The 46,802-nt window shown below is 31.0% G+C and carries 39 protein-coding genes and 1 other RNA gene; 2 read left to right on the top strand and 38 right to left on the bottom strand.

Annotated features, from left to right (window positions below):
* Window positions 1–285: 285 nt before the first annotated feature.
* The 8 genes from EI71_RS06500 to EI71_RS06465 all read right to left on the bottom strand — a co-directional run bounded on the left by EI71_RS06500 (window position 286) and on the right by EI71_RS06465 (window position 8,387).
* The gene (locus EI71_RS06500; RefSeq protein ID WP_119016445.1) at window positions 286–450 is read right to left on the bottom strand and encodes a DUF951 domain-containing protein; all 165 of its coding nucleotides are present in this window, start codon (window positions 448–450) and stop codon (window positions 286–288) included.
* Entirely contained in the window at window positions 450–1,148 is a 699-nt protein-coding gene (gene rsmG / locus EI71_RS06495; RefSeq protein WP_119016444.1) for a 16S rRNA (guanine(527)-N(7))-methyltransferase RsmG, read from the bottom strand. Before rsmG ends, EI71_RS06500 begins: the two co-directional genes overlap by 1 nt.
* Entirely contained in the window at window positions 1,149–3,029 is a 1,881-nt protein-coding gene (gene mnmG, locus EI71_RS06490; RefSeq protein ID WP_119016443.1) for a tRNA uridine-5-carboxymethylaminomethyl(34) synthesis enzyme MnmG, read from the bottom strand.
* Between the two features lie 70 nt (window positions 3,030–3,099).
* Window positions 3,100–3,429, bottom strand: a complete 330-nt coding sequence (locus EI71_RS06485) for a hypothetical protein (protein ID WP_119016442.1) — start codon at window positions 3,427–3,429, stop codon at window positions 3,100–3,102.
* Window positions 3,419–4,654, bottom strand: a complete 1,236-nt coding sequence (locus EI71_RS06480; protein ID WP_119016441.1) for a Y-family DNA polymerase — start codon at window positions 4,652–4,654, stop codon at window positions 3,419–3,421. The genes EI71_RS06485 and EI71_RS06480 overlap by 11 nt, the downstream gene beginning before the upstream one ends.
* A gap of 96 nt (window positions 4,655–4,750) precedes the next feature.
* The gene (tkt, locus tag EI71_RS06475) at window positions 4,751–6,727 is read right to left on the bottom strand and encodes a transketolase (RefSeq protein ID WP_119016440.1); all 1,977 of its coding nucleotides are present in this window, start codon (window positions 6,725–6,727) and stop codon (window positions 4,751–4,753) included.
* A gap of 26 nt (window positions 6,728–6,753) precedes the next feature.
* Window positions 6,754–7,542, bottom strand: coding sequence for a hypothetical protein (locus tag EI71_RS06470; RefSeq protein ID WP_119016439.1), 789 nt, complete (start codon window positions 7,540–7,542; stop codon window positions 6,754–6,756).
* 119 nt (window positions 7,543–7,661) lie between these two features.
* On the bottom strand, window positions 7,662–8,387 hold the full coding sequence (locus EI71_RS06465) for a CvpA family protein (protein ID WP_119016438.1): 726 nt from the start codon (window positions 8,385–8,387) through the stop codon (window positions 7,662–7,664).
* A 117-nt stretch (window positions 8,388–8,504) separates the two neighbouring features.
* Here EI71_RS06465 and EI71_RS06460 point away from each other — a divergent pair, with 117 nt between their 5' ends.
* Window positions 8,505–10,277: an aminopeptidase P family protein gene (locus EI71_RS06460; protein ID WP_211321064.1), complete on the top strand. Its 1,773-nt coding sequence runs from the start codon at window positions 8,505–8,507 to the stop codon at window positions 10,275–10,277.
* Window positions 10,278–10,330: 53 nt separating this feature from the next.
* On the opposite strand, the gene EI71_RS06455 is transcribed toward EI71_RS06460, so the two are convergent.
* The 29 genes from EI71_RS06455 to EI71_RS06325 form a co-directional block, all read right to left on the bottom strand.
* Complete coding sequence (locus EI71_RS06455) at window positions 10,331–10,771, bottom strand: hypothetical protein (RefSeq protein ID WP_119016437.1); 441 nt, start codon at window positions 10,769–10,771, stop codon at window positions 10,331–10,333.
* A gap of 17 nt (window positions 10,772–10,788) precedes the next feature.
* Window positions 10,789–10,881, bottom strand: an RNA gene (gene ffs, locus EI71_RS06450) — signal recognition particle sRNA small type.
* A gap of 18 nt (window positions 10,882–10,899) precedes the next feature.
* Window positions 10,900–11,409, bottom strand: a complete 510-nt coding sequence (locus EI71_RS06445) for a nucleoside deaminase (RefSeq protein ID WP_211321063.1) — start codon at window positions 11,407–11,409, stop codon at window positions 10,900–10,902.
* A complete protein-coding gene (locus EI71_RS06440) occupies window positions 11,357–11,947 on the bottom strand; it encodes a thymidine kinase (RefSeq protein ID WP_162849840.1) in 591 nt (196 codons plus the stop codon). Before EI71_RS06440 ends, EI71_RS06445 begins: the two co-directional genes overlap by 53 nt.
* 106 nt (window positions 11,948–12,053) lie before the next feature.
* Complete coding sequence (gene rpmE / locus EI71_RS06435; RefSeq protein ID WP_119016435.1) at window positions 12,054–12,263, bottom strand: 50S ribosomal protein L31; 210 nt, start codon at window positions 12,261–12,263, stop codon at window positions 12,054–12,056.
* Window positions 12,264–12,357: 94 nt separating this feature from the next.
* Complete coding sequence (locus tag EI71_RS06430) at window positions 12,358–12,822, bottom strand: hypothetical protein (protein WP_119016434.1); 465 nt, start codon at window positions 12,820–12,822, stop codon at window positions 12,358–12,360.
* A 97-nt stretch (window positions 12,823–12,919) separates the two neighbouring features.
* Complete coding sequence (locus EI71_RS06425; protein ID WP_119016433.1) at window positions 12,920–13,279, bottom strand: hypothetical protein; 360 nt, start codon at window positions 13,277–13,279, stop codon at window positions 12,920–12,922.
* A gap of 182 nt (window positions 13,280–13,461) precedes the next feature.
* Window positions 13,462–15,012, bottom strand: coding sequence for an extracellular solute-binding protein (locus EI71_RS06420; RefSeq protein ID WP_119016432.1), 1,551 nt, complete (start codon window positions 15,010–15,012; stop codon window positions 13,462–13,464).
* Between the two features lie 16 nt (window positions 15,013–15,028).
* Window positions 15,029–16,225: an L-serine ammonia-lyase, iron-sulfur-dependent, subunit alpha gene (locus EI71_RS06415; protein WP_211321062.1), complete on the bottom strand. Its 1,197-nt coding sequence runs from the start codon at window positions 16,223–16,225 to the stop codon at window positions 15,029–15,031.
* A 97-nt stretch (window positions 16,226–16,322) separates the two neighbouring features.
* On the bottom strand, window positions 16,323–16,961 hold the full coding sequence (gene rpe, locus EI71_RS06410) for a ribulose-phosphate 3-epimerase (RefSeq protein ID WP_119016431.1): 639 nt from the start codon (window positions 16,959–16,961) through the stop codon (window positions 16,323–16,325).
* On the bottom strand, window positions 16,958–17,869 hold the full coding sequence (rsgA, locus tag EI71_RS06405) for a ribosome small subunit-dependent GTPase A (protein ID WP_162849839.1): 912 nt from the start codon (window positions 17,867–17,869) through the stop codon (window positions 16,958–16,960). Before rsgA ends, rpe begins: the two co-directional genes overlap by 4 nt.
* 10 nt (window positions 17,870–17,879) lie before the next feature.
* Window positions 17,880–18,902, bottom strand: coding sequence for a dual-specificity RNA methyltransferase RlmN (gene rlmN / locus EI71_RS06400; protein ID WP_119016429.1), 1,023 nt, complete (start codon window positions 18,900–18,902; stop codon window positions 17,880–17,882).
* Between the two features lie 122 nt (window positions 18,903–19,024).
* Window positions 19,025–21,163, bottom strand: coding sequence for a transglutaminase domain-containing protein (locus EI71_RS06395; RefSeq protein WP_162849838.1), 2,139 nt, complete (start codon window positions 21,161–21,163; stop codon window positions 19,025–19,027).
* Between the two features lies 1 nt (window position 21,164).
* Window positions 21,165–21,296 carry a hypothetical protein gene (locus tag EI71_RS10485; RefSeq protein WP_281268649.1) on the bottom strand — a complete coding sequence of 44 codons (132 nt, stop codon included), beginning with the start codon at window positions 21,294–21,296 and terminating at the stop codon, window positions 21,165–21,167.
* A gap of 11 nt (window positions 21,297–21,307) precedes the next feature.
* Entirely contained in the window at window positions 21,308–21,691 is a 384-nt protein-coding gene (locus EI71_RS06390; protein ID WP_119016427.1) for a hypothetical protein, read from the bottom strand.
* A 114-nt stretch (window positions 21,692–21,805) separates the two neighbouring features.
* A complete protein-coding gene (gene pheT, locus EI71_RS06385; protein WP_119016426.1) occupies window positions 21,806–24,178 on the bottom strand; it encodes a phenylalanine--tRNA ligase subunit beta in 2,373 nt (790 codons plus the stop codon).
* A gap of 1 nt (window position 24,179) precedes the next feature.
* Window positions 24,180–25,220 (bottom strand): phenylalanine--tRNA ligase subunit alpha, encoded by a 1,041-nt coding sequence (pheS, locus tag EI71_RS06380; protein WP_119016425.1) that lies wholly within the window; start codon window positions 25,218–25,220, stop codon window positions 24,180–24,182.
* Window positions 25,221–25,402: 182 nt separating this feature from the next.
* Complete coding sequence (locus EI71_RS10180; RefSeq protein ID WP_162849837.1) at window positions 25,403–25,543, bottom strand: hypothetical protein; 141 nt, start codon at window positions 25,541–25,543, stop codon at window positions 25,403–25,405.
* On the bottom strand, window positions 25,524–26,675 hold the full coding sequence (locus EI71_RS06375) for a hypothetical protein (RefSeq protein ID WP_119016424.1): 1,152 nt from the start codon (window positions 26,673–26,675) through the stop codon (window positions 25,524–25,526). The genes EI71_RS10180 and EI71_RS06375 overlap by 20 nt, the downstream gene beginning before the upstream one ends.
* A gap of 1 nt (window position 26,676) precedes the next feature.
* A complete protein-coding gene (locus EI71_RS06370) occupies window positions 26,677–28,260 on the bottom strand; it encodes an ABC transporter ATP-binding protein (RefSeq protein ID WP_119016423.1) in 1,584 nt (527 codons plus the stop codon).
* Window positions 28,257–28,670 (bottom strand): S24/S26 family peptidase, encoded by a 414-nt coding sequence (locus EI71_RS06365; RefSeq protein ID WP_162849836.1) that lies wholly within the window; start codon window positions 28,668–28,670, stop codon window positions 28,257–28,259. Before EI71_RS06365 ends, EI71_RS06370 begins: the two co-directional genes overlap by 4 nt.
* Entirely contained in the window at window positions 28,663–28,926 is a 264-nt protein-coding gene (locus EI71_RS06360) for a PqqD family protein (protein WP_119016421.1), read from the bottom strand. Before EI71_RS06360 ends, EI71_RS06365 begins: the two co-directional genes overlap by 8 nt.
* A complete protein-coding gene (locus tag EI71_RS06355) occupies window positions 28,917–29,726 on the bottom strand; it encodes a hypothetical protein (RefSeq protein WP_119016420.1) in 810 nt (269 codons plus the stop codon). The genes EI71_RS06360 and EI71_RS06355 overlap by 10 nt, the downstream gene beginning before the upstream one ends.
* Window positions 29,727–29,736: 10 nt before the next feature.
* Window positions 29,737–30,813: a nucleotidyltransferase family protein gene (locus tag EI71_RS06350; RefSeq protein ID WP_162849835.1), complete on the bottom strand. Its 1,077-nt coding sequence runs from the start codon at window positions 30,811–30,813 to the stop codon at window positions 29,737–29,739.
* A gap of 88 nt (window positions 30,814–30,901) precedes the next feature.
* The gene (locus tag EI71_RS06345; RefSeq protein WP_162849834.1) at window positions 30,902–40,564 is read right to left on the bottom strand and encodes an RHS repeat domain-containing protein; all 9,663 of its coding nucleotides are present in this window, start codon (window positions 40,562–40,564) and stop codon (window positions 30,902–30,904) included.
* Window positions 40,565–40,700: 136 nt separating this feature from the next.
* On the bottom strand, window positions 40,701–41,051 hold the full coding sequence (locus EI71_RS06340) for a hypothetical protein (RefSeq protein ID WP_211321061.1): 351 nt from the start codon (window positions 41,049–41,051) through the stop codon (window positions 40,701–40,703).
* Window positions 41,052–41,123: 72 nt separating this feature from the next.
* Entirely contained in the window at window positions 41,124–42,002 is an 879-nt protein-coding gene (locus EI71_RS06335; RefSeq protein WP_119016416.1) for an HD domain-containing protein, read from the bottom strand.
* Entirely contained in the window at window positions 42,002–44,080 is a 2,079-nt protein-coding gene (gene pulA, locus EI71_RS06330; protein ID WP_119016415.1) for a type I pullulanase, read from the bottom strand. Before pulA ends, EI71_RS06335 begins: the two co-directional genes overlap by 1 nt.
* Before the next feature lie 12 nt (window positions 44,081–44,092).
* Window positions 44,093–45,178, bottom strand: coding sequence for a CCA tRNA nucleotidyltransferase (locus EI71_RS06325; RefSeq protein WP_119016414.1), 1,086 nt, complete (start codon window positions 45,176–45,178; stop codon window positions 44,093–44,095).
* Window positions 45,179–45,261: 83 nt separating this feature from the next.
* Here EI71_RS06325 and EI71_RS06320 point away from each other — a divergent pair, with 83 nt between their 5' ends.
* Window positions 45,262–45,879 (top strand): YigZ family protein, encoded by a 618-nt coding sequence (locus tag EI71_RS06320; RefSeq protein ID WP_119016413.1) that lies wholly within the window; start codon window positions 45,262–45,264, stop codon window positions 45,877–45,879.
* Window positions 45,880–46,375: 496 nt separating this feature from the next.
* On the opposite strand, the gene EI71_RS10375 is transcribed toward EI71_RS06320, so the two are convergent.
* Window positions 46,376–46,717 carry a hypothetical protein gene (locus EI71_RS10375; protein WP_211321060.1) on the bottom strand — a complete coding sequence of 114 codons (342 nt, stop codon included), beginning with the start codon at window positions 46,715–46,717 and terminating at the stop codon, window positions 46,376–46,378.
* Between the last annotated feature and the right edge of the window lie 85 nt (window positions 46,718–46,802).

The raw sequence follows: 46,802 nt of genomic DNA, 5'->3' as shown, positions 1-46,802 counted from the left end.
TATCCTTTATATAATTAACAATTTCATCTTTTAAAATATCGTTTAAAGTGCTATAATTTTTCATGGAAAAAGTCCTCTGGTATTTAGTTATTTTTGCCAATTTAATTATACCATTTTTGAGGTCTTTTTTCACTTATATAAGACACAAAACCCAGGTATTTCTACCTGGATATTTTTTTATCATTTTTACCCTTTATTAAAAAATGGGGAAACACAAACAATTTTATAATTTTTTTTGTCTTTTTTTGGGATTGAAAAATGCCCTTTTCTTTGGGCATCTTTCTTTTACTTTTTTATTCTCTTATCCAATTCAAAGCTTGCCAGCATAATTACTCTTTTACAGCCTTGACATTCTAGCTTTAAATCTGCACCAGCACGAATAATTTTCCATTCATTAGAACCACATACATGTGGCTTTTTTGTCTTAACAATTTGATTTAGTTCATACATTATAGTGGCCTCTCCTTTATCTTAGCGAAGGCTCTTGGATATTTCTTTGGAGTCTCCTTTATCTTTTTAATAATTAAAATATCACGCGCGCCTGCGTTATCTGGTAATTCTAAAGAAATTACCTTTTCTAATTTGCCACCTAAAGTGTCGATTGCTTTTTTAGCCTCTTCTAGCTCATCTTTTCCGCCTTGACCCTTCATCGCAATAAAAGAACCACCAACCCTAACAAGTGGTAAGCATAGCTCAGATAAAACATTTAATCTCGCTACAGCTCTAGCAGTAACATAATCAAAGGATTCTCTTTTTTCTTTCGCAAAATCCTCAGCTCTTTGATGTAGTGCTAAAACATTTGTTAAACCTAGTTCACCAACTAAATCATTTAAAAACTTAATTCTCTTATTTAAAGCGTCAATTATAGTTACTTTTGCATTAGAAGATACAATAGCTAAAGGGATAGATGGAAATCCTGCTCCACTACCCACATCACATAAAGTAAACTCTTTAGATAAATCGAGTGCCCTTACAATCATTAAAGAATCTAAAAAATGCTTATTATAAACCTCATCATGCTCTGTAATTGCAGTTAAATTCATAACCTCATTCACAGCTACTAGCCTCTTATAATAAGCATCAAACTTAAAAGAAGCTTCCTCTGTTAATTCAATATTTAATTTTTTAAGCTCCTCTTTAAAGTTCATCTACATTCTCCTTAATTTTTCAACATAAACAACTAATACAGAAATATCTGCTGGATTAACACCAGAAATACGAGAAGCCTGACCAATAGTAAGTGGTCTTACCTTCTTTAGCTTCTCTCTTGCCTCTAGGGCAATATTATCTACTAAATCATAATCAATATCTGAAGGAATTAGCTTAGCCTCATAGCTTTTCATTCTTGCAGCTTGATCATATGCCTTACGGATATAGCCTTCATACTTAAAGCTAATTTCAACCTGCTCTAATACCTCATCGATATCATCATAATCTATATTAAATTCTAACCCTTGCTCCTTAAGCATAGTTAAAATATGCTTATAAGTAACCTCTGGTCTTTTTAAAATTGCAGAAGCTGGTAAGCTTTCTGTCAATGGTGCAGAGCCTAAAGACTCTAAAATAGGATCTGCAAATTGCTGCTTAATCTTATTTTCCATAAAGAAGGTCTTTGTATCTTCAATAGCTTTAAGCTTCTTTTCAAATCTCTCATATTGCTTATTAGAAATAAGACCAACCTCAAAGCCTTTCTTTCTTAATCTTAAATCCGCATTATCATGTCTTAATAATAATCGGAATTCACTTCTTGAAGTAAGTAATCTATAAGGCTCTTTAGTTCCCTTCGTAACTAAATCATCAATCATTAAGCCAATGTATGCCTCATCTCTACCTAATATTAATGGTTTTTTACCTAATACCTTTAAACCAGCATTAATACCAGCCATAAGTCCTTGACCTGCAGCCTCCTCATAGCCAGATGTACCATTAATCTGTCCAGCAGTAAATAAGCCCTTTACAAGCTTAGTTTCAAGACTTGGCCATAGCTCAAGTGGGTCAATCGCATCATATTCAATTGCATATGCATAACGGATAACCTCACAATCCTTTAAGCCTGGAAGTAATCTGATCATTTGATCTTGTACCTCTACTGGCATAGATGTAGAAAAGCCTTGAATATACTCTTGGTCAATTTCTAAGGATTCTGGTTCATAAAATATTTGATGTCTTTCTTTATCAGAAAATCTAACAACCTTATCCTCAATAGATGGACAGTATCTAGGTCCAATACCCTCAACAACTCCACCATACATTGCTGATTTATCTAAATTAGCACGAATTAAATTATGAATTTCTTCATTTGTATATGCTAAATAACATGGTGCTTTTACTCCTGTTAAGGATTCATAGCCCTTATCAAAGCTAAAATGCCAAGTGATTTCATCACCATTTTCTACACTAACCTTAGAAAAATCTATAGTAGATGCTTTAATTCTAGCTGGAGTTCCGGTTTTTAATCTTTGAATGGTAAAGCCCATTCTTCTTAAGGCAGCTGAAATTCCTTTAGATGTTCTTTGGCCATCAGGACCTTCCTTGCTTGTCCAATGACCTCTTAAAATTCTAGAATCTAAATATGTACCAGTCGTTAAAACAACAGCTTTAGCCATAATCTTATCGCCATTTTCTAGCATAATGCCAGAAACACTATCCCCATCCGTTAAGATATCTTCTACAATACCTTCAACTAAATCAAGGTTTTCAACAGTCTCTAAATGCTTATGCATTTCTCTAGCGTAAAGTAATTTATCGCACTGAAATCTTAAAGCCCAAACTGCAGGACCCTTACTACGATTTAGCATTTTGGTTTGGATTTGGCAAAGGTCTGCATTTTTACCCATATATCCACCAAGTGCATCAATCTCACGTACGACTACGCCCTTTGCAGGTCCACCAATGGATGGATTACATGGCATAGATGCCGTCATATTTAAATTTCCAGTGGCAAGTAAGGTTTTAAGCCCCATATTGGCTGCTGCCATTGCAGCCTCACAGCCTGCATGACCTGCCCCTACAACAATAACATCATACATATTTAAACAACTCCTTAACAAAGTTCCTATTTATAATACCACTTTTCATTTTTATAAACAACAAAAGATTTTATGTAACCTCTTCCGTTAAAGAAAGATTAGTAATCGATGCCATATAAATGCTTCCATGAACCATTAAAAATAATTTATGATGGGATAAATCAATTCTTACAACAACATCACAAATAGTTTTTATATGTCCCTTATAATAATAGGATATATAAATAGCTTCCTTTCGTAAATAGGATTTATATAAAATGACATCCATTTCACTTCTATCTTCCTCACAAATTTTTGGAAATTTTTCCCTTGCTATAAATTCATCCGTAGATACAATAGCCTCCTTTAAGCCCTTTAAGGCATCAAAAGCTAAATATCTTGAAGCCTTTTTATTCTCCATTATGTCCTCCTATACACTGATTTCTATAGATTAAGGTGGATTTTTCATATAATGCAGTTCCAGGTAATATAGAATTATTACCAAAACGATTATGAATATCTCCAATTGTTTTAGATAAATTTATGTATTTCTTATCTTCCATATGGAATAAGGATAACTGTCTTATACCTATAGCTTCAATTCCAAATAAGGAAATGCCAACACACCTTATTTGTCCTTCATAAACATATTTAAAATATAGTTCCTTTAATATCTTCTGAATGGATATAAAATCTCTTAACCTATATTCAAAGGAAACACTTTTAGCTACTCCTCCAAGCTCCATATTATGGTTATATCCAACATAAAAGGATAACCCCTTCGCATCGATATTATTCATACACATTTGAATTGTAATTAAATATGTCATTTCAAGAAGTGGTATCCATGCCTCTTCCTTAGAATAATCAGTAAATAATATTTGGCTTTTAGAAATACTTTTATTTATTGGCTTATATTCCTTAACCATAGATAAGCTAACATCCTCTTTACCAAATGCGTGATTACGCATTTCTTCACCAAGTATGCCAAATTCTTTTTTTAATAATCCTATTGGTGCTTCAGCAATCCCTCTCATTGTATAAATACCAAGCCTAGCTAAATGACTACTAATTCCACCCGCAATCATCCAAAAATCCGTAATCGGCTTATGATCCCAAAGCTTATTCCTAAAGCCTTCTTCTGTTAAATAATAATATCCATTATTTTTCTTAGCTAATATATCTAAAGAGATTTTAGCTAAATACATGTTATCTCCAGCTCCACAAGTAGAATATAAATGAAGCTCTTCTTTAATCGTATTCATTATTTTTAAAGCCATAGCCTTAGGCGTACCATAGCTTTTAACATAATCATCTATTTTTAAGAAGGATTCATCAATACTATAAACTAGGCAGTCTTCACCACTTACAAACCTTAAAAAGATTTCATGAATTCTTTTGGCATATAAAATATAATATTTCATTCTAGGCTTAGCCCTAATAAAGAAAATATCCTTTGGAATATCAAATAAGCGACATCTAGATTTAACACCATAAGCCTTTAATGCTGGAGTTGCTGCCATAACTAAAGCGCCATCCCCTCTTCTATCATCTACAACAGCTAAAGGAATAGTTAAAGGATTTAGTCCTCTTACCTCACATTCAACAGACGCAAAGAAGCTTCTCATATCAATACATAAATACATACCTCCACCTCCATAGGAAGTATATTTATATATTTGACATAATCGATGTCAATTTTATAAAAAAATAAAAAAAAGCGACCGAAGTCGCTTTGATTATTAATTTGCTTTTAAAACACCCTTTAGATAAGTAACTAAATCCTCTGTTCTAAAGCCATAAGTTTCATAAATATCATCAATTGGCATTGAAGCACCAAATGTATCAATACCCTTAACGATATCTGCATATTTATACCAAGACATAGTAGCACCCATTTCTACAGCTACCTTTCTTAAATTCTTTGGTAAAATTGCTTCCTTATATTCATCACTTTGCTTATCAAATAAGAACTGAGAAGGCATAGAAACAACAGTTGCATAAACCTTCTTTGAATCTAAGATTTTAGCAGCTTCAATACATGCAGCAAGCTCAGTACCACAAGAAATGATTACATTCTTTGCTGGTTTTGATGGAGTATATACAACATATGCACCCTTCTTTGCTTCTTCTGCATTAGTACAATCTAAGTTTAATACAGCCTGACGAGAGGATGTAATAACTGTTGGATATGTATTCTTACCAAATGCCTGTAATAATGCACTTGTCATTTCAACTGAATCTGCAGGACGAACTGTATTTAGATTTGGAGTTGAACGGAACATAGTTAACTGTTCAATTGGCTGGTGAGTTGGACCATCCTCTCCTACACATACAGAATCGTGAGAGAAGAAAAATAAGGATGGTAAATGCATTAAAGCAGCAAGTCTTACGGCTGGCTTTAAATAATCTGCAAATACGAAGAATCCACTACAATATCCTCTTAATCCACCATGAAGTGTAATACCATTTGTAATGGCAGCCATAGAGAATTCACGAACACCAAAACGGATGTTTCTTCCTAAAGGATTGGATGGACCATAATTACCATCTGCACCCTTAACCATTGTGGAGGAGCATAAATCTGCAGAACCACCAACAATATTTGGAAGCTCAGTAGATAACCAATCGATAACCTTACCCATTACCTTACGAGTAGATTCTTTAGTTCCTGGAGTCCATGTAGGCATTGTATCGAAATCATCAATTTCAAATGTTTCATCCATGAAATTTAAGAATTCCGCATACTCTGATGTGTAATCCTGTGAATAGATAGATAATAATTCATTCCAATCAGAATCTGCACGATATCCTCTTTCCTTAACATTTGCTGAATAATATGCCTTAACCTCATCAGGGAATGTTAATTCAGGCTCATCCTCATATTCTAAATTATTTCTTAATACATTAATATCTTCTTTACTCATTGGCTTTCCATGAATAGAGGATTCACCACTATTTGGAGCACCATAACCAATAGTTGTCTTAATTTCAATAATTGTTGGCTTACCAGTATTCTTCTTTGCTTCTTTGATTGCTTCATCAATTTCATCTACATCATTGCCATCATTAACCTTTAAATACTGCCATCCTAAAGCCTCAAACTTCATTTGAGTATTATCAGATGTAGCCAAAGAAACCTCACCATCTAATTGAATATCATTAGAATCATATAAAACAATTAACTTACCTAAGCCTAAATGACCAGCTAAGGACATTGCTTCATAAGCAACACCCTCCTGTAAATCACCATCACCACATAGTACATAAGTATAGTGATTAACAATATCTAGATTTGGCTTATTAAATTTAGCTGCTAAATAGCTTTCAGCAATTGCTAAACCAACACTCGTTGCAACACCCTGTCCTAATGGACCAGTTGTAATTTCAACACCAGATGTAAAACCATATTCTGGATGACCAGGAGTACGGCTTCCCTTCTGACGGAAATTCTTTAAATCATCTACTGTAATATCAAAGCCAGATAAATGTAATGTCATATAAAGTAAAGTAGAACCATGACCTGCAGATAATACGAAACGGTCACGATTAAACCACTTTTCATCCTCTGGATTTACATTAATATGTCTAGTATATAATGTATGAACGATTGGTGCAGCACCTAAAACAATACCAGGATGACCACTCTTTGCCTTTGTAATCATCTCTGCACCAAATACTCTTAACGCATTTATGCATTTTGTATCTATAGCTTTCATTATAAAACCCCTTTGTCTGCTATATATTATTCTTCTTTAGAAGCTTCTTCTGAGCTAGCTTCTTCTTTACCCTCTTCAACAGTAGCCTCTTCAACTGCTTCTACAGCAGGTGCTTCTTCTACTTTTTCTTCAACTACTTCTTCAGCTGCTTCCTCAGCTGCTGGCTCTTCAACTGCCTCTTCAGTAGGAGCATCTAAAGCTTCATTCTCAGTAGTTTCTTCTGCATCTTCAGCTGGATATAGATTTTCAAAATACTGATCCATATAAGCCTTTTGCTGATCAATTAAGGAATTGAATTCCTCTTCGCCAAAGAAATCAACAATCTGCTGACGGCTCTTTACATTTTCTTCTGCAATCTTTTTCTTTGTTACTGAATTTGAAACAATCATTACAATGAATAATGCAATTAATACACCAATGATTACCCAAGAGCCCCAATCACCTAAATATTTAGATAAAACTAAGGATAATACGCAAAGTACAACTGCTAAAATCATTAATGGATAAATAATGAAACGAGAGAATTTCTTAGAAATTGCATCTGTAACATCCCAAAATGCTAGCCATACCTTATTAACAGCAGAACCATACAATGGTTTAACTGCTTCATAATATCCTTCTTCAATATATAATCTATAGTTTGAACCATCTACAGAAGTCCATACAGCAAACTGTCCTTTTCCTAAAACATACTCATCTTTTACTCCTTCAAGATCATTCATTAGGAATACTTCTACAGAGCGGCCATCGCAATCCTGTACCTCTACTGGAGTTTTTCCTTCTGCGACCTCATAAAGCTTTGGATTAATTTTCATAACGTCACCTTATATCTTTTAGATATCCTTTCAAAAAAATCTAATTTATTATAGCATAAACGAATACAAAATAAAAGTGGAAAACCAATTATGGTTTCCCACTATGTTATCGGAAATTATTACTTCCAGCCAAATATTGCACTAAAGAATTTTACAAAGAAATTATTTTCATATAAAACCTTTGAAATTCTAAACTTATCTGGGTTATCTAATTGCATATCTACTCTTAACCAATTGTTAACACCAGATAACCATTCCCAATTTTGACTTACAATTAAATTGATTAATGCAAATAATCCAGTTAATATTGCAAAATAAATACCAACATATAAAACAACACCTAATACACCATCAATAACCTTAATAGCAGTATAGCTTCTTAAATTCTTTGTGATAATCTTTAAAATTAAAAGTAATAAAAGACCAACAACGACAATACCTACGAATGCAATACCATTCATTATCCAAGTTGTTAATGTTGTAGCAACAGTGTTTACTGCTTCAGTTGGATCTGGATTACCCATTGCATTGGCGAATAATTGTGTCATCCAAGATGGAATTCCTGTTGCTGCAGAAATGACATCCGCACAGGTCTTTCCTTCTGTTCCACCTAATCTTTCAGAAATGTTATTTGCAAAACTAGATTCAATTTGTGTGAATAACTTTCCACCATGGAACCAAGCTGCAACCTGTGTACAGAAGAAAAATGCAAATATAAGAATTGCAATTACTCCAACGAAGGATAGCATTTTATTCATAAATCCCTTCTTGAAACCAAGAAGAATATTTATTAAGGCAAAAACTACAATAAGTACATCTAATAGTCCTGTAAAACCCCAATCCATACCATAACCTCCTTCGAACTTATTATACCATAATATAATATAAGTTCATAAAAATTTAAAGGCATTTTCATATTTTTGTCAAGAATATTTTAGTGTATAATATCTATGGTGATGAAAATGGAACAACTTGAATTATTTCAACAACAAATGAAAATATATAATATAGATGCTTACATCATTCCAACAGGAGACTTCCATAATAGTGAATATGTAAGTGATTATTTTAAAGGAAGAGAATGGTTATCTGGCTTTACTGGTTCTGCTGGTACTCTTCTTGTAACTATTGATAATGCCTATTTATGGACAGATGGTAGATATTTCATTCAGGCTCAAGAAGAAATTGAAGGAAATGGAATCACCCTAATGAAAATGGGTGAGGATAAAACCTTAGAGGAATTCTTAATTGAATTCATGAAAGATAAAAGCACTCTTGCCTTTGATGGTAGAGTATTACCTGCAAGCCAAGTAATATCCTTAAAGGAAAAGCTTCCAAATAAATCCTTTGTTACAGACATTGATTTAGTTGGTAATGTATGGAAGGAAAGACCAAAGCTTCCTTATTCATTAATCTATAAATTAGATAAGCTATTTACTGGTACAGTATATAAAGAAAAGCTTGAAATGATTCGTGAGGAAATGAAAGAAAAGGGCGCAGATTACCATATTCTATCTTCCTTAGAGGATCAAGCTTGGCTTTATAACCTAAGAGCGAATGATGTTACTCATACTCCAGTATTCTTAGCCTATACTATCATATCCTTTGAAGGTGTAACATTATATGTTGACCCTACAAAAATTGATTATTCTGTAGATAAATACTTAAATGAAAATGATATTCATACAAAGGGTTATTTTGATATTTATTCCACTTTAAAAACATTAAGAGGTAAGAAAATTTTAATGAATTTAAATAAAGTAAATTATCAAATATATGAACAAACCTATCAATTAAATGAAATCATAAATAGTGAAGATCCATCTTCCTTATTAAAGGCAATCAAAAATCCTACAGAAATCGAAAACATAAAAAAAGCACACATCCGTGATGGTGTTGCTATGACAAAGTTTATGTATTATTTAAAAACAGGATTCCAAGAAGGCCAAGAAATGAGTGAAATTTCTGTATCAGATTACTTAGAGGAATTAAGAAGAGCCGATAAGGGATTAGTAGATTTATCCTTTAATACAATTTGTGGATTTAAAGAACATGCAGCAATGATGCATTATTCTGCTACTCCTGAATCCAATTATAAAATTAAAGGAAATGGCTTCTTACTTGTAGATTCTGGTGGACACTATTTGGAGGGTACAACAGATATCACAAGAACATTCGCACTTGGAAGTATTTCAAATGAAATGAAAAAACATTTCACAACTGTATTAAAATCAAATATTAACCTTTCTATGGCAGTATTTTTAAAGGGCTGTACAGGAGTAACCCTAGATGTATTAGCTAGAGGACCTATTTGGCAGCTTGAAATGGATTATAAATGTGGTACAGGTCATGGTGTTGGATATTTGCTTTCTGTACATGAAGGACCTAATAGCTTCCGCTGGAAGGATGTACCTGGTAGAGCGAAATCCCATGAATTCATTCCTGGAATGGTTACAACAAATGAACCAGGTATCTATATTAAAGATAAATATGGTATTCGTATTGAAAATGAAATGGTTTGTGTTGAAAAATCAACAAATGAATATGGTACATTCCTAGGATTTGAAACCATAACCTATTGTCCAATTGATTTAGATGCAATTCAAAAGAATTTATTAAGCCAAGCCGAAAAGGATTGGTTAAATGATTACCATGAAATGGTATTTAAAAAGATTTCTCCATTCTTAAGTAAAGAAGAAAAAGAATGGTTAAAGGATTACACAAAGAAAATATAAAAAAATAAGGGACACAAGTGAGATTTTTCAGCAGTCTCACACAAGTCCCTTTTTTATGCTTCTTCTTTTACTTTAATTGATTCATTTAATACATAGCACAATTCATTTTTAATAAAGCATGGTATTTTTGTACCCTTTTTAAGCTTCTCATAATCATCTAAATTACAAGGTACCTTTAACTGATGAGTTTCTCCAGATAATCCCTTATAGGATACAATAACATAATAAAATGACATAATAGACCAAGCTACACCATAGCCTTCTACTATGCAAAATGACTTGTTTTCTTCACACTCAAGCTTTTCTAAAATAGACTTTCTTACTGTAAAATAAATAGCCTGAAATAAAAAAACAGCAGGTACTACTAGGCATATTAGCAATATAGTTCTTACGATTTCATTAGGATAATGTAGTCCTGCATATAGGATTACAGCAAAAACAAAAGCCCAAAAATAATATAATGCTATGGTTAAACCATCAGGTTGTCTTTTCATATTCTCCTCCCATAATAAAAAAAGCGCCTTAACCACAACATCGCCAGCTTAAGGCTGCTACCTTCCGATCCTGACCTGGTTCACCTTAAATGCTTGGTTAAGGACGCTTATAATTCTAGCATAATGGTTTAAGAATTGCAAGATTTTTTCATACGTAGTTCCTTAAAAAAATCAGTAATTAGCTTACCACATTCTTCTTCCATAAATCCGCCTTTAATATCTACTTGATGATTAAATTTTACATCAAATAAATATGTAATGGATTTATGAGCTCCAAAGCGATAATCATATGCTCCATAAATGACCTTTTTAATTCTCGATTGTATTATTGCACCACTACACATACAGCAAGGCTCTAGGGTAATATACATAATCGAGTCCTCAAGCCTCCATGAATTTAATTTTTTACATGCTTTAGAGATTGCAAGTATTTCCGCATGAGCTAATGCAGATTCTCTTTTTTCTCTTTCATTATGTGCTCTTGCAATAATCTTATCCTGATATACAATGACACAGCCTATTGGTACTTCATCAATTAAATAGGCCTTTTTGGCTTCTTTAATTGCTTCTTTCATATAATATTCATCATTTTTTATCATGGTATAGTACCGTATGACAGCATCTACATCTTGCTTCATAGGATTCCTTTTCTCCAACTAAAATAATAGGATCATCATAATATGCAGGCTTGCCATTAATGATTCTTTGTGTCTTTGTAGCTTCTTCTCCACAGCATACACAAATAGCTGTAATTTTCATTACATCCTCTGCAACAGCTAAAATAGAACCAATAATACCAAATGGCTCTCCTCTAAAATCTGTATCTAATCCTCCACAAATAACTCTATATCCTTCATTTGCTAAAGCTACAATATCATTAAAAAAGGATGGATCAAAAAATTGTACCTCATCAATTACAATCGCTTGTGTTTCAGGTTTTAGGCTTGCTCTTAAATCGCTCGCATTTCTAATTGCCACTGCATGAACAGATTTCTTATTATGGCTTACAACATCTGTAAAAGAATAACGATTATCAATAACTGGTTTAAAAACCATATAATTTTTATGAGCATAATCCATTCTTCTTACTCTTCTAATAAGCTCTTCTGTTTTTCCTGCAAACATTGGGCCAACGATTGCTTCAATCCAGCCCTTCTTTCCTTCATAATAATTCATAATGCCATACTCCTTAATTACATTAAGTATATCATAAAAGGAACCTAAAGGTTCCTTGAAAATAAATGAAAGAAAAAAGGAGTCCTTATGGACTCCATTTACTCTATTACTTCTTATCTAAACCGTAGCGCTTATTGAACTTGTCAACTCTACCATCTGCCTGAGTAAATGCCTGCTTACCAGTAAAGAATGGATGACAATTTGAGCAAGTATCAACACGGATCTCATCTAATACAGATCCTGTTTCAAATGTTGCGCCGCATGTAGTACAAGTGACAGTAACTGTCTTATAATTTGGATGAATATTATTCTTCATGTCTACATTACACTCCTTCCGCCATGACTGACTTAATGTCATAGAAAGTCCCTAGTATTGTAACATAACGATTTTTAAATTGCAACACCTAAAATTATTTTTTACTAATTCTTGAAAGTAATGTCTCTTCTGGTGTTAAAAGCTTATGTAAAAGCTTCTCCTCACTTGATGTTAATTCGTTATCTACACACATGATTACTAAGCCTAAAGTGGCAACATCATTCTGTAAATCCTCAGGCATTTTTTGAGTAACTGTTGCCATCTTTTTAACAAAAGCCTCATCATATGCTTCACCAACAAGCTTTTTGAAACGAATCTCAGAGAAATTTGTTTCAAATGCTCTATTGAAAAGATCTCTTTCTCTATAATCACAGTCTGCATCTGCAGCAACAAATAAACGGAAATAATAAATTACAAAGTTCTCTGCCTTTTCCTTATCTAGTCCCATCTTCATTGCATATCTTTCAATTCTAGTTTTTGCCATTCTAGCCATTGTAATACGCTGAAGAGGAGTCATACTCATCATATTACGAATAAGATTATCTAATTCATTACGCATTTTAACCACCCCAAATTTTACCTTTATTTAGATTATATTACATATAATGTGCTGAAACAAGAAAAAAGAAAAAATCCGGTTACCCGGATTTCATCATTTAGAAATGTATAAATGCGCCTGCTGTAGATGTTGTAGGTACAACTGCACCTGGTACATAAGCGATTAACATATTATATGTGTCAGGGAAGAATGAGAAAATAACTACTACTGCTAATAAAATATAGAAAATTAGACGAATAATAATATTTCTCTTAATTGTACATTCAAAGCCTTCAACAGCAACTAATACTAATAAGCCCCAATATCTAACATATGCAAAAATATTTCTTAAAACTTCTGGTAAGAAAACAAAGTTTGTATCAATGATATAAACGGCCCAAATAGCAATAACTAAAAATGCGATAATCTCGCCTAGAAAATCAAATACCTTTTCTAATTGTAATCTAAATTCCTTCATTTTTATTTATCCTCCTTATTAGATATTTATATTATACCCTTGTTATTATCAAATCACAAATAATTTTGTTATTAAATGATTATTTCTGTTCGAAATGACAATTTTTTGAAATTAATAATATCATTTATTACACAATGTGTATAAGAAAATACATAAATTGGATAAAAATGCTGAACTTTATATTAAACTGGAATTTCTATTGTTGCAGCTCTATCTAAGGCATCTTTGCCATTTTCTCCATTTAAAATATGGATTACTGCTTCTTTAAGCTGTGCTTTATAAATAGAAGCATTCTTAAATGTTTTTGTAAAATAGAAATCATCAACCATTAAAGATGAAATCATAGCTGCAGTAGATTGGTAAGTCATTGAAGATAAATATTGAGCATACTCTGGAATTAAATATGTGCTTACCTTAGTTGGATTTAATCCGCTTTCCATAGAGAATGTCCCTTGGAAGCCTGAATCCTCTAAGCATTTAATAAATTCCCAAGTCATAAGCTTTCTTTCTTCACTATTTTGTAATTCTGTTTGAAACATTACAAGCTCATAACCAGTATATAAAGTAGATCTATTATAGTTACCATTTTTCATTGTTCCAGGTAATGTTGAAATACCTAAAGTGAAATCTTCTGTCTCATAATATGATGCACCACTAGATGAGCCAATAACAAAACAAGCACCACCCTTTTCAGGTGTCTTCTTTAATAGACTAGATGTATAACCACCATAGGTTGACATTGTTGCCAATAAATAATTATCGTAGTATGGTTGTAATTTTTCTAATACTTCTGCTGCACCAGTTGCATTAAATGCTACATATGGTGCTTCATCTTTAGAAAAATCAAAGCCATTTTGTTTTAATAAATTTAAAGCTAAATTAGATTCAGAATCTATTCCTAAAGGAGTTGAATATGGATAATAGTTTTGAACGATAGAGCATGCTTCAAATAATTCATCCCATGTAGTTGGAGTCTTTACTTTGCCAGATTCATCTACATAACCTGCTTCCTTTAATGCAGTTAAATTCATAAATAAAACATCACTAGACTTTACGAATGGCATAGAAAGCCTATCCCCATCTTTAAAGCCAAACTCATCTGAACCCAAGAAGTTTTCTGCAAGACCTTCATTAAAATATGCAGGTACAAAATCTAAAATATCTTCACTAGAATATCCAATAGGATTATTATTTAATGTACCCTTAGCATTTAAATAATCATTAATATTTACAACACGCTTTGAATCATATGCAATATTGAATAAATCATCTCTATATAATAAGGCTAAATCTACCTTACTATCCATAATATCAGATACAAATGAATCTCCTTTAAACTCATATTCAATATCCCAAGATGGATATTTTTCTTTAAATGCTTCTTTAGCTTGATCTATTATTTCAGTGTATCTATCTCCATAATTATGATAAAAATGAATTGTTTTATCATCCTTATCTCCTTTAAAGCTATCTGTAGATAAATCAAGAGATAAATCGAGTGGCTCTACTACTACTGGATTGGTTGTTGTAGGAGTTGGAGCTACAGTTGTTGTTTCTGGCATTGTTGTTGTAGGAACTTCAGTAGTTGTAGCTGTTGTAGTCTCCTTAGTTTCTGTAGTGGTTTCAATAGTTGTAGTTTCTTTAGTTTTTGTTGTTGTGGTTGCATCTCCACAAGATGCTAAGCTTGCTATTGCAAGTGTAGCAACTAGACCTTCAAATAATCTCTTTCTCATGTTTACTCTCCTCTTATTAATCTTTATAATCTAAGGCTAATCCGCCTTTAGATGTCTCCCTATAGCCTATGGCTAGATCTTTTCCAGTATCTAGCATAGTTTTACAAATATGGTCAAAGGATATTTTAGCATCCTTTGCCAAAAGCTCTGATGCAAGCATATACGCATCCATTGCTCTTAAGGATGCTACTGCATTTCTTTCAATACAAGGAATCTGTACATATCCCTTTACAGGATCACAGGTTAAACCTAGGTGATGCTCTAAAGCAATTTCTGCAGATCTTTGAATAATATCAATATCACTTTTGTTAATATAAGCTAAGAAGGCTGCAGCCATACAGCATGCACTACCAACCTCTGCTTGACATCCTGCAACAGCTCCACTAATGGATGCATTTGTTCGTATTAAATTCCCTATTAATGCAGCTACCTTTAGTCCATTAATAATATCTTTTCTTTTATATTTCTTTGTATCTAAAGAAACCTTTAATACTGCAGGTAATACACCAGATGCTCCACAAGTAGGTGCTGTAACTATTACTCCACCCGATGCATTTTCTTCACTTACTGCGTAAGCATAGGAAATAGCTTTTTTTCTTTTTATATCTGATGATTTTGCTTTAGGATATAAATCCATTGCTTTTCTTTTAATATTTAATGGTCCAGGAAGATATCCTTCCTTTTTTAATCCTCTATCTATAGATTCAAGCATTACCTTTAATACTAGATTTAAATATTCATCTACATTCTCATAAGAATCTACATATTCTGCTAAATCTATATTATGGTTAACGCAATAATCTCTAATCTCTTTAAAGCTATTTTCTTTATATATTTCTTCTTCAATCTTATTTTTTCCATCAAAAATAACATCGCCACCACCAATAGATATAGCTTCCATATAATATTCTTGTGCCTTTGAATCATAGCCATAAAATTCCATAGTGTTTGGATGCTTAACCTCTTTTAATGAATCAAAGATAATATCACATTTTATATCTTTAAATGTTTCTTTAATTATGTAATCTGTTAAGTGGCCTTTTCCAGTTAATGCTAAAGAGCCATAAAGATAAACCTTAACATAGCTTAAATTTGGATATCTTCTTAAGAATTCTAAGGCTGCTCTTTTGGGTGCCATTGTATGGCTTGAGGATGGACCATTACCAATTTTAAATATATCCTTTATTGTTTTAATAATAATCCCTCCTATCATATAAAAAATGCCTAAAAATTAGACATTTTTTAAAACAATAATATTTTATTAAAAAGGTACTTTTTATTCAATATACAAACAAATAGGATATTGTCTATTATAGATTATGCAAAATATCTATTCTTTCTTTAGGATTCTCTGCATTACATACATAAGAACCAGATACAGCTAAATCTACATAAGGGGAAATTAATGGTGCTGTACTATCTTTAATACCACCATCAATATTAATTAAATAAGAATAATTATTCTTTTCCTTTAATTCCTTTAAAGCTTTAACCTTATCAATAGAATCCATCATAAAGGATTGTCCACCAAAGCCTGGTTCAACACTCATAACTAATACCATATCTACTAAAGGTAAATATTCTAATATATCTTCTACTTTTGTTTTAGGTTTAATTGAAATACCTGCTTTAACTCCATAGGATTTAATTAAATCAATTGTTTTTTTGATATCACAATCCGCTTCTACATGGAATGTAATATATTGGCTACCCGCATCTACAAATTGCTTAATATAATTTTGTGGATGCATAATCATTAAATGAGTATCAAATGGCTTATCTGTAATTTTTCTAATAGCTTTTACAAATGCTGGTCCAATAGAAATATTTGGCACAAATTCACCATCCATAATATCCATATGAACATAATCTGTAATTTCTAAGGCATCATGTAAGGATGATTCCATATTTGCAAAATCTGCAGTTAATATTGATAAAGATACTTTCATTTTTTTAATATCTCCTTATACATTTTATTATAAGATTCATATCTAGATCTTAATATTTTATTACTATCTACAGCAAGATGTATTCCACACCCTTTTATACCCTCTGTATGATTACAATCTCTAAATTTACAAGTATAACCATTAAAATCTATGAATAAGGATGCAAGTTCATCCTTAGATATACCTAATACATCTAATTTAGAAAATCCTGGAGTATCTCCAATAAATCCACCTAAATATGGGTATAGGCTTGTTTCCCTTGTGGTATGCTTACCTCTACCTAAGGCTTGACTAATCTCTTGAGTTTTAAGGGAGAAGCCTGGTACAACCGCATTAATTAAAGTAGATTTACCTGCACCTGTTTGACCAGATAATACAGTAATCTTACCTCTTAATACCTCTCTTACATCATCAATACCCTTATTATGCTTAGAATCTACATATAATACCTTATATCCCATATTCTCATAATAGGATAGCTTAGATTTAAGTTCAAAGAACTCATTATCATTTAGCTTATCTATTTTAGATATAACAATTACTGGTGTAATATTTTGTTTTAAAATATTCACCAAGAATAAATCCAAAAGATAAAAAGAGAAATCTGGTTCTTTTGCGGCGAATACCAAAAGAATTTGATCTACATTCGCAATATCTGGACGAACCATTTCATTCTTTCTTTCTAAATAATGATCAATCATTCCATTTTCTATAACACCAACATCTCCAACCTTTGGTGTGTTTTTTACTGTGGTTAATACTTCCTTTTTACTTAAGGATTTTTCATTTACCATATATTTCTTTTCATATCTAAGCTTTCCTCTTGCCTTAACAGATATGATAGAGCCATCCTCAAGTAAAACCTTATATACTCCACCGCATAAATTTAAGATTCTACCCTTTTGCATCAAGCACCTTCTATTTCATATGTTTACTTCTTAATTGTCCACAAGCAGCATCAATGTCTCCACCCTGTTCTTTTCTTAGCTGTACATTGACTCCTCTTTTATATAAGCGATCATAAAATGCTCTCATTGTATCCTCTTTAGATCTCTTATAAGGCTTTTCTAATACCTCATTATAAGGTATCAAATTTACATATATATTTTCTTTACCAATTAAATCTGCAAGCAAATCTGCACATTCCTTAGTATCATTTATATCTCTTAATAAAATATATTCAAATGTAACTCTTCTACCTGTTTTAGAAATATAATATTTTACTGCATCCATTAATTCTTCTAAAGGATATCTTTTATTAATTGGCATAATTTGATTTCTTATTTCATTTGTAGGTGCATGTAAGCTTATAGCTAAATTTACCTGTAAATCAAAGCTTGCATATTCCTTAATCTTAGGAACTAGTCCACAAGTAGAAACAGTAATATGTCTAGCACCTATTTCAATTCCTTTGGCATTATTAATAATCTTTAAGAAATTGATAACATTATCATAATTATCAAAAGGCTCACCAATTCCCATAACAACGACATGGGATACTCTAACCTCAGCTAATTTTGCAACCGAGATAACCTGTAATACCATTTCGGATGTTTCTAGGTTTCTTAATTTCTTTTTCATACCAGATGCACAAAATACGCATCCCATATTACAGCCTACTTCGCTTGTTACACATACAGAATATCCATAATTATGATTCATTAATACAGTTTCAATTAAATTACCATCTGCTAACTCAAATAAAAATTTTTGAGTACCATCATTAGATATTTGTCTTGTTACGCATTTTAAAGAATCAATAACGAAATTCTCCTCTAAATGGGCTATGAACTTTTTACTAATATTTGTCATTTGTGAAAAAGAATCTATATTATGACGATAAAACCATTCCATCATTTGAGATGCTCTAAATGGCTTTTCTCCCATATTCACTAAATATTCCTTCCACATATCCTCTGTAAAGTTATAAATACTCTGCATATATTTCACCTAATTTCTGTAAATATTATACACTTAAGCATATTTTTTTAAAAGATGCAAATACTTAGACAATAATTCAAATTTTTAAAAAGAGCTTTAGTTTGACTAAAGCCCTAATTAATTTAAGCTATATATGCACTAGAATCCTCTAGCTCTGGTAATAATACCTGAAGCGTACTACCTTCTGGATAAGATGCTATATTAGATTCTGAAGGGATATGCGTTGCATGACGCCAGCTATTTCCTGCATCCTCCATTATTCCTTTAGATACCAAGAAGAAATCATAAAGAATAGTTCCTTGGTCATCCCATGTCACATCTACTCCATACCATTTACCATCGATTTGTGTGTAATTCCATGCATGTCCACCTATAGTAGTACTTCCTGCATATCCAACTACAGTAATGGTATTGATTCCAACTAAACGAGATAAGTATAAGTATACCTTAGCATAGCATTCACAAACACCACCAGTATTTGGATTTTGATCGATAAAGCCAACAATATTATGTGCCCATGCTTCATCAGATGGAGTTTTTCCATCTTCTTCATACTGATAATATAAATTATTCGCAATATAATCATGAATATATTTTGCTTTAGATACATCTGTAGATAAATTACTAGATAAATATCCCCTTGTGAAATCCTCTTCCATATCCTTTAGCTTATCATTAATATCTTTTCTTGCTGCATAAGTATAATAAGTAGAATCCAATACTAAATAAACTCCATTGCCATAGAATATACTATCCGATACAAAATAGAATTGTGGATTATTATCTATAAAATAGTTTGCAATTCCCCAAGCTACTTCATCCGATATATTATTAGAATAATGTGCTTCTGCAACTAATACTTGACTATTACCATTCCAATTTGGAGTGTAATTTGATGTAGAATTAAACATTTCCATACATCCTTCATATAAGCTATCTAATATGCCCTTTATATCATCATTATAAGAATTATAATAATCATCCTCTGTGAAGGTTTTATATTCATAAGTTTTTGTATAATCTGTTACTAAAGAATTATAATAAATATCTCCACATTCTAGACATTCATGTACTATATAAGAATGACCTAAAGAATTTGTCTCTTCATATTCATCATAATTATGACCTAAAGCTTCCATAGAATGTGTAGTTCTATTTAACTCAATACCACAATTCTTACAATAAGTAACAGAATCATATGTTCCACTATTTGTACAAGTTGCAGTTACATTTTCAACTTTAGGTGTATCTTCTTCATGATCCTCATTACTAAATGTAATATCATTATTAGAATCTAAATAGAAGCTATTACATTTTGATAAGCTCTTATCTAAATATTTAATATGTGTAAAATTGATACCTGAATTAGTAATAGAAATATTATTCCATTCTTCTTTTGTCCCCATATAGCATATAGTAGCATTAGAATTCACTGCATTTAATCCAATACTATCTATAGATTTAGGTAAAACTAAAGTTAAATTTTCTTTATCACTAAATGCATTATCTTCTATTTTTGAAACATTATATCTATGATCTCCATCCGAATAATATTCTGGAACAATAATAGAACCACTAGATGTATCTGAAGTAACTATATAGGATTTATTTTCTGTATCTACATTAAATACTAAAGAATCAGATGCAAGAGTATAAGAAAAATAATCCTCTTGGTCTACCTTTAATGCACCAACCTTGGATTGTTTTACTATATTACCATCCTTTATTAAAGAAACATGAGCATCTAAATAAGCACTACTATAATCCTCTAAAGGTATATCTAATAAGGTATATACAACAAAACGTGTATATGGGTGATCCCCATCCTCATCTTCAAGCTCATTTGCGTAAGTAATGACTCCACCATTAGTAATACCTGTATAGGTAGTAGTTACAGTATAATCCTTCTTTGCAAGTACATTTAGATAATCTCCACTTGAATCATATAAGCTTCTAGACCATACTGCAGAATCATAATCTTGCGAATCTATTGCACAAACATAACGAATAGAAATCTTTGTGCCATCAGAGCTTAATGCACTTTGATAACCAATCTTAGGGGCATAATAATCATTACTTAAGCTTACTAATTTGTTTTCATTTTTAAAGCTTAATGCTCCTAGAGATTTGCCAAATATTTCATCATGAGATTCTGTACTTTCTATAAGTATTTCTTCTTTTTTATGATTATTAAAAAAAGGAATAGTAAATACGCTAGCTAAAGCGATACTTCCTAAGGCAATTGGTATTATTTTTTTCATATTATCCACCAATCCTTTCTCCATCATCATCAAATATTTCACCAAGAATATCTTTATTAGACATCGCAATTACATCAAAAAGCTCTAATATTTCTTCTTTTATATTTGGTATTTCATATATTTTCTTTTCCATTGTTTTCCTCCTTAAAACCAAGTAACTTGATTCCAATCATTCTTTGGTGTTTCTTTAAATGTTGCAATAAAAGAAAAATCTCCATCTAAAGAATCATCTTTCACAAATCCTGTAAATTCATAATTAAATTCATCATCAGAAGGCTTTATAGGAACATCTCCACTATATATAGCATCCTCTTCCTTTTCTACTTTAAAAGATATGATTAATTCATAATCATAATTATAGAAAGCTGCTGTATATGGTAATTCTTTTATAGTTGTTGTAATTGTTTCTATATCCATAGTTGAGGTATCAACTATAATAGTGTTCGTTGTTGTCTTGATATTACTATTACAACTAGATAAAGAAGCAATTGCTAATCCCATTATAGATAATAAAACTATCTTCCTCATAGAAACACCTCCTCGTAGTATTAGTATATTATATTGGAAAAAAGAAGAAAAGTTAAAATATCAAAATATAACTCTTAGAATTTAAAAATGGAACCGTTTTGGTTCCATTTCATATTATCTTAGCTTTGCACCAATCTCACGATCAAGACGGTTTAATACCTGGCTAATAACTTTATCTACCTCTTCTGTAGCTAAAGTCTTAGTTGGGTCTTCAAATGTCATAGTGAAGGCGATAGATTTTTCATCACTACCTACATTTTCACCTGTATATACGTCGAAGATATCAATATTTGTTAAATACTTTCTTGCAGTTTGCTTAACTAAAGTTAAGATTTGTTCTGCAGAAATATCCTTCTTAACAACGATAGCTAAATCTCTTGTAACAGATGGGAATTTATTAATTGGATGATATTTTAATCCATTATTCTCATTTAATAATTCTGCTAAATCCATCTCAAATGCAACAGTACCTGCGACATCATGTGCTTTTGCAAACTTAGGATGTAATTCACCTAATACACCAATTTGCTTACCATTATGCATTAACCTAGCGCATCTACCTGGGTGGAATGCTTCAATTCCACTATATGGCTCATATGTTACATGGAAGTTAAGCTTTTCAAATAAATCATCTACAATACCCTTAAGTAAATAGAATTCAGCTACTTGCTTTTGTCCCTTCCATAAATGAGATTCAAATAAACCATTTAGGGCAATACCTAAATGTAGGTCTTCTGTAGTCGCAGTATGAACATTTGCAATTTCAAAGAATGCTAAATTCTCATTCTTTCTTGCTTTGTTATAAGCTATTGCATCAACAACACCATTTAATACAGATTCTCTCATGACTGCCTTATCCTCAGTCATTGGCATTAATAGACGAATTGGTTCTTCTACATGCTCTAAATAATAACCTAACTCTGCTTCTGAAATTAAGGAATAAGAAACAATTTCATTTAAACCAAGTGAAGATAAAATCTGACGAATTAATCTAGCTCTCTTTTGAGCATAGGTTAATGCTCCCTTGTCTCTTGTTGCTGCAATAGTTGTTGGAATATTATTATATCCATACATTCTTGCAACATCCTCAATAATATCTTGTACAGATGGTTCTAAGTCCATTCTTCTTGAAGGTAATTTAATTGTATATGTATTATCCTTCTTAGTAAAATCATATGCTAAACGATTGAATAAATCATTAATGTAGCTATCCTCTAAGCTTGTACCTAATACCTTATTAATCTTTTCTGTTGTAATAGATACATATTTAGGCTCTATATCAACCTTAACATCTCTTGCAACACCATCATAAATTTCAGCTCCAGCAAGCTCTTGCATTAGCTGAGCAGCATAATCAAGTGCTCTTTCTACTCTGTCATAATCAATCTTACGCTCAAATCTTGTAGAGGATTCACTCTTAAGACCAATCTTAGTAGATGTTCTTCTAATAGATAGTGGATCAAAGTATGCAGCCTCAAGTACGATATTTACTGTGTTATCATCTACTTCAGTAGATAATCCACCCATTACACCGGCAACACATACTGCATTCTTGCCATCCGTAATTACAATATCCTCACTATTTAATTCTCTTTCCTGATCATCTAATGTCTTAAGCTTTTCATTATCATATGCCTGACGAACTACAATTGTATTTCCAAGCTTATCTGCATCAAATGCGTGAAGTGGCTGGCCCATTTCCATTAATACAAAGTTTGTAATATCTACAACATTATTAATAGGACGAATACCAGATGCAATTAATCTTGCCTTCATCCACTGTGGAGAAGGAGCGATCTTAACATTAGCTAAATATCTAGCATTATACTTATAGCACTTATCTGTTTCAACCTTAACAGTTAGAGGATTCTTCTTTTTGGATACCTCAAATTCAGCTGTAACAGGGAATACCTTTTGATTTAATACAGCACCTAAATCATATGCGACACCCTCAATAGATAATAAATCACTTCTATTGGATGTTAATTCTAAATCAATAACTGTATCATCAAATCCTAATGCCTCTAGTGGATTAGAGCCTACTTCTACATCATCATTAAATAGATAAATACCATTCTTGAATTCATCATCTACATATTTTTCTTCAATACCTAATTCCTGTAAGCTACATAGCATACCATTAGATTCAACACCACGAATCTTAGATGGCTTAATCTTAAAATCACCAGGTAATACAGCACCAGGTAGTGCAACAATTACCTTCTTACCAGCTTCTACATTAGGTGCACCACAAACGATTTGGGATACCTCACCAGGCTTAACCTCAACCTGGCATACATGTAGGTGGTCAGAATCTGGATGCATAACACATTCCTTAACTAAGCCAACACTTAAATTTGTAGCCTCTACCATCTTTTTATAGGATTCAATTTCATTAATATGGAAATTGATTAGCTGGAATAATTCTTCATCAGTATACTTAGATAAATCTAAATATTCACCTAACCAGTTCTTAGAAACCTTCATCTTACTTTACCTCCTTGAACTGATTTAAGAATCTGACATCATTCAAATAGAAATTACGGATGTCATCAATCTTATATTTCATCATAGTGATACGTTCAACACCAATACCAAATGCGAAGCCTTGGATTTCAGCAGGATCATATCCACTCATTCTTAATACATTATCATTTACCATGCCGGCACCTAATACCTCAATCCAACCAGTACCCTTGCATGTAGGACAGCCCTTACCACCACAAAGACCGCAGGAAACATCAACCTCAACAGATGGCTCTGTGAATGGGAAGAAGGATGGACGAAGACGAATATTTCTATCTTCTCCTAGCATACGTCTAAACATTTCAAGTAAGGCACCCTTTAAATCTCCTAAAGTAATATCCTTACCTAAAACTAAACCCTCACACTGCATGAACTGATGAGAGTGAGTTGCATCATCTGCATCTCTTCTATATACCTTACCAGGACAAATAATCTTAATAGGCTCGCCCTTTTTCTTTAGCATTTCTCTTACCTGAACTGGAGAAGTCTGGCTTCTTAATAATAATTCAGGATTAATATAGAAGGTATCCTGCATATCTCTTGCTGGATGACCCTTAGGTAAATTTAATTTTTCGAAGCAATATTCATCTGTTTCAATTTCAGGGCCTTCCGCAACAGTATATCCCATACCTACGAATAAATCCTCTAAATCCATAACTGTCTGCATTAAAGGATGAATTCCACCAACAGGAATCTTTACACCAGGAAGTGTAACATCAATTGTTTCACTTGCAAGCTTTTTCGCAATAATAGCTTCTTCAATTTGTTTTTTCTTTTCTTCAAATTTAGCCTCAAGCGCCTGCTTAATCTTATTTGATTTCATACCCATTTCCTTTTTAGCTTCAACGGATAAATCCTTCATTGTAGCCATAATAAGGGCAATAGGTCCCTTCTTACCTAAGAAGTTAGCCTTCTTTTGCTGTAATGTTTGTAAATCATTAACAGTAGATAATTCACTATCAGCTTCATCTAATACCTTATCTAATTCTTCTAACTGACTCATAGTTTTTCTCCTTTCAAAAATAAAAAAGTCCTTAAAGCTTACGCTCTAAGGACGAATGACCGTGGTACCACCTTAGTTCAAAGAATATAATATTCCTTGCACTCAATTACCTTAACGCGGCTTACGGGTGGGATTAGCACCATTCCGAAGGTGAACTCATAGCTTATCCCCTTAGATTACTTTCACCATTTGTAATCCTCTCTTAAAGGTCTTCTACTACCATGTCCTTCATCATCACTTTTATAATCATTGCTATTATACTCGATTAAGTATCCCTTTTCAAGTGGGGAAAGCTTTAATTCATTAACGATATTCTTTCCCATGAAGAGAATAAATATAATCCTCTATTTGTGGATTATCCTTCTTTAGTGCTACACCTAAAAGCCTTACTGCAATTTCTAGATCCTCTGCACTATACATAGGACAATCTCCAAATTCCTCATCCTCAAGCATTCTTATTGCTTCATCTAAATCATAAGTAAAATCATCTAGGATTAAGGAAATAATTACAATTAAATCGAAATCATAGAAATGCTCCTCTACCTTAGGGAATATATCCTCTGAATAATATCTATAGGAATAATACTTTCCAGAATAATTACAGAATTCATCTAGCTTCTTATTAAATAGATTCTTATATTCCTCAATATATTTATTTACAACCTTAGATATATTTGGAAATTCAACATGGGTATTTACAATTGCCTCAAGCTTATCTAAGAACTTATCACAATCAATTAATCGATTAATTTCCTTCTTTTTAAATAAGCCTTTAAAGAAATATTCCTCTGCCTCTGCCTTAATAGGAATATTTTTATTCTTTATTTCAGTAATAGATTTATATAAGGTTGCAGTTTTATTATTAAATAGATTTAATGATAATTCCTCACATAATGTTTTATATGCACTCTTATCACTTAAATTTGGAATAGTTATTTTATTATTACCTAAAGTTACAATTAATCCATAATTCATTTTATCTCTTGTGAATACCTCAAAAGCTTTATATAAATCTGGACCCTCTACCTTTAAATTATTAAAATATCTATCTAAATCATTCTTTAAGGCATTTGTCATATATAGTTCACGTATAGAATGCGTATTGAAGAATAAATCATCTACTGGCTTTATTCTATATGGCTTAAAGGAAGCTAGCTCCTCTTCACTATAATAATAAAAATAATCCTCTTCAATATCCTTAGGAACATCAAAATATTCCTTAAGCTTAATACGATCAACACCATGATCTAGGAAAAACATTTTTAAAATAGAAATAAGCTTATCCAGTAATAAATACTTTTCTACACTATTTTCTCTTTCTAGGTTTTCCTCTTCGGCATCAAATATAGCCTCTATATCATCATGGTGAATAACCTCACCACAATCGGAGCAAATAATATTTAACCCAAGCTCCTTTAAATTATAAGACATACATTTTGGACAGTAATGCTTCATTTTAACTCTCCTTTAAATGAATAATTTTACTTTCTTCCATGTGCTTAGACCTATGAGTAATATAAATAATTGTTTTATTCATACCCTTTAAATTATTTATAATCTCTTCCTCATTATTAATATCTAAGGCACTTGAAAACTCATCTAATAATAATATCTCACTATCATGTAATATTGCACAAGCAATAAGTAATCTTTGGATTTGACCTAAGGATAAGCCTTCTCCTCTATCCTTTAAAATAGTATTCAAGCCATCCTTCATAGATGTAATCTCATCATATACATTAGCTAGTTTTAATGCATTCTTTATTTCTTCTTCATCTTTTCCAGTTAAGATTTTAAAATTATCTAATATTGTACCACTAAATAAAATATTTTCCTGTGGTACATAGCTAAATAAAGAAATATGCTTAGAAGATAATTCTTCTCTTTTCCCATCTATAGTTAAATAAATCTTACCCTCTAAAGGAGTAATAAAGCCCATCATTAACATAAATATAGTTGTTTTACCAATACCAGATGGACCAAAAAGTAATACAGTTTCTCCCTTTTTTATTTCAAAGGATAAATCCTTTAATACCGGATGGTCCTTATCATAAGAGAAGGATACATGATCAAAGGTAATAGAATCAAAGGATTTAATATTTATTACCTCTTCCATATCAGATAAGCTTAAAACCTTATTTATTCTTTCTTCACTCGTTTTACCTAAGGCATGCTGATTCATTAATGGAGATAAGGATATTAATGGAGATTCTATTTGACGCACAAGCATTACTAATGCGATTAGGGCACCATATGTAAACCAATCATTTAATATACCAAATGCTCCATAAATAATAGGTCCAACATAAATGATTGCAGAAAATGCATAAAGAATAGAATTTGCTCCATAAAGTAGATAATTTCTATTTCTCTTATCCTGAATTTCTTTTTTAAGTAAGGAATCATAATATTCTCTTGCATAATCCTTAGCCATATAGGCTTCAATAATTTTTAAATTATTTTTAGATTCTACAATAAAGGAATTTGCTTTACCAGAGGATTCTAATACCTTCTTATGGCGTGGCTTCATATAATGAGAATAAAGCTTAGCCATTCCAATACCTAAAGTACCAGATACTAATACAATAGTAATTAATTTCCAATCAAAATGAACAATATATACTAATAAGATAACCGCTAGTATCACTCTTACAGCATTTCTTATTAATGTAGGAATTATAGATAATTTATCTCTAATGATATTTTGTGTATCCTCTGTATATAATAATTCAATTTCAGCTGCATGATATTTATTTAAATCAGGGAATGCTTTTTTAGATATTAAATCATATAAATTCTTCTTTATTTCTTCTTCTAGCTTTAAAGAATATTTAGAATATAATATGTTATCTAAAACATGAAAAAGAATCGATAATATACAAATTGAAGCTAATAAAATAGAATAAATGATTACATTATTCTTATCCTTAGCTAAAGAATAATCGACTAGTTCATTTGTAAAATATGGAATTGCAAGAACAAATATACTTTCTATAACTGTGATAATAGATAGTATAATGGTATATTTCTTATTCCTCATTTAAAAATCCTTCCAAATATTTTTCTTAATAAAGTTATACGAACAAGAGCTTTATATATCTTATATCTTAAATTTTTCATATGGTGCTCTTTGCCATTTTTATTATAAGAAATAACAACACCAATCATTTGACCAAATAAGACATTCTTCTCAACTATACCTTGATGATCTCCAACAATATCATAAGAATCATTATTGACTCTAATAATTCTATGTAAAACAAAGGATTCATCAAATCTTCTAAATAATACGATATCTCCCTTTTGTAAAGATTCCACTTTCTTAATTGTAACTAAATCTCCTGTTTTAAGCATTGGTAGCATACTTGTACCATGAATTGGAAATGTAAAAGTTAAATCTTTAGAAAATGCTTCTAGAATAAAAGGATAGATATCCTCCATTCTATTCATAGAAGCCTCTTTTCTTTAATTCCTCAATAAAAGCTTTTATATCGCTTCTTAATAATTCTTTATCTGCATCATATTCTTTAAACATTTCATCAACAACATATTCAATGTCATCCTTCTCTTTAAGCTTTTTAATAATAAATGCACCTGTTTCATTTAAATTAAAAACCTTACTCATATTGACGTTTCCATTAAATAATGGAACAATCATATATTCTTCTTGTACTTCTTTAAAAATAAAATTATCTTTTAATGGCATAATAAATCCAACTCCTTCTTTAATGTTAAATATGCTTCCTTTTCCATATTGCAGCCAAGATTATATATAGGTAATGCTAGTAGCATATCCATAATTTTATTCCATAAATCTTGATTTTCCTTTGTAGGAAGCACTAGCTGCCCCATCAATTTCTTAAAGGCCTCCATAGGCTTTAATCTTTCGATTACATTTTCTTTATTTTGATATAAGAATACAATACTAGATACTTGGGCCTTACAGTTATTATCTAGCATATGCTTACCACTCCAAGGAGAACCATAGGCCATAAGCTTATCTCCTTCTATTTTTAATATATTCTTATCATCATTAATAATTTTAACATCCTCATACTTTTGCCATAATCTTGAATGTGTAGATTTACCTGTACCACTTTTTGCAGATACTATAATACCCATATCCTTATAGATAAAGCTTGAACCATGTAAGATTAACGCATTATTCCTAGCCATAATATAGGCAATTGCGTATTGGCTTAATAAATATTCCATATTAAATGTATCAATTAATGGAACTAATGTAATTTCATTATCCTTATATAGAATATAGCCTGTAATAACCCCATCTTCCTTTTGAATCTGAAGTGTTGTAGTATTCATTTGATATAAATCATAAAATTCTGTATGAATAGGCTCAATATTAGGTATTCGTATAGGATATTCCATATTGGTTAGGATTACATATTGTGGAGGTAAATGTGTTTCATATTTACTTAAGGATTTAAATTCATCCTCATGCATTAAATCAATTAAAATACCAATACCTGCAACTCTAATGAACATAATAACCCTCCTATACTCCTAATTTTTTATATAACTCTTTATTCTTATTCTTTCCAAATAGAAATAAAAAGAAGCTTTTAAGCTTATGTGTAATTAAATAAAAGAAATGATGAATTACACATAATGGATAGCATATAGCCTTCTTACCCATTTTTGGATAAAGAGATATTCTATATGCCTTATTCCATACAAATACTCTAGAAAAGAAATATCTTACCTTATTTTGATGTACTGCCTGTTTGGTAGTTTCATTATTACTATATCCATGAATACCATAGGATAGCATATAATCAATAAAAAACTCTATATCGATATTTTCAACACTTGAATCAAAATCTGTATAGGATAAATATCTTATCGCATTAATGATATTAGAATATAAGGTTTCAAGCTGACAATTCTTAATTTCCTTATGTAATAAATCCATATCAATATTTGTTTTCTTTAGCATGTAATAAAAATCTAAGATATATCTAATTCCAGCACCACTTCTTAAATGATGTGCAAAATGCATCATGCAATATAAGAAATGATATGTTGGTAAGAATTCATATAAGTATCCATCCTTTATGCTACATTTACTAAAAGGATCTTTAAACATATTCTTCCATGAATCTAGGTTATCTGGGTCAAACATGACAAAATGAAGCTCAACCTCGATATTATTTTTCCTAATACCAATATGATGCATACAATCCTGGCATGACTCATCATCAATAAATCCATTATCTAATAATAATTTATGGGCAAGTGTCATATCATCCTTAGAAACATAAAAATCAATATCACCTCTAGTTCTTATCGATGGATCATCATATAGAGTAGATAATACAGTTCCTTTAAAATATATATGATTAATATGATTCTTATTAAAAAGGGTAGTGATTTCCTTATCTAAATCATAATACTTCTCTTGTTTTAAAACCCATGATACATAATACTTCTTATATTCCTTTATTCCATATACAGGATAAAGAATTGTATCTAGGGATTGTGTAATCGCATGATTTAATAGCCTTTCATCAAAGGATTCATTATTTAATTTTTCTCCCTTTAAATAAGCCCTTATGGTATCTACTAAATTCATAAATTGCACCTCAAAATCTATTATAAAGCAAATCTTATCTAAAGAAAAGGAAAAAGGCATATCAGTGATATGCCCTTTTGAAATCTAGTTATTCTCTTACACTAGATTTTTTCTTCTTTATTACAATAATTACAACTACTACTGCCGCTGCAACAAGTAATACCGCACCAATAGAAATACCAACTACTGCACCAACAGGTAAACCAGCAGAGTTTGTATTACTACTTTCTCCTTCACCTGGGTTTACTGGATTTGTTGGATCTGAAGGATCTATTGGATCTATTGGATTTGTGCTTGTAAAATCATATGTTTTAAAGTAGGCTTCTTCTAGTGGAGTATCTGTATAATTTAATACATCAGATATTTCAATTTTAATAACTGAATTAAATTCTTTATTTGGTACAAATTTAAATGTTCTTGCAAGCATGATGCTTGAATCATTAAATGATTCTTCTTGATCTACTGCAGTAAATGTACCAGAAATTACACTACCATTAGAAGTTATTTTAATATTTGTTGTGTTAATATCATCTACTTTCATATACTGACTAAAAGTAAACAATATTTCATTTTTCTTCATATCACAGGATGTAACTATTGGAGATGCGATAGCAACTAGGCTAACATTGACATCAAGCTGAATTGGAGGTACAGGTAGCCATTCACTATATGCTACAAAATAGCCTTCCTTTTCAAATTTAACCTGCCAATAGCCTTGTGGTACATCCCATGCATATTTGCCTAGAGAATCAGAATACAGTGGATTGATTTGGCCCCAATATTCATTGGAATATACTACTGCACCCATTCCTGTAGAAACCTCACTATAGAATAGAGTACATTTTACTCCTTCAATTCTATTGGAGCTTACACCCTCACATACATAGCCTGCAGGGTCAATTAATGGCATTAGTCTAAAGCCTAATATTTCATCAATCTCCTCAGGAGAATAGCCTTCTGCTTCTAGCATATTTCTTATTTTTCCTAAGGATACATCTGTAACAAGTCCAGATAAACTATCAAGGCCAGTTGCCTTACCTAATAGTCCGCCGAAAATGCCAGAAACGGCAGCCCATTCAGCATTTGCATATGCTTTTTCAGATAATTGATCCCATTTGAAATCTCTACCATATAGTCCATAGTCAACGAATGCTGAAACATAAGTACCAACAACCGATCCTGCCGCATTCAATCCTGCACCAAAGGCTAAGCCAGCTCCACCAGATAAGGTTACTACAGCTCCTGCCGCACCAGTTAAAGCACCAGAAACCATACTACCAACATAATCTCCAGCATAAGATACTTGGCCATTTAAAGTATCACTGAATAATTGTCCTACAAAACCCACACCAACACCAACTAAACATGCGGTTGCGACAACACCAATATCTCCACCCTTATCTAGTAGATTTATATGGTTTGAACCAGCATATTGATATAAATTAATACCAAGATCAACACCATTTTGTTCTGGAGATGTGAAGGCAAGTGTATCCTTTAGGATATATCTTTTACCAACCTTATATAGGATAGATCCATCATCCATATATTTAAGCTTAGATCCATAAGTGAATGGATTAGCTATCGCTTCTGTTTTAGTAGCTACAGTATAATTTCCATCATATGTATAGCTATTTTGAACAACACCACTAGAATTAACTATTTCACATACATTACCAATTCCATCATAATCATAATAATACATCTTACTATTTGTATAAGCTCCAATTAATGAATTACCATAGATATAGCTAATTCCTTTGCTGCCAGTTTTACTTGCAACTAAAGAGCCATTTTCACAAGGAGTATAATAATAATTTGTTGTAGTACCATTTACTGTAACACTATCTCTATTACCAAAGAAATCATAAGTGTATGTAAATGTATCCGTACCATTTTCTACAGATACAAGCTGGTTTTTCGCATTATATGTAAAGTTATATGTTTCAGAACCACTAATAGATATCAAATTACCATTTAAATCATAAGATAAATTATTATTTCCAATAGTTATATATTGATTTAATTCATTACTAGAATATTCTGTTTTGATAGAATCAACAACCATACTTCTACGATTACCTAAGGCATCATAAACATAAGTGACATTCATATTATTAGACATAATCTTTGTAATTCTTCCAACGCTATCATAATAATAGAATATTCTATCATCTAATGTATCTATACGCTCAACTAAGCCATATAAATTATAAGTATAAACAAAGCCAGATAATAATTCCTTATTCTTACCATAATTCATTACACTTTCAATATAATTTCCCTTATATGTATATTCTGTATATGAAGAATTGGAATTCTTTTGTTTAATTACTCTACCATAAGAATCATATGTATATTCTGTAATTACAGAATTAGAAGAATTCTTAACCTTAGATATTAAATCATTCTCATCATATTCATAGCGAGTTATACGACCAAGTGGGTCAGTAACCTCAGCCACTCTATTCTTTTCATCATATTCATAATGTAAAGTTTTACCATCCTTATAGGTTACTGTATCTAATAAGCCATCCTTTGTATAGGTAAATGCCATAGTATATGTAGAATCTTTTAATGATTTTATAGAAGAATCTGAATTATATTCATATTCTGTATAAGAAGAATCAGGATAAGTTATTTTAGATACTCTACCTAAAGTATCATATGTATAGCTTGTTGTAAGTCCTTTTCTATCCTTTTTAGCTACTAAGAAGCCATTGGAATATGTATATTCTTCTTTTGTATTATCTGGATAAGTAATACCAATTAATGTCTTATTTTCATCATATCTATAAATATATTCATTACCCTTGGCATCCTTTACCTTAGTTTCAGTATCACTATATGTATACCAAATAGATGTTCCATCTGCATAATTAAAGACATTAATTCTTCCATATTCATCATAGCCAGATGCTTGAGTTTGAGTATTGATCATATTATAAACCAAATTGCCCTCTTGCTTCATATCCTTAATCATACCTAAAGAGGATATCTCTTTTATGATATTTCCATAAGAATCAAAATATAAATATGTTTCACTACCAGAGGCTTCCATTTTAACAACTAAACCATCTAAATATTCATAAGAAACAGAATAAATACCCTTATTTACTTTAGTTAATCTAGCTAAAGAATCATAATCATAAGTTGTAACTTCATCATTTATTTCACTAGATGACATAAGGCCATATCTTGCGCCTACTTCGTTAAATAAATAATTATAGTTATAATTTACATTTCCTCTAACACCCATCAAGAAGCCATTCGATTGAATATATGTTTCCTTTAAGCTGCCATTTAGATATACTTCATCTACATAACCATTTTTATAATGGAATGTAACTAAATCATATATTCCTTGAATAGATGTAAGCTTATTATTTGTATAGGATAAATTATATAAAACTACACCCTTACTTATTACTTGCATAAGTAATCCATCATCAAATATATACTTAGTATCATCTTTTGCAATAGTTCCGCTAGTTGAGGAGATAGTTAGAGTATATCTTCCATCATAAGAATAATACTTACCTAAATATTCATTAAAGTATATTCTTTCTTCTGGTAAATACATGATATAAACATCATTTTCCTTTTTTAATGTTATTTCAAAATTAGTAAAAATACCACGACCAAAGATACCCTCTTCTAGATGACGTTCTGTTGTACAATTATAAATACGATATAAATCGAAATGAGGCTCAGTGATAATAGAATCTACAAATAATGCTTCTGTTCCATAGAATCCTTTCGCCTTAGTTACAATTGCCTTTTCGCAGTCTTCTATAGTTACCTTATTATATCCAATAGTAGATAAGTAATTTGCCATTTCAGATATTGCCTTTTGATAAGATGTTGAATCATTACCAATAATAGAATATACATTCTCTCTTACAGAGTTTTTACCTACTTGAGAGATATCTGGTGAATCAAATAATCGATCATTTACTCTATCTAAGAAGCAGCAAGTAATCTTTGGATTTGATCCAGTCACTCTATAAGTAAAGTAATATGTTGCATCTTCTTTCGCAAGTAATGTACCAGCTAATCCATCACAAGAAATAATATCAATTAAATCCTTTTTACCGCTCTTTTCAAATACTATATCTTCGCCAGATAATACAACAACCTTTGTCATACAATCGGTATAGCCTCTATTTTCAAGGACAATATTACCTGTTTGAACAGTATTTATAGCCCCGTATCCAGGAACATTAAAGTCGTATCCTGTATATCCAAATGGTAAGCTATTATCTATAGTGAAATTCTTATCTATGAAGTATCCATTATAAGTTACATGTAAATAGTAATCTCCACTCTTTACACTCGAAAAATCAAATGTTACATAAACCTCTTCTAAGGATACATAATATTCCTTAATAGGCTCTAATCTTAAGCCACCACAAACAGCTATAAAGCTAACAGCCTTACTTAGCATAGTTCCATTAACTCTAAATGTTACTTCATTTGAAGAAACTAAAGTAGGGCCAATAGATGTTACATTAAATGTATCCTTATCTAAGGTTTGAGTCGATGTACTACTCTTTTCTGGTACCGCCTTTAAACTACCATAAGTCAAGGCTTGATAAGTAGATGTCATACCATCATTAATTCTTAAGGATATATGAGATGGAAGTGCTGTAGAGGTAAATTCTCCCTCTTGATACCAAAAGCCCTTCTCGCTGTTATATTCCATAACTAATGTTTTTGTATCACCATTTGTTAATTTTATTATAAGCTCTAAGCTATCCACCAAATTATCATCTAAGATGGCTTCAAATCCGATAATAGTTTTCTTTGGATTAAAGGAGAAACTTGAAACTGTATTATAGCCTACCTTGTATCTATTACCATTATGGCAAATTACTAAGCTAGCCACACTAAAATAAGATAGGTTAATATCCTTTTTATCGGATGTAGTAATTACCTTACCATCCTTTATAACCTTTAAATAGATTTCATGTACTTCTCTTCTTTTATCCACTATTTCTTTAATAGAGAATGCACCTATTGTATCAGATAATGTTTTTCCAATAAGATTACCATTATCATATAGCTCAATAGTAGCTAAAGATATTGTCAATCCTGCAACATTTAAAGTAGTATCTATATCTTTAGTTGTATCAAGTGTGTATTTTAATAAATAGGTTTGGAAATAAGCACTAAGAATCGGATAGAATGTATCATTAGCTAAAATCCTAGCTTTAACCTCTATATTATTTGCTTCTTGATTACAGCAAATAGAATATTTTATAGAAGTATCCTTATCTGTAATATCTACTAATACCTTTCCATCAACAATAGTATAGTCTCTTTCTTTATTATCCACTCTTAGACTACCATTTTGGAAAGTACATTCCTTTGGAATAATAATTTCAAGCTTACCATTATAAGCCTTATTAGAATCTAATAAAATTCTTACTGTTTGGAATTCTCCAACACATAATCCATTACTTCTAAGTAATGTACCAGAGGTACCTAAATTAATAATATTATTTGATACTAAACCAATATTAGAAGCTACAGTATAGTCCTTAATTTCACAAACTGAATCAGATAATGTCTTATTAATTAAATAATAATCCTGATTCAAAACAAATGGATATTTAGATAATTCATCTAACGAATTTATATGACATCCTAAGTCATCATCAATTAATAAGATTTTATATTCGCCATGAGGTAAATGACTAGAGGTATGCTGACGCTTTGTACTAAAGGAATCTACAAGATTATTCGAATTATCAAAAATAAGAACATATGCATTCACATTTGTAAATGTAAAATAAGATTCCTCTACTACAGTTATATTTACCATCGCATACTCTTTAAGAATTATTTCTTCACTTGCATCTTCCATATTCTTAATTCCATAAACAGTAAATGTTATTGAATCAGAATATGAAGCCATAGATAGTGGTAAATATACCTTACTATCATATAAATAGTAATCTAAAATGTATGCGTTCGTTGTATTGTTATAAATTCTTAAATTCTTAGAATCAATATCTGTAATAGATTTAATTAATCCATTACCACTCTTAGCTAAGACATTTAATCTAACTGGAATACCACTAATTACAGATGGAGTAACAGATACCTTAGTTGTACTATCAGAAATACTATCCCCCTCAGGAATATAGCCTTCCTTCTTTAATGTATATTCAATAGGTACAGTATGTACATCAAAGGATACCTTTCCATTTTCATCTGTTAAACCTGTATAGAATTTATGGATACTGCTAGTATATATTTCATCTAGAGTAATCAATGCATTTTCTATAGGAGTCTCTTCTTCATCTATAACAGTAAATGTTATAGTCTTTTCTTTTATTAAGGATAGCTGAATAGACTTATTAACATCTTCTGTTCCTAAATCAATAGTTATATCCTCAACTGCCTTATATTTTTTAGCAAGATCATCATGAAGTACAACATGAGCCTCATATGATCCACTTTCAATTCCATTAAATACATAGGATTTTCCTGTTGCTTCATTAGAATCTATAACGCCATCACCCTTATATAAATCAATTCTATAGCCACCAGTTACTGCATTTCCATTTTCATCATATAAAGTTATAGTAATTGTTGGGACAGATTCATAAATAGATATCTTTTCTGAATAAGCATAACTATTCGCTTCATTTAATACAAAGCTACCTAAATCCTTAATTACAGCACCAAGGCTAGATACAATCTCTAAATAAGAAATCTTATTTGAAGTACAACCTTGGAAGGTAAATTTAGTCGTATTCGTTATAGGAAGTGTTTTAGATTGTCCATCACAGGTTAACTGTAAATAATTACCAGAATATGGATTAACCTTTCCATTATATTCTAAAGTAATTGTTACTGTACCCTTAATGTTTGTTTCCTGATTGTATCCAAAGACATAAGTAAACCACGAATACATCGTTTGACCTAAAGCGAGATATTCGTCTTTTGTACCCTCAAAATAAATGTTAGTCGCAGAAGCAATCCAATTTGGATCTAAATACTCTACTGTATTCGGAAGTACAATTGTTGCCCCACTTGCATAAATTGCGTATTCTTCAATTCTTTCAATAGATCTTGGAAGTATAATTACATTGCCAGTGCAACCCATAATAGATAAATAATTAAGCTTTTTTAAAGTAGAAGGTAAGTATAGATGATGTGGAACAATATAATCAAAGCATCTTTCTGCAAGCTCTGTAATTCCTTCTCCAACATAAATCTCTTGAATTACAAAATATTGACGTGATAGCGCTCCATCAATTTTATTTGTTATAGAGAAATAGTCATAATCTGGCAATGCAGAAGTTAATACTCCTGTACCTTCGTAATAAATAGAAAGATACATCTCTTGTATTAGTTGCTTACTACTCATATAACGGTCATTAACAGCTTGAACGTAGGAAGCTACAAAGTTTCCGCCATAATACATATGCATCAAAGGTTCTACATGATTATGTTCTAAAATAACTGTTCTTGTATTATCCTTTATTGCTATATAGGAAGATGAAACAGATACATTATCTGTAAATCCAACACTATCTCCATAAATAAAGCCAGAATAATATCCCCTTTGAACAACAACCTTAGTTTCATCTAGAATAATACAAGATTCCTTTACAGATAAATTCTTAACTATGCCCTTTGTTCCTATTGCACCAAATAAGGCCGCAAAGCCTTGATAATCATCCATAAATAATCCATTTATAGAATAATAATTACCGTCAAATTTTCCATTATATGGATACTCTAAATTACCAATTGGAGTAAATCTTACAATACTATCCTTATCCATACCCTGTAAGATGTAATCATTTGTATTTAATCTTTGTAGGATATCATTATTAAGAACAATATTAGATACTAATTTACCATTAATTGTATTATTTCCTTTATTTACTTCTTCTGCAAAATAAAGTAAATTACCTGCATTTTTAATTAAATATGTGCCGTCTAGGGAAACTTCAGGCTTCTCATATTCACCACAAGTACAGATGCCATTTACAAAATGGTGATTTTCACTTCCAGATGTATTACTATAAGTTACAGTATTACCATCACATATTCTATAAACATTCTTAGAATCACCAATAATTATTGGATAAAAATCTACTCCTAGAGTTTGTTTATAATAAGGCTCATCATTTAATTCATAACAAATCTTACCATCTAAGAAATCCGAATCACTTACAAGCTTTGCATAAGAACCAGGTATTTTCAAGTATGCAGAAGGAATAGTATCATTTGTATAAAATGCATTATAAATCACTGTAGATGCATCCTTATCTGCACATATAGCGAATGCTTCTTGATTATCCTTTTTAGTTATTTGTCCAATATTATATACATTAGATATTAAATCAACTCTATAAGCAATACCTATTAAGGTAGCTTCTTCACTTTCTGCCTCAAGCTCACCTTGGTTGAAGGAATAGCGAATGCTTGTTGCATATCCTGCAATACCAGCAACAGCAGTTGTTGCATCATGTATATATCCATAGTTTTCACAAGCTAACACTAAAGCCTCTGTATATCCTACAATTCCAGATGCAATTTCTCCACTATAAATATCTCCATAATTTTCACAATAGGAAACAGAGGATTCATAGCTTGAATAAGCTAAGATACCTGCAGAATATTTTCCAGCATGGCAAATACCATAATTTGTACAGCCTTCAATTCTAGGTGTTCTAGAGGTAACACCAGCTGCAATACCTGCCGCATAGTATTCACCAATCATTTCACCATAATTAACACAGTCAACAATAACGCCTCTTGAATTTTTACATACAATTCCTGAAGCATTTCTTCCTGTGATGTTACCATAATTTATACAATTTACGATTGTTGATTCTGTCGATGTTACACCCGCAATACCAGCAGCATTACAATATGGAGCATTAATATTAACATCACTTGAGGAGTCATTAATCGATGACTTTATCATATAGCCTGCAATACCACCAATATAATGCTTATATGTTGTATTCTCTATATTTATACTATGAGATGCATAAGAATCTGTAATTGTAGTTTTATAAGCATAACCTATAATACCACCTATATGGGATTCCTTATTCGATGTAATTTCCATAGCTACATTACTATCACATGAAGAAATAGAAATCTCTGAACCATAACTATATCCAACGATTCCTCCCATATGAATAACATTATTAGAAGATGTATATAGGCTTCCTTCAACACTAACATCAGAAATCGTAGTTTTAGTTTCTGCCTTTCCAACTAATCCTCCAATATAAATATTACTTGTAGCTGTAGTCTCATAATATATATTTTCTAAAGACAAATTCGTTATCGTAGTTCTTTTAACAAGGCCAAAAAATCCACAATACCTACTGGTTCCATTAACATAGATTCCACTAATTTTGTGATGATTACCATCAAATATACCTTGATAAATAATAGTATTCTTGTTGTAATCTCCAATAGGATTCCATGCTTCTAGCCCACTTTTATCTTCTATAGTGGATAAATCCTCACTATTGATAGTAATATCACTCACAAGCTTCGCATTATAGTTAATATGCTTATTCGTGTTTACCTCATATGCAAACCAATAAAGCTCATCCTTTGTAGAGATTTCATAAAAATTATCTCCATTTAAGGTTGGCGCCTGATATGGATTTTCTGCAAAAACATTAAATGAATAGAATTTACAGAATAAAAAAGATAAAACAGCAAATAAAGATAATAGAATTATCTTCCCCATAGTCTTTTTCATATAACTCACCTCGTATAGCATCGTTATTTTTAGAATAAAGTATATTAAATATCTATTCAACCCATGGGGACTTTTCTAAGACAAATTTTTGAAATTAAAGATAAAAGGAGGCATAAACCTCCTATCTTTATCATTTCTATTCACTATTTTTTGAATAATCACAATCTTCTGTATCAAGTGTCATCTTGCCTGGTATTCTGCAAATTTTATTTTTTACTTCCCACTTAGCAAGCTTAATCATATCCCTTTTTCTTGTCGCCTTAGATATTTTTACTATTCCTATAATAGAAACAATAAAGGATTCCATCATAACAAAATTAAGCGCAAGAACTATAAGAATAATGATAAAATCAAGGAAAAGTGCGAAAAGCCCCATAAAAAGTACACCAGCGCCTGCATCCTTTGTAAAGTCATTAAATATATAGGTTACCAATTCTGGAGTCTTTATAGCCAAAAATATAGATAATGCTGTTGAAAGAAAAAACACAATAATATAAATAAAATATAGAATTTGTATCTTCCTTATCTTTTCACTCTTCATAATTCTCCCAAAGAATATTTACATTTTCCAAACCTTAGATCTATCTAATACACCTATCGCATCGGTATAGGTTTCACTATCTGTTTCTTCTAATACTTCTCCTAAGGTTCTAAACTTAGAATCTATGGTATCGATATGCCATAAGCATAATGCTTCTGCAGTCATTGGTTTTTTGGCAGCCCCAAACTGAGGTAGCCCATGGTGGCTCACTAGCATATGCTCTAAGTATAATACTTCCTTATCTCCTACATATCCTAGCTTTTCTGCAGCCTTCTCTATTTCCATTGCGCCAATAACTAAATGTCCAAGTAGCTGTCCTTCTAAAGAATATGCTGTATCTACACAACCTGTAAGCTCAATAGCCTTACCAATATCATGTAGCATAATACCTGCATAGATATAATCCTTATCTAAATATGGATAATTTTCAATAAATCCATCTGCCATATGTAGCATTCCAATCGAATGATATGCTAAGCCTCCTACATATGCATGATGCATCTTAGATGCAGCAGGATATGTATAGAACTTATCATGATAATTAAAAATTAAGAACTCTGTAATCTTTTTAATCTTTTCATTACCAATTAAGCTAATATAGCGGTTAATTTCTCTTTCACTATCCTCTAAAGATACTGGAGATGCTTTATAGAAGTTTCTTAATGTTTCATCCATTAAAGTTAATGGAAGCTCATTTACTTCTTTATAGCTTTTTACATGATAAGAGGTTCTTTCTCCTTTTACCTCATCATATTCAAAAGCGTAAACCTTTCCAAGCTCAAGAGATGCCCCATCTTTTACTTTTAGGTTCATTTGATTCTTATCCTTATCTAAAACCAATAGATTAAGTTTTCCATCGGAGGTATTAATACCTGCAATTTTACCAATGAAAATCATTATAAATCCTTTCTGATGATATAAACACCTGGCTCCTTAAGAACATATGAATCCTTTTTAACACTACATTTTTTAAAGCCATCAAAAATCATCTCAGATGAGCATAAGTCAACCTTATACTCACTCTTATCATTTTTACAGAAGATGTATAGACTACAATCTTTGTTTTCACACATAATACCTGCAGTATGAAGTGTTGTTGCACCCTCAAGTGTGTGAATTCTTTCTAATACTTCTTCTTTCCTTGAAATTCTAAAACAATCATATTCCTTACGAATAGATATTAAATCACGAACCATATTTACATTACTAATGTTTTCGTCTCTTCTCTTATAATCAATCGCATTAATATAATCCGATGCATTATATGCATTTTCAACTCCACGCTTTGTTCTAAAGAATTCCTGTCCTGCATGAATAAATGGAACACCAATAGATAATAAAATTAAAGATAATGCAAGTCTAGCTGCATCCTTTACCTTACTATCACTTTCCTTTAAAGCATAGAAGCCAAAATCATAGAAGGTGTAATTATCGTGACATTCTACATAATTAATTGTTTGAGTAGGCTCTTCAAATTTATAATAATCTAGGCAAGAGCCTAATACTAATTTATTTAAATCATATAAGGATTTACCTACACCAAAGGCATAACCAAAGGATTTATCCCACTGAGATCCTCTTACATAATCTCTATATCTATCATTAAAGAAAGCATAACCTGGAGTCTTCTTATGATTATACATATGAGGTCTATATTCATCTGGAAGTGGATTATCCATATTCCATCCCTCACCATATACAATAATCTTTGGTTCAATCTTCTTTAATTCCTTATATGCCTGATTTAATGAATTAATATCTAATAATCCCATTAAATCAAATCTAAATCCAGAAACATTATATGTCTTTGCATAGAAGGTTAATGTATCTGAAATAAATCTTGTATTCATAAATCTTTCTGTTGCGATTGTATTACCACAACCAGTTGCGTTATTTACAGTGGAATCAAAATTTAATCTATATGGGTATCCTGGAACTAGCTTTTCAAAGCCGAAGTTTTTCCAATGATATACATGATTAAATACAACATCCATTACAACACGCATACCTCTTTTATGACATTCATCAATCAATTCAAGTAATTCATTTAATCTAGAATATGGATCCTCAGGATGCTTAGAATACCATCCACAAGGTACCATATACTGATCTGGATTATATCCCCAGTTATATCTTGAATCCTTTTCAACATCATCTACGCCACCAAAATCGTAAGTAGGAAGTAGCTGTAAATGAGTAATGCCTAAGGAGGCAATATAATCTAAGCCTGTAGGACCACCCTTTGTAGGATTGTTTTCTACCATACCTAAGAAGGTACCTGCATTTTCACTCTTTAGCTGATTTGTAAAATCTCTAATGGATGCTTCATAAATAATCGCATCGGTATATCTACCTGAAAATTCTGGCTTTGGATATTTCATTTTATATAGCTTATCTGGGTTAATGACGAAATTATATTTCTCATTTTCAGCTGAAGCTATTGCGTATGGGTCAAGTAATGCTTGTAATCTTTCATTTACTTTAACAAATAAAAGATAACCAACACCATCTAAATCTCCATCGACAACACATTCCCATAAGCCTTGATTTACATAAGTAAAATTATGTCTTTCTTTACCATTAGGTGTATATAGCTCTACAATAAGCTTTTTGGCAACAGGGCTCCATGTACGGAAGATTGTATATTCTTTATGGTATTCTGCACCTAGTGGTCCTTCATAGGCATATCTTCTTTCAAATTCAGGGCTTCTTATAATAGAACCACTTCTTAAGAAGCAGCGATTACCACTTTCATCTTCAATAATATATTCCTTATTTAGCTCAATTGTAGGATCGAATTTCATACGGAATTTATAAAATTCTCCACAATCCTCAGCTAAATCCATAAACTCTAGTTTTCTTTTTATATCTCCATCAATGAAATAAAATACTTTTAATGGATAACATAAGCTTTTTTCAACCAAAATAGTAATTAACTCAAATGAATCGATATAAGCCTTCATTCCTTTTAGCATAGTTACACATCCTTACTTCAAAATAAATTTTCTAATCTCTTCTTTATCATTTTTTAAATCGCCATTTAAAATAGCCTTAAGTACTTCTTCAATCTTTAATGATTTTTCTTTGCCTATAAAATAAGAAGCTATCTCTTCTTTGCTTAAGGCAAGCTCTTTATCATTTTTAATGATAAGGTTATTTATTTTCTTATCCTGCCCTATTATATCACAGCCAAAATGCTTAAGTATATCCTTAAATTTAAAATATGCTTCTTTATTTTTATACAAAGTATAAGAATCGTCTTGTTTTAATAATAATTCTAATAGATTTGCATTCCTATATTCCTCTTTAGAAACAGTGATAGGAAATTCATGTCTATTTAAATAATAGTAATATATTAAATCCTCTTCCTTCATTCCTTTATCTACTATATTTAGCCATCTTTTAAATTTAGGTATATATTGGAATAGATTTAATTCATTAATATACCTTATTCCCATATCATATTCTGCATATAATATTTTAATAAAATATTGATATAATCTTTCTTCAGATAATCCACTTAATAATTCCTTTTTATCTACCATTGCAAATAAGGTATTAGATTCAATTTCAAATCCAAGCTTGGATGAAAAATATAAACCTCTAAGTATTCTTAAAGAATCCTCTGTAAAGCGTAAAAATGGGTCTCCAATGGTTTTTATAATCTTATTAGATAAATCCTTCTTTCCATCATAAAAATCCAATATTTCGCCAGATTCATTCATTGCTAAAGCGTTTATAGTAAAGTCTCTTCTTTTAGAATCTATATAATAGCTATCTGTAAGCTCTACTTCTGGATGACGATGATCTAAATATTTAATATCCTTTCTAAAATGGGTAATTTCAAAAGACAATCCTTCATAAAGAATTGTCACACTTAAATAATCACTTCCATTATCAATTATCTGAAAATGATCCTTTAAAAGCTCTATTGGCATATTTGTAGTTAAATCACAATCATTAATCTCTTTAGATAATAAAAAATCCCTTACAGTTCCACCAACAATATAAGCTTCATAACCAAGGCTATTAATTTTTCTTAATATCTTCTTTCCAGTTTCTATTAAATCCATATTAACACCATATACATTATATCATTTATTGTTTCTTTTTTTAAAGAATTATATATAATATAAATAAAACGAGGAGGATTATTATGAGAATTAAAGATACATATGAAAATACAATTGTCATACAAAAATCCATCTTCATTACTAGAATCTTTAGAGTGGATTCTATATCTATGGTAGAAGAAAAGCTAGCCGAAATACGTAAGAAGCATTATGATGCAAAGCATAACTGCTATGCATATATATTAGGAGATAACCAAGAAATACAAAAAGCAAGCGATGATGGTGAGCCTCAAAAAACTGCAGGAGCCCCAATGCTAGATGTTTTAAAGAAAAATAATATGACCAATATATTAGCTATAGTAACAAGATACTTTGGTGGTATCTTACTTGGAGCAGGTGGACTTGTTAGAGCATATTCTTCTTCTGTTTCTGAATGCTTAAAGCTTGCAACACTATATGATACTAAGCTTCAAACAAAATTTTCTCTTATTACCTCATATCAAGGGTATAATACTTTATTAAAAGTAATTCCTTATATCACATTAGAGGACACTTCATTTACGGACCAAGTATTAATTACAGGAAGCTTAGATATAGATAAATATGAATTATTTAAAGAAGATTTATATAAATATAAGATTAACGGAGATACATTAACTAAGCTTGGAGATTTCCAAGTTGAAGTACCAATAGAAGAATAAAAAAACCAACCATATAGATTGGCTTAAGCGTAGAGAAACCTTTTCTCTACGTTTTTTTATAAAACCTTTTTGAAAATAATAGATACAATCCCGTGATATTACCTAATACATCCCTTATATAAAAATATACATTATTATTCCCTATATATACATGTAGTTGGTTATTATTATAAGATACTATTTTGGATAAATTATCATAACTATAATTATTAATAATTAAAATCATATAACTGCTTAATAGATATTTTTGAAGAACGCATTATCTGCGTCTTAGTAAATAGATCTATTTTTAACAAAAATGGAAGTTTTGTTTTATAATTATTAACTATTACTCTATCTATCTTCTTACCATTCATTAATACAAAAGACAATATCAAATTTTCGTGCGTGACATATATACTTTTATATATTAGTTTTCTATTTCCTCTTGTATAAAAGATCTGTAATTCAGAAAGAATCAACCATGTTATGTATGTGATTCTTTTTACCCACCCATTCATTTCAAAAATAAAAGATTTATTGTTTGTTTTATATTCAAATACATTTTTTTTATTTCAACAAATAACATTTCGTCTTTTATTAATTCCTTTGAAACAAAGAATTCTTTAAATTTATTATTAGGAACCCCTTTATAACCATAGGTTATAGGAAGGGGAGGTATAAAAAACTTAGGTTTATAATGCAATCTTCCGTCAATCCACTGCAATATGGATCCAAATATTACAGCTAACACAAGAGATATCATTGCAAAAAAATAATAAATACCGACCTTAGATTCATCAACAAAAATAGTAGGAAAAATAAAAAGAAGCAAAGTAATATTAAAAAATAAAACCATAAAAAAATATAAGTGAAAATACATTCTTTTTTTGTTGTCTACTCATGATTTCTCCTAATAAAGTACTCCTAATAAAGTCACAATT

This window comes from Anaeroplasma bactoclasticum (assembly GCF_003550015.1).
In the GTDB taxonomy this organism is placed as follows: domain Bacteria; phylum Bacillota_I; class Bacilli_A; order Acholeplasmatales; family Anaeroplasmataceae; genus Anaeroplasma; species Anaeroplasma bactoclasticum.
This window is presented reverse-complemented; position numbering and strand designations above follow the sequence as displayed.

What these genes read in the sequence shown, in the direction of transcription:
- EI71_RS06500 (WP_119016445.1), bottom strand. Translation starts at nt 450, where the DNA reads ATGTATGAACTAAATCAAATTGTTAAGACAAAAAAGCCACATGTATGT.
- rsmG (WP_119016444.1), bottom strand. Translation starts at nt 1,148, where the DNA reads ATGAACTTTAAAGAGGAGCTTAAAAAATTAAATATTGAATTAACAGAG.
- mnmG (WP_119016443.1), bottom strand. Translation starts at nt 3,029, where the DNA reads ATGTATGATGTTATTGTTGTAGGGGCAGGTCATGCAGGCTGTGAGGCT.
- EI71_RS06485 (WP_119016442.1), bottom strand. Translation starts at nt 3,429, where the DNA reads ATGGAGAATAAAAAGGCTTCAAGATATTTAGCTTTTGATGCCTTAAAG.
- EI71_RS06480 (WP_119016441.1), bottom strand. Translation starts at nt 4,654, where the DNA reads ATGTATTTATGTATTGATATGAGAAGCTTCTTTGCGTCTGTTGAATGT.
- tkt (WP_119016440.1), bottom strand. Translation starts at nt 6,727, where the DNA reads ATGAAAGCTATAGATACAAAATGCATAAATGCGTTAAGAGTATTTGGT.
- EI71_RS06470 (WP_119016439.1), bottom strand. Translation starts at nt 7,542, where the DNA reads ATGAAAATTAATCCAAAGCTTTATGAGGTCGCAGAAGGAAAAACTCCA.
- EI71_RS06465 (WP_119016438.1), bottom strand. Translation starts at nt 8,387, where the DNA reads ATGGATTGGGGTTTTACAGGACTATTAGATGTACTTATTGTAGTTTTT.
- EI71_RS06460 (WP_211321064.1), top strand. Translation starts at nt 8,505, where the DNA reads ATGGAACAACTTGAATTATTTCAACAACAAATGAAAATATATAATATA.
- EI71_RS06455 (WP_119016437.1), bottom strand. Translation starts at nt 10,771, where the DNA reads ATGAAAAGACAACCTGATGGTTTAACCATAGCATTATATTATTTTTGG.
- EI71_RS06445 (WP_211321063.1), bottom strand. Translation starts at nt 11,409, where the DNA reads ATGAAGCAAGATGTAGATGCTGTCATACGGTACTATACCATGATAAAA.
- EI71_RS06440 (WP_162849840.1), bottom strand. Translation starts at nt 11,947, where the DNA reads ATGAATTATTATGAAGGAAAGAAGGGCTGGATTGAAGCAATCGTTGGC.
- rpmE (WP_119016435.1), bottom strand. Translation starts at nt 12,263, where the DNA reads ATGAAGAATAATATTCATCCAAATTATAAGACAGTTACTGTCACTTGT.
- EI71_RS06430 (WP_119016434.1), bottom strand. Translation starts at nt 12,822, where the DNA reads ATGCGTAATGAATTAGATAATCTTATTCGTAATATGATGAGTATGACT.
- EI71_RS06425 (WP_119016433.1), bottom strand. Translation starts at nt 13,279, where the DNA reads ATGAAGGAATTTAGATTACAATTAGAAAAGGTATTTGATTTTCTAGGC.
- EI71_RS06420 (WP_119016432.1), bottom strand. Translation starts at nt 15,012, where the DNA reads ATGAGAAAGAGATTATTTGAAGGTCTAGTTGCTACACTTGCAATAGCA.
- EI71_RS06415 (WP_211321062.1), bottom strand. Translation starts at nt 16,225, where the DNA reads ATGATAGGAGGGATTATTATTAAAACAATAAAGGATATATTTAAAATT.
- rpe (WP_119016431.1), bottom strand. Translation starts at nt 16,961, where the DNA reads ATGAAAGTATCTTTATCAATATTAACTGCAGATTTTGCAAATATGGAA.
- rsgA (WP_162849839.1), bottom strand. Translation starts at nt 17,869, where the DNA reads ATGCAAAAGGGTAGAATCTTAAATTTATGCGGTGGAGTATATAAGGTT.
- rlmN (WP_119016429.1), bottom strand. Translation starts at nt 18,902, where the DNA reads ATGCAGAGTATTTATAACTTTACAGAGGATATGTGGAAGGAATATTTA.
- EI71_RS06395 (WP_162849838.1), bottom strand. Translation starts at nt 21,163, where the DNA reads ATGAAAAAAATAATACCAATTGCCTTAGGAAGTATCGCTTTAGCTAGC.
- EI71_RS10485 (WP_281268649.1), bottom strand. Translation starts at nt 21,296, where the DNA reads ATGGAAAAGAAAATATATGAAATACCAAATATAAAAGAAGAAATATTA.
- EI71_RS06390 (WP_119016427.1), bottom strand. Translation starts at nt 21,691, where the DNA reads ATGAGGAAGATAGTTTTATTATCTATAATGGGATTAGCAATTGCTTCT.
- pheT (WP_119016426.1), bottom strand. Translation starts at nt 24,178, where the DNA reads ATGAAGGTTTCTAAGAACTGGTTAGGTGAATATTTAGATTTATCTAAG.
- pheS (WP_119016425.1), bottom strand. Translation starts at nt 25,220, where the DNA reads ATGAGTCAGTTAGAAGAATTAGATAAGGTATTAGATGAAGCTGATAGT.
- EI71_RS10180 (WP_162849837.1), bottom strand. Translation starts at nt 25,543, where the DNA reads ATGGGAAAGAATATCGTTAATGAATTAAAGCTTTCCCCACTTGAAAAG.
- EI71_RS06375 (WP_119016424.1), bottom strand. Translation starts at nt 26,675, where the DNA reads ATGAAGCATTACTGTCCAAAATGTATGTCTTATAATTTAAAGGAGCTT.
- EI71_RS06370 (WP_119016423.1), bottom strand. Translation starts at nt 28,260, where the DNA reads ATGAGGAATAAGAAATATACCATTATACTATCTATTATCACAGTTATA.
- EI71_RS06365 (WP_162849836.1), bottom strand. Translation starts at nt 28,670, where the DNA reads ATGAATAGAATGGAGGATATCTATCCTTTTATTCTAGAAGCATTTTCT.
- EI71_RS06360 (WP_119016421.1), bottom strand. Translation starts at nt 28,926, where the DNA reads ATGCCATTAAAAGATAATTTTATTTTTAAAGAAGTACAAGAAGAATAT.
- EI71_RS06355 (WP_119016420.1), bottom strand. Translation starts at nt 29,726, where the DNA reads ATGTTCATTAGAGTTGCAGGTATTGGTATTTTAATTGATTTAATGCAT.
- EI71_RS06350 (WP_162849835.1), bottom strand. Translation starts at nt 30,813, where the DNA reads ATGAATTTAGTAGATACCATAAGGGCTTATTTAAAGGGAGAAAAATTA.
- EI71_RS06345 (WP_162849834.1), bottom strand. Translation starts at nt 40,564, where the DNA reads ATGAAAAAGACTATGGGGAAGATAATTCTATTATCTTTATTTGCTGTT.
- EI71_RS06335 (WP_119016416.1), bottom strand. Translation starts at nt 42,002, where the DNA reads ATGATTTTCATTGGTAAAATTGCAGGTATTAATACCTCCGATGGAAAA.
- pulA (WP_119016415.1), bottom strand. Translation starts at nt 44,080, where the DNA reads ATGCTAAAAGGAATGAAGGCTTATATCGATTCATTTGAGTTAATTACT.
- EI71_RS06325 (WP_119016414.1), bottom strand. Translation starts at nt 45,178, where the DNA reads ATGGATTTAATAGAAACTGGAAAGAAGATATTAAGAAAAATTAATAGC.
- EI71_RS06320 (WP_119016413.1), top strand. Translation starts at nt 45,262, where the DNA reads ATGAGAATTAAAGATACATATGAAAATACAATTGTCATACAAAAATCC.
- EI71_RS10375 (WP_211321060.1), bottom strand. Translation starts at nt 46,717, where the DNA reads ATGGTTTTATTTTTTAATATTACTTTGCTTCTTTTTATTTTTCCTACT.